Source organism: Paraprevotella sp., assembly GCF_986071375.1.
Map to the genome: position 1 here is coordinate 1 of NZ_CFQRNQ010000009.1, position 57,671 is coordinate 57,671.

General features: G+C 45.1%; 43 protein-coding genes, 2 tRNA genes and 1 pseudogene (1 of these 46 running past the window's edge). 41 read left to right on the forward strand and 5 right to left on the reverse strand.

What is annotated here, in order from left to right; translation table 11 throughout:
• Nucleotides 1-661: 661 nt before the first annotated feature.
• Nucleotides 662-2,626, reverse strand: coding sequence for a discoidin domain-containing protein (locus AC5RDV_RS06240; RefSeq protein ID WP_282748394.1), 1,965 nt, complete (start codon nucleotides 2,624-2,626; stop codon nucleotides 662-664).
• Between the two features lie 253 nt (nucleotides 2,627-2,879).
• Between AC5RDV_RS06240 and AC5RDV_RS06245 the strand changes: the two genes are divergently transcribed.
• The 6 genes and pseudogenes from AC5RDV_RS06245 to AC5RDV_RS06270 all read left to right on the forward strand — a co-directional run bounded on the left by AC5RDV_RS06245 (nucleotide 2,880) and on the right by AC5RDV_RS06270 (nucleotide 11,213).
• A complete protein-coding gene (locus tag AC5RDV_RS06245; protein WP_282748393.1) occupies nucleotides 2,880-4,250 on the forward strand; it encodes a radical SAM/SPASM domain-containing protein in 1,371 nt (456 codons plus the stop codon).
• Between the two features lie 30 nt (nucleotides 4,251-4,280).
• The gene (locus AC5RDV_RS06250; RefSeq protein WP_282748392.1) at nucleotides 4,281-4,475 is read left to right on the forward strand and encodes a hypothetical protein; all 195 of its coding nucleotides are present in this window, start codon (nucleotides 4,281-4,283) and stop codon (nucleotides 4,473-4,475) included.
• 96 nt (nucleotides 4,476-4,571) lie between these two features.
• Nucleotides 4,572-6,860, forward strand: a complete 2,289-nt coding sequence (locus AC5RDV_RS06255; protein ID WP_282748391.1) for a peptidase associated/transthyretin-like domain-containing protein — start codon at nucleotides 4,572-4,574, stop codon at nucleotides 6,858-6,860.
• Between the two features lie 3 nt (nucleotides 6,861-6,863).
• Complete coding sequence (locus AC5RDV_RS06260; protein WP_282748390.1) at nucleotides 6,864-8,051, forward strand: hypothetical protein; 1,188 nt, start codon at nucleotides 6,864-6,866, stop codon at nucleotides 8,049-8,051.
• Nucleotides 8,038-10,098, forward strand: a complete 2,061-nt coding sequence (locus tag AC5RDV_RS06265) for an O-antigen ligase family protein (protein ID WP_282748389.1) — start codon at nucleotides 8,038-8,040, stop codon at nucleotides 10,096-10,098. The genes AC5RDV_RS06260 and AC5RDV_RS06265 overlap by 14 nt, the downstream gene beginning before the upstream one ends.
• Before the next feature lie 209 nt (nucleotides 10,099-10,307).
• Nucleotides 10,308-11,213 (forward strand): annotated as a pseudogene (locus tag AC5RDV_RS06270) (IS982 family transposase).
• Nucleotides 11,214-11,299: 86 nt separating this feature from the next.
• Here the strand turns inward: AC5RDV_RS06270 and AC5RDV_RS06275 are convergent.
• Nucleotides 11,300-12,055: an ABC transporter ATP-binding protein gene (locus AC5RDV_RS06275; protein ID WP_008625810.1), complete on the reverse strand. Its 756-nt coding sequence runs from the start codon at nucleotides 12,053-12,055 to the stop codon at nucleotides 11,300-11,302.
• A complete protein-coding gene (locus AC5RDV_RS06280; protein ID WP_008625809.1) occupies nucleotides 12,055-12,801 on the reverse strand; it encodes an MlaE family ABC transporter permease in 747 nt (248 codons plus the stop codon). The genes AC5RDV_RS06275 and AC5RDV_RS06280 overlap by 1 nt, the downstream gene beginning before the upstream one ends.
• Before the next feature lie 130 nt (nucleotides 12,802-12,931).
• Between AC5RDV_RS06280 and lptB the strand changes: the two genes are divergently transcribed.
• From lptB to ispF, 28 genes are all read left to right on the forward strand, one after another.
• Nucleotides 12,932-13,741, forward strand: a complete 810-nt coding sequence (lptB, locus tag AC5RDV_RS06285) for an LPS export ABC transporter ATP-binding protein (RefSeq protein WP_130893424.1) — start codon at nucleotides 12,932-12,934, stop codon at nucleotides 13,739-13,741.
• A 90-nt stretch (nucleotides 13,742-13,831) separates the two neighbouring features.
• Entirely contained in the window at nucleotides 13,832-15,187 is a 1,356-nt protein-coding gene (tig, locus tag AC5RDV_RS06290) for a trigger factor (protein ID WP_282748388.1), read from the forward strand.
• Nucleotides 15,188-15,320: 133 nt separating this feature from the next.
• Complete coding sequence (clpP, locus tag AC5RDV_RS06295) at nucleotides 15,321-16,016, forward strand: ATP-dependent Clp endopeptidase proteolytic subunit ClpP (protein WP_130893422.1); 696 nt, start codon at nucleotides 15,321-15,323, stop codon at nucleotides 16,014-16,016.
• A gap of 5 nt (nucleotides 16,017-16,021) precedes the next feature.
• Nucleotides 16,022-17,257, forward strand: a complete 1,236-nt coding sequence (gene clpX, locus AC5RDV_RS06300; RefSeq protein ID WP_130893421.1) for an ATP-dependent Clp protease ATP-binding subunit ClpX — start codon at nucleotides 16,022-16,024, stop codon at nucleotides 17,255-17,257.
• Nucleotides 17,258-17,407: 150 nt separating this feature from the next.
• Entirely contained in the window at nucleotides 17,408-19,591 is a 2,184-nt protein-coding gene (gene recQ / locus AC5RDV_RS06305) for a DNA helicase RecQ (protein WP_008625799.1), read from the forward strand.
• A gap of 430 nt (nucleotides 19,592-20,021) precedes the next feature.
• Entirely contained in the window at nucleotides 20,022-20,297 is a 276-nt protein-coding gene (locus AC5RDV_RS06310; protein ID WP_008625798.1) for a LysO family transporter, read from the forward strand.
• Nucleotides 20,297-20,917, forward strand: a complete 621-nt coding sequence (locus AC5RDV_RS06315) for a LysO family transporter (protein ID WP_087944070.1) — start codon at nucleotides 20,297-20,299, stop codon at nucleotides 20,915-20,917. Before AC5RDV_RS06310 ends, AC5RDV_RS06315 begins: the two co-directional genes overlap by 1 nt.
• 136 nt (nucleotides 20,918-21,053) lie before the next feature.
• On the forward strand, nucleotides 21,054-22,532 hold the full coding sequence (gene guaB / locus AC5RDV_RS06320; RefSeq protein WP_008625787.1) for an IMP dehydrogenase: 1,479 nt from the start codon (nucleotides 21,054-21,056) through the stop codon (nucleotides 22,530-22,532).
• Nucleotides 22,529-23,968, forward strand: coding sequence for a peptidylprolyl isomerase (locus AC5RDV_RS06325; protein WP_282748387.1), 1,440 nt, complete (start codon nucleotides 22,529-22,531; stop codon nucleotides 23,966-23,968). Before guaB ends, AC5RDV_RS06325 begins: the two co-directional genes overlap by 4 nt.
• A 50-nt stretch (nucleotides 23,969-24,018) precedes the next feature.
• Complete coding sequence (locus tag AC5RDV_RS06330; protein ID WP_008625785.1) at nucleotides 24,019-25,398, forward strand: peptidylprolyl isomerase; 1,380 nt, start codon at nucleotides 24,019-24,021, stop codon at nucleotides 25,396-25,398.
• Complete coding sequence (locus AC5RDV_RS06335; protein WP_253271015.1) at nucleotides 25,395-27,050, forward strand: OstA-like protein; 1,656 nt, start codon at nucleotides 25,395-25,397, stop codon at nucleotides 27,048-27,050. Before AC5RDV_RS06330 ends, AC5RDV_RS06335 begins: the two co-directional genes overlap by 4 nt.
• A gap of 2 nt (nucleotides 27,051-27,052) precedes the next feature.
• A complete protein-coding gene (locus AC5RDV_RS06340; protein ID WP_008625783.1) occupies nucleotides 27,053-27,349 on the forward strand; it encodes an FtsB/FtsL family cell division protein in 297 nt (98 codons plus the stop codon).
• Nucleotides 27,350-27,363: 14 nt separating this feature from the next.
• On the forward strand, nucleotides 27,364-29,214 hold the full coding sequence (gene mutL, locus AC5RDV_RS06345; RefSeq protein ID WP_130893418.1) for a DNA mismatch repair endonuclease MutL: 1,851 nt from the start codon (nucleotides 27,364-27,366) through the stop codon (nucleotides 29,212-29,214).
• 135 nt (nucleotides 29,215-29,349) lie between these two features.
• Nucleotides 29,350-30,444 carry a tryptophan--tRNA ligase gene (trpS, locus tag AC5RDV_RS06350; protein WP_130893417.1) on the forward strand — a complete coding sequence of 365 codons (1,095 nt, stop codon included), beginning with the start codon at nucleotides 29,350-29,352 and terminating at the stop codon, nucleotides 30,442-30,444.
• Between the two features lie 139 nt (nucleotides 30,445-30,583).
• Nucleotides 30,584-30,658, forward strand: a tRNA-Val gene (locus AC5RDV_RS06355).
• Between the two features lie 37 nt (nucleotides 30,659-30,695).
• Nucleotides 30,696-30,773 (forward strand) — tRNA-Val (locus AC5RDV_RS06360).
• A 140-nt stretch (nucleotides 30,774-30,913) separates the two neighbouring features.
• Nucleotides 30,914-32,260 carry an adenylosuccinate lyase gene (gene purB, locus AC5RDV_RS06365; RefSeq protein WP_282748386.1) on the forward strand — a complete coding sequence of 449 codons (1,347 nt, stop codon included), beginning with the start codon at nucleotides 30,914-30,916 and terminating at the stop codon, nucleotides 32,258-32,260.
• An 82-nt stretch (nucleotides 32,261-32,342) separates the two neighbouring features.
• A complete protein-coding gene (locus AC5RDV_RS06370; protein ID WP_282748385.1) occupies nucleotides 32,343-33,731 on the forward strand; it encodes a pseudouridine synthase in 1,389 nt (462 codons plus the stop codon).
• A gap of 24 nt (nucleotides 33,732-33,755) precedes the next feature.
• Nucleotides 33,756-35,159, forward strand: coding sequence for an asparagine--tRNA ligase (gene asnS / locus AC5RDV_RS06375; protein WP_008625772.1), 1,404 nt, complete (start codon nucleotides 33,756-33,758; stop codon nucleotides 35,157-35,159).
• 435 nt (nucleotides 35,160-35,594) lie between these two features.
• A complete protein-coding gene (locus AC5RDV_RS06380) occupies nucleotides 35,595-36,116 on the forward strand; it encodes a GNAT family N-acetyltransferase (RefSeq protein ID WP_008625768.1) in 522 nt (173 codons plus the stop codon).
• Between the two features lie 207 nt (nucleotides 36,117-36,323).
• Nucleotides 36,324-36,785: a 50S ribosomal protein L13 gene (gene rplM / locus AC5RDV_RS06385; RefSeq protein ID WP_008625767.1), complete on the forward strand. Its 462-nt coding sequence runs from the start codon at nucleotides 36,324-36,326 to the stop codon at nucleotides 36,783-36,785.
• Between the two features lie 6 nt (nucleotides 36,786-36,791).
• Complete coding sequence (rpsI, locus tag AC5RDV_RS06390) at nucleotides 36,792-37,178, forward strand: 30S ribosomal protein S9 (RefSeq protein WP_008625766.1); 387 nt, start codon at nucleotides 36,792-36,794, stop codon at nucleotides 37,176-37,178.
• A gap of 122 nt (nucleotides 37,179-37,300) precedes the next feature.
• Nucleotides 37,301-38,119: a 30S ribosomal protein S2 gene (gene rpsB / locus AC5RDV_RS06395; protein WP_008625765.1), complete on the forward strand. Its 819-nt coding sequence runs from the start codon at nucleotides 37,301-37,303 to the stop codon at nucleotides 38,117-38,119.
• 34 nt (nucleotides 38,120-38,153) lie between these two features.
• The gene (gene tsf / locus AC5RDV_RS06400; RefSeq protein WP_008625764.1) at nucleotides 38,154-38,978 is read left to right on the forward strand and encodes a translation elongation factor Ts; all 825 of its coding nucleotides are present in this window, start codon (nucleotides 38,154-38,156) and stop codon (nucleotides 38,976-38,978) included.
• 154 nt (nucleotides 38,979-39,132) lie between these two features.
• Entirely contained in the window at nucleotides 39,133-39,750 is a 618-nt protein-coding gene (locus tag AC5RDV_RS06405) for a fumarylacetoacetate hydrolase family protein (RefSeq protein ID WP_130893412.1), read from the forward strand.
• A gap of 4 nt (nucleotides 39,751-39,754) precedes the next feature.
• Nucleotides 39,755-43,558, forward strand: a complete 3,804-nt coding sequence (gene porU, locus AC5RDV_RS06410; RefSeq protein WP_130893411.1) for a type IX secretion system sortase PorU — start codon at nucleotides 39,755-39,757, stop codon at nucleotides 43,556-43,558.
• A gap of 46 nt (nucleotides 43,559-43,604) precedes the next feature.
• Nucleotides 43,605-44,783: a type IX secretion system outer membrane channel protein PorV gene (porV, locus tag AC5RDV_RS06415; RefSeq protein WP_130893410.1), complete on the forward strand. Its 1,179-nt coding sequence runs from the start codon at nucleotides 43,605-43,607 to the stop codon at nucleotides 44,781-44,783.
• 16 nt (nucleotides 44,784-44,799) lie between these two features.
• Nucleotides 44,800-45,279 carry a 2-C-methyl-D-erythritol 2,4-cyclodiphosphate synthase gene (gene ispF / locus AC5RDV_RS06420; protein ID WP_282748384.1) on the forward strand — a complete coding sequence of 160 codons (480 nt, stop codon included), beginning with the start codon at nucleotides 44,800-44,802 and terminating at the stop codon, nucleotides 45,277-45,279.
• Here the strand turns inward: ispF and AC5RDV_RS06425 are convergent.
• The gene (locus AC5RDV_RS06425) at nucleotides 45,266-46,834 is read right to left on the reverse strand and encodes a hypothetical protein (RefSeq protein WP_008625759.1); all 1,569 of its coding nucleotides are present in this window, start codon (nucleotides 46,832-46,834) and stop codon (nucleotides 45,266-45,268) included. The two genes, ispF and AC5RDV_RS06425, sit on opposite strands and share 14 nt — an antisense overlap.
• 9 nt (nucleotides 46,835-46,843) lie before the next feature.
• Entirely contained in the window at nucleotides 46,844-47,707 is an 864-nt protein-coding gene (locus AC5RDV_RS06430; RefSeq protein ID WP_008625757.1) for a helix-turn-helix domain-containing protein, read from the reverse strand.
• Between the two features lie 225 nt (nucleotides 47,708-47,932).
• On the opposite strand from AC5RDV_RS06430, the gene fucI reads away from it, so the two are divergent.
• From fucI to AC5RDV_RS06465, 7 genes are all read left to right on the forward strand, one after another.
• Nucleotides 47,933-49,705, forward strand: a complete 1,773-nt coding sequence (gene fucI / locus AC5RDV_RS06435; protein WP_282748383.1) for an L-fucose isomerase — start codon at nucleotides 47,933-47,935, stop codon at nucleotides 49,703-49,705.
• A gap of 133 nt (nucleotides 49,706-49,838) precedes the next feature.
• On the forward strand, nucleotides 49,839-50,474 hold the full coding sequence (locus tag AC5RDV_RS06440; RefSeq protein WP_282748382.1) for a class II aldolase/adducin family protein: 636 nt from the start codon (nucleotides 49,839-49,841) through the stop codon (nucleotides 50,472-50,474).
• A complete protein-coding gene (locus AC5RDV_RS06445; RefSeq protein WP_282748381.1) occupies nucleotides 50,471-51,859 on the forward strand; it encodes a rhamnulokinase in 1,389 nt (462 codons plus the stop codon). Before AC5RDV_RS06440 ends, AC5RDV_RS06445 begins: the two co-directional genes overlap by 4 nt.
• 7 nt (nucleotides 51,860-51,866) lie before the next feature.
• Entirely contained in the window at nucleotides 51,867-52,244 is a 378-nt protein-coding gene (locus tag AC5RDV_RS06450; protein WP_008625752.1) for an L-rhamnose mutarotase, read from the forward strand.
• 35 nt (nucleotides 52,245-52,279) lie between these two features.
• Complete coding sequence (gene fucP, locus AC5RDV_RS06455; protein ID WP_008625750.1) at nucleotides 52,280-53,596, forward strand: L-fucose:H+ symporter permease; 1,317 nt, start codon at nucleotides 52,280-52,282, stop codon at nucleotides 53,594-53,596.
• A gap of 935 nt (nucleotides 53,597-54,531) precedes the next feature.
• Nucleotides 54,532-56,460, forward strand: a complete 1,929-nt coding sequence (locus tag AC5RDV_RS06460) for an alpha-L-fucosidase (protein WP_282748380.1) — start codon at nucleotides 54,532-54,534, stop codon at nucleotides 56,458-56,460.
• A 106-nt stretch (nucleotides 56,461-56,566) separates the two neighbouring features.
• A protein-coding gene (locus AC5RDV_RS06465) for an alpha-L-fucosidase (protein WP_282748398.1) crosses the window boundary here: on the forward strand, nucleotides 56,567-57,671 show its 5' portion. The gene runs 500 nt beyond the window's last position; only the first 1,105 of its 1,605 coding nucleotides appear in the window; it begins with the start codon at nucleotides 56,567-56,569; its stop codon lies off the right edge, out of view.

Genomic DNA, 57,671 nt, shown 5'->3' on the forward strand with positions numbered 1-57,671 from the left:
ACCCGTATCGTCCGGCAAGGAAGCTGCCGAGGGCGGATTCGAGGTTGGCGGCTTTCGGGAGCTTTCCGGCCTGCGGTGCGGCTGTGCGTGGCGTGCCCGCAGCCTTTTCCGCCTTTCGTTTTTCGTTCCACCGCCTTACGGCATGATGTGCAATTCTTTTGAAGTCCATAGTGGTTATGTTTAGGGTTCATTTGCAAATATACGAAATGAAAAAGCCTTTGTCAAGCCCTTCACCGTAACCCCGTTGATTACCAGATGATTTACATTTGTAAATTGGAGTCAGTATACTGTTCCCTCATTTTTCGGTGAAATCCCGGTGAAGGATGTAAAGCCAGAAAGTTCACCTTAAAGCATTGGTACAGAGGCAGTCTGAAGGATGCGAACCTTTCCGGGTGAAAAATTGTTTGTGGGAGGAGGTGAGGGGAGAACACCCTCCGGAAAACATTCACGCCTCCTTTTTGCCCGATGTTCGCCACGACAAGGCTTGTAAAAATGGATGTCGGCACGTCCGGAAACCGTTCTCAGCGGATTGAAAAATCGTTTGCAGCAGGACGGAAGATCGTTTGGTGCAGATTGTATGGCCGTTTTTACATGGTATAGGGAATATGTTTATAATGTGAGTTTTCATTGATTAATAGTTTTGTTATATCGTAATTCGTGATTACCACCAAATTTGTTTCCCATTTTTATATGTAAATATCCGCTCGTCTTTTCCTTTCGTTAAATTTTTTAGATAATATAAACCAGAAGTCGGAACATCCTTATATACTAATTGGATATTTTGGGCTTTTTGTTTACCTAATGAGCACCATTTTCCATTATTCCAATAGAATAATTCGTATGTATCACCTATGTCAATCGTATTTCCGTCACCTCGTCCAGTGAATAAAATGCGTTCTATGCCGATAGGTTTGCCAAAATCCATGCCCACCCATGCTCCAGATGATAGAGGGGCATCAAAGAAAGTTAATAGGTCATTGTCAAATACTTTTTCTTTAGTGCCATCGGGGTTACCTTCCCAGTGTCCATCTGTACCAATGATCTTCCCTTGTATTTGTTTGTGAGTATTACGCTCATAGAAGCGAATATCAGCTATGTTACAATAAGTTCCTTCTTTGGGTTGATAATAACGCCAATACTGGAATTTTTGTAGGGTATCTGGCAAAATTATTTCATGTCCTATTGCAGAACAATCAGTAATTCTATATAGTAATTTGGCATTTTTGAAATTAATATCATTTGAAGCTTGGAACTCTCCACTATCTGCGCGCATAATAATTTCTTGTACATGTTGAAGTATAGGATATTTGCGTTTTAAAATAAAAGTTTCTCTTTTTGTTGTATTGGCAATAATTTTTTCTATTTTCCCGCTATATGTAAATAGGAATGGAGGGCATAATGCGTTCGCTTTTCCGTCCTTATCATAAGAAATAGGGAGGTATACTGTATTCATACCTACCTTGTGAAAGATGAGCTCGCCTTTTTCTATTCGAGAAACGTCAACAGGAACCCATTCTTTGTTATTGAAAACTGCAAGATATGCATAACGTCCATTCAAGTTTTTATCGACTTTTAAGTTTATATCTCTACAGTCCATATATTCTTCCGTTACATCTTTGATGAATGGATAACGGAATAGGTCAGGTACATACTCTCCTGATTTTATTAACCGATGTAATTCTGGATTTATAGCATAAGTTAATCGAAAAACTTTGGGCATGCGTTCATCTAATTTATGTGGTTGGCCGGGGTTAGACGTTACACCTCCAAATGGAATATTTTTTCCATCATTGGAGAGTAGGACGTTCCATGTATGTCCAAGATTACGGAAAGCCCATTGTGGTGTGAAATCAATTCCGATGGGAATGCCTTGACTCCGAAAAATAGAAGATGCGATAAATGAAAAATCACGGCAAGTCCCGAATGGAAGGTGTAAACGTGTAGCAAGACGGTAAACAGTACGAATAGAGTCTGTAAAGTTAATAACTTCTGGATGCATATAATACCATAGGTTACTATTCAAGGTGATGCCTGCGCGTAAAGCTGAATTTTTATATTGATCACAATATGCTAATTCATTCATGTGGTCGGGATGAAAGTTGCGTAAATAAGTACGCCAATTATCAAATGGTTGTAATTCTTCGGTTTTATAGGGTAATATGTATTCACAAAATTGATCAAAACTTAGATGCTGTGCCCAAGGCCATTTCTTCCATTGCACGAATGCACTATCTATATTTTGGATTAAAAAATGAGCTGAGATAATTTCAATGTCTTGTACTGTTCTTGTATCCAACTGTTGGAAGTGCTTATTCAGGCTCACTAATGAATCTTGTATTGTTTCCATGTCGTAGTCTTCCATTGATTTTAGTAAAGAGTCTACAGCATCATAATATTGGGATACTTCGGTTGTGTCTGCATATGAATAATGACCAGGCATATTACGAATAAGAAATTTGGCTGCTTCGAGCTTTAAGGAATCGTTTTGGTAATGTCTTATGACCTTTAATAATTCCTTGCGGTTTTCCTTGGCCGATATTAAGGCTTCTTCTAAAAGTATGTCACGGCGGTCATTACAACCTATGATGATTCCCGAAAGAATAAAAATGAAAAACATCTTCTTCATGTTCGTTCCAAAATATTTTGAGTACAAATATACAGAAATATATTAAAAGTATATTATTATAAATGTGGAAATCTCTTTTTAGATAAAAAAGCTATGCGATATTTTGAACCTTGATTACTACAAAGAGTGGATTTGTTATCATGTATAACATGAAAAAATAATCTTAGATGCTTTGGCTAAAAATCACTATGTGTTGTTTTGCTTTTTTTATATGTTTTCGTATATTTGTGGTTGAATTTAAATTTCCTTAAAAATGAAGGACTTGAGATTATCTGATTATACCATTCCTGTAGAACTTGAATCTAATGAAGGTAAGTTTGTGTTGATTCATGGTTATACAGGGGCATTGGATGTTATTGGTCGTGATGTTTTAGATCAAATAAGAAAAAATCCTCTTGAGGGTTCATTGTCCTCAAATGCGATAGGTAGATTATTAAAAAGGGGTTATTTGACAACGAAAGACAAAGAAGAGGAACAAATGTATGTGGAAAGGTTTTGCAAAATTCTTTCTAAGAAAAATAAGCTCTTGCAGAAGAAAAATTTTACATTAGTCATTACCTATAATTGTAATTTTAATTGTCCCTATTGTTTTGAAAAAGAATTGATGGAGGGTAAATATAAAAATGTAGGAAAAACTATATCAAAAAAATTAGTCGATGATTTTTTTGATACCTTACCGATAATAGAACCTAATAAATATCTACGTAATAATGTGATTTCGCTTTTCGGGGGCGAGCCTTTACTCGAAGAAAATATAGATTTGGTAAAGTATATAGTTTACCAAGGAAAGGAAAGAGGCTATGTCTTTACAGCAACAACCAATGGATATGATTTGCCTGTTTATGAAAATCTGTTAGGGAATAAATTAATACAAGGAGTGCAGATTACGATAGATGGATGTCAAAGTGTGCACGATAGTCGGAGGAGGCATTCTATTTATGGTGAGACTTTCAATAAAATAACCCAAAATATCAAATATTTTTTATTAAAAGGTGTGTTTGTAAGGGTTAGAATTAATATTGATGAGGATAATATAGATGAGTTAGACAAGTTAGATTCTTATTTTAAAGAAAATAAATTGTATGACTTTGAAAGGTTTTCTGTATATGCTGCTTATATTTCAGGAGATTTAAATTTTAATCCAAGAAGCTATCAAGTAAGTGAAAGAAACTGTATAACGCAAAGATATTTTTTGGAAAAGTTAGAAAAATACAACACGGGTATAACTTTCGAACAACAGTTGTATTCTAATTTCTATAATGCAATTAAAAATAGTAAGGTCCTTAATTTATCTCCATCTCATTGTAATGCCCGTTTCGGTTCGTATATATTTGATCCTTTTGGTAATATTTACTCTTGCTTGGAGGCAATAGGGACTACGGATGACGTGATTGGGACGTATTATAATGAATTAAGATGGAATAAGGAAAATAAAGATAAATGGTTTAATCAAGAGGTTGGGCTTGATGAAGAATGTAAAAAATGTAAATATATACTTCTTTGTGGTAGAGGGTGTTACGCAAAAAATAAGAAAGTAGATAAGAGAGGAAGAAAATGTGATGATTTTCCACTTAGATTGAGAAGCGTTGCAAGAAAAGTATATTCTGATCTAAAGGAATTCTAAATAAAAGTTGGATTTAAAAATTAGAAAGGTATGAAAGTAAATGATGAAATGCAATCGTTAAATGAGGGCTTGTGGACGGATTTTTCTATTGAAGAATTAGAAAGTCGTTTAGAGACGGATCCCATGCTTATGGGAAATCCATTGGATGCTTCCGTAGAATTTACTGAGGGGGGAGAGTGTTTCACGTGTACGATGTGTTTTACATGTGGTGAATTCTTGCAGTAATTAAGGAAAATGGTCTCGATTAAAATATTATCGAGGCCATTTTTTTTGCTAGTAAATGGAAAATGGAGTTGATAAGTATTCAGTGAAATCAAATCTATGATAAACTATAAGTTATTTTATTTATGCTTCGTGCTTTTATTTTTTAGTGTGGGGGCTTTTTCACAATGTAAGATAACAGGGTGTGCTAAACTGGAAAACAGCCTTGAGGGAGCTTGTATTTCTGTGAAATTATTAAATAATGATTCTGTATTCATAGCATCTGTGTCAACGGATACACTTGGTTACTTTTCTTTTAATGACGTTCCTGCTAAGCACTATATTGTAGCATATAGTCATATCGGTTACAAAACTTGTTATAGGACTTTTGAAATAATTGAGCCATATACACAGTTTCCGACAATTTACTTGCAAGAAGATAACTTGTTTTTAAACGAAGTAAAAGTACAGGCTTCTTCATTTATCCGTAAAAAAGACTATTTATTGGTTATACCAAGCAAACAACAAATAAAGCATTCATATACAGGGTATGATTTACTTTATAATTTGATGATACCTGGAGTTGATGTTGATCGCTCGACTGGGAACGTTTCTGCCTTAAATGGTAGTACAACTTTGTATATAGATGGAAGGAAAGCTGATGCTCGTGAGATAAAGCATTTACGTCCCCGTGATATAGAAAAAATAGAATATTATGATAGCCCATCAGGAAGGTTTAGCGGTGATAATACTTCTATCAATTATGTAACTAAAACATCTGAATTTGGTGGATATCTGGCATTGGATGCTAAACAAACGGTTGGTTATATGAGTGGTGAATATAATGTGGCAACCAAATTGGTTTCTAATAATACCAGTTTTACCTTATTTGCAGGCTATGGTATGGAAGATTATGCCGGAAGTAAAGCCCAAAACGATGAAATCTTTAAATTTTCCGCGTATGAAATAAAACGTAATAATAATGGTATTCATTCGGAAGTAAAAAATCATACACAGTATGAACAGTTGAATATTATGAATAGGAATAAGCGGCGTACGTTGCTAGCCAAGCTCTCTTTCGTTCATAATAATCAACCAAAGCAATACAATATAAATGTTTTAGAATATGATGGGGGACTTAAAACAGAATCGCGTAAGCAAAGTAAACAAAAAAATATGATGCCTTCATTGTGTTTATATGGAAATTTTAATGTTGATTCTACTCAATATGTTGAAGCTTCGTTTGATGCGAGTTATGCAGATAATCATTATCAATACGATTATATGGAAAATAGTACATCATTAGTGAAGGTTGCAAACGAAAATATGTATGGATTAAATATGGAACTTAAGTATGGTATTAATCTAAAAAAACAGAACTCATTAAATATTAAATTCTATCATCATCATAACATAAGCTTATCAACATATAGTAGTGAAACAGATTTATGGCAACATTTGTGGACTGGTGAGACATTATTATTCTCCGAATATAGTCAACGCATAAAAGGGAAAACATTTTTTCGTATTGCTCCAGGAGTTTCGATGCTACAATATAAGTTGCACGGTGAAAAACGTATTTGTAAGATTTCACCTCGATTGCATTTTACTTTAGGATATCAGCCGTCGCACAGAGACATCCTGCAATTTAGGATAAATGTGGGTAATTCATTTCCTAATATAAATATGTTAAGTAGCACCAGTCAAGAAGTTGATTTTTTACAAATGAGGAAGGGAAATCCAAATTTAAAAACTACCACAGCTTACCATTTTATGGGGATATATGCTATTAATTGGAAAAAAGTGAACTTACAAGTAGTAGGAATGTATCAATTATTTAAAAATATGTATACTTATGACTATTTTGTAGAGCATGACAAGTTGATTCAGAGTTTTCGTTCCGATATTGATTGGCAACAAGTAACAGGGATGCTTTCATTCACATGGAAGCCAATAGAGAGGCTTCATTTAAAATTGGATGGAAATAATTCTTTATCCCAATTTAGCAGAGGTGTGAATAAACGGTTGAATAGTTGGAATGGTGGTATGCAAATTAATTATTATTGTGGGGATTTCTTGATTAGCTTATTTGGTAAAACTGAAAATTCTGTGTTAGGTTATGATTTGGCTAAAGTGCATATTCCTGCTTGTTATGGGATGTTTGTAAATTGGAGTAAGAAGAACTGGCTTGTTGAAGGTTCTATTAGTAATCCTTTCTATTTTAATAGACGTTATGTAGCTTCATTTCAAGATGTAGCATTTGGTTATCATAACTCTATGACACCTAAAAAGGAACAAATGTCTGGTTATATTAAGGTGGCTTATACTTTTGACTTCCTGAATAAAACATCGCATGATGCAAAGGATGTAAAAACAAAAATAAATAGCGCGATATTAAAAGTGGATTAATATATGAAATATAGTAGTATAACGATTAGTAAATTAGAAACGTCGGCTAAGGAGGAAACTTTTTTGTTATGTTGTAACAGAAAATATTACAGGGCTAATAAGTTAACTGTAGAGCTTCTTCATTCCCTTCAAAAATATGAAAATGAAAAGGAGGGAATATCTGCTTTTGTAGAACAAACAAAAGGACTGTATACATATAGATATATAGAAGAAGTTGTAAAACGTGTTATTAATCCTTTATTGGAGGGTGCTAATGTAAAAGCTAATAAATCATTTTTGTATGAAAGGAAATTTTTGTCTGCTGATTCTATAGATAAATTTTCCTGTCTATTCAGTTTTTTGTTTGAGAAAAAATATATCTATCTAATTTTAGCTTCAGTTTTAATTGCTGACGTTTGCTTTTTTTTTCAAGCAAATAATTTAATGTACTTTGATAATACTATAAATTTATATCACTTTATAGGAATTTTTTTATTTGTTTTTTCTTCTTCTTTTTTTCATGAATTGGGACATGCTTCCGCTTGCAAGTATTTTGGGCTAAGGCATGGGGATATAGGCTTCGGTTTATATTTGAATATTCCAGTATTATACACGGATGTGACAGAGATATGGAAACTAAAACGCAAACAGCGCATAGTTGTAAATCTTGCAGGAATCTATTTCCAGTCGTTTTTCCTGTTAGGATTGATAATTGGCTTTTTTATTAGTTCTAATGATATACTGCGTTATTTGATTTTGATCATGAATTTTGGATTCTTGATGACTCTTAATCCCTTTTTTAAGTTTGATGGTTATTGGATAATGTCAGATTTATTAGGTATACCCAATTTGCGTGATCGTTCAAAGGAATTGCTTATTTATATTTATAATTGTATACGAAAGAAAAGCAAGACAAAATCACCTTATTTATTGGAAATGAGAAAAAAAGAAAAATGGGGGTTTTTCATTTATTCTTTATTGGTCAATTTGTTCATGGGATTCTATCTTTTCTATGTAATTCCAAGATTTTTATTTCGTTTTATACAAGGTTTTCCAACTCAAATAGAAAAATTAAATATTTATTTGTCAAGTGGCTTGACACCTCCTTTTGCGTTAGTTCGTAATTTAGGCGTACAGTTGATATTTTTAATATTAATTATATATTTCTTGTCAAGGTCTGTATTATTAATAAAAAGAAATGTTAGGCACTAAAAAGAATCTTTTATTTCCAACATATAATATTATCGCCTTGTTTATGGGGCTTATAATTGCTGCTAAATTATTCAGGGTTGATGATAATTATTATCTTGGTGAGCTATTGTCGATAATAGCATTGCTTGCAATAGGTCCATTGTCTATTAAGAGGTGGTCAAGTCTTGATATTTGTTTAGGAGTCATTTCTGTGTATGATATTGTTTCTTGTTGTTATAGTAATTGTACGAATCCCTCTATACAGATCGCGTTTTCCTCTGTTTCATTTTTTATATTCTATCTCATTGCAAGGAAACTATTCACAGATGCAAAAGCTGAAAAAATACTTTTGATGACTAGTTCTGTTTTTGTCATAATAGGTGTGTGTTTGGGGATAAGTTTATTTTTTTTGTTTCAAAAATCAATAAAGGATGCAGGATTTGAAGGGCTTTATCATTTTAGATTTCTTTACCGGCCATTAAATTACTACGTCAATCAGTGGGGGACAATATTGATTATTCTATTAGGGTGGATTTGTCTAATAAGGAAATATACATCTGTATTGTTCTTTTTATTGTTTTTATCTATTTTTCTTTGTTTTTCAAGAGGTGCTTATTTGGCCTTGGGAGGTTTTCTAATTTTATGGTTGTTTTTTATTCCTTCTTGGCAAGAAAAAAGAAGAATGTTGATAATAGCTGTAGTGTCATTGATCTTTGTATTTTTGTTTTATCCGAAAGATTGTTTGATGACCTTAAAAATGAATTCAACTACTTCTCAGCAAAAAAGTTCAATGGTGCGAATTCGTTCAACTCAGGTTGCATTGGATACATTTTGTGTTGGAAGTAATCAATTATTGGGTTATGGAAATGGAAGTTATACTTTTGTATTAGATAAAGCTATAAATCAAGATAGTAGGCAGATATATACGAGTTTTGCTCCGAACTTACTAATAAAGTTATTGATTGAAAAAGGCATTATAGGATTCTTTTTGTATATGTGTTTCTTTTTCATTATAGCCCAATATTTATGGAAGAATCGTGATATACGAGATACGCGAGCTGTTTTTTGTGTATTTTGTGCTTTGTTTATTAAAGAAATGACGCAGGCTGATTTTTTTAATATTCAATTTGTTTGGCTTGTGTTTTATTTACAACTTGCATACCTGCAAAGAAATGACGTTTCTCGGGTTGTAGTGATGGATAAAGAAAAGTTTGTATTGCCTTCTTTGGCGATAATTATGTATATATGTTGGTGTATGCATTCTTTTCTACTTAAAAGAAATATGGGTTTATGTTCAAAAGCATTTATCGCTATAGAGAAAGCTAATGTAGGGGAGGCTGTTAGATATATAGAACAAACGAGTCAACAACTTCCTTATTTAATCTTACGTGGATGGATTTACATGCAATGCTATAAAGTAGATAAAAATGAAGAATATGTTAAAAAGGCTCAGGCTGCATGGTGGAAGGCTCATCAATGCCAACCTGAGGATATACATATAGAATATTTGTTAAACGCTTATGGAGATGGATGTCGAAAAAATATATATGGATTAAAAGAATTGTCAAAAAAATATCCTTATAATTCCCTCTATTCTTTTGCTTTGGGAGAAATTTTATACGAAGAAAATAGAAAGGATGAGGCAATGAATTTCCTTATTAAGGCGATTTTGTATACTCCTACTATTTTAAGGATGGAATTTATTGAAAACATAAAAGAGCATGATTTGATTTATTTCCAATCGTTGCGAAAGAAATTATCCGCATTGAGGCCTATGGATATAGATGCCAATGAATTGGCGCGTATTGGTTATATAGCTTATTGGTGCGGGAATACAAAAGATGCCCGTTTTTATTTGAGAAAAGCCATAGAGGAATTTCCTAGCCTCTCCACGCCACAACGCTTGTTAGGAAATAAAAAAAGATATCAATTATTAAAATATGGTTTTTTTCAGAAAAGTTCTACCTCGGTTTATCCTATAGAAGAACGGTTGGACAATGATTTATTGTTTATAAGGTTATATGGAAAGAAGTTTCAAAATTGGTATGGTATTCCTTTTGACAAATAGCTATTACGTGAACTTTTGATAAGAATGTAACACAAAGAACGTGAATTTTTATAGCGTTTATAATATGAAAAGCAGGAAACTATCTTTTCCGTTTTTTTATATGTTGACGTGAGTTTGACGAATTGTAAATGCTTGTTAAATTGGTGATTAGCGAAATTTGTTGTATCTTTATAGTACTGATTTATAAAGACTAATAAACAATAGACGCTATGATTACCGAGAGCAAAGTTACTGAATTATTTTATATGGCAGATGATTTCTGCAAATTTTTTGATGCTATGATGACAAAATACACCCTTAAATCTGCTTCAAAGCGCAAATATCACCGTGATTCTACCATGTCAAAGTCAGAAATCATGCTTATAATGATACTTTTTCATGACTCGGGTTACCGATGTCTGAAGCATTTCTATCAGGAAAAGGTCTGTAAGCATATGCGTCATCTCTTCCCCAAGGTCGTTTCTTATAACCGTTTTGTTGAATTGGAAAAAGAAGTGGCCATTCCGTTAGCCCTGTTCATCAGGAAGGTGCTTTTGGGTAAATGTACAGACATCAGTTTTGTCGACAGCACTCCTTTACGGGTATGTAAGAACCAGAGAATCCATATTCATAAGATGTTCAAAGGAATAGCATAAAGAGGTAAATGCTCCATGGGGTGGTTCTTCGGATTCAAGCTGCATCTCATATGCAACGAACGTGGAGAACTTTTGAGTTTCATGATTACCCTGGGTGGCGTGGATGACCGTAAACCTCTTGAATACAAAGCCTTTGTGGAATTCATCTACGGGAAGCTTGTCGGCGATAAGGGATACATCGGTAAGAATCTCTTTGAGAGGTTGTTCGTCGACGGAATACAACTTATAACCAAGTTGAAAAGCAATATGAAAGGAGCATTGATGTCTGTCTCGGACAGACTACTTCTCAGAAAACGGGCCATTGTCGAATCTGTTAATGATGAGCTCAAAAATATAGCACAGGTGGAGCACTCAAAGCATAGAACCTTTGATAATTTTATTGTCAACCTTTTGAGTGCAATCGCTGCATATCGCTGTTTTCCAAAGAAGCCGTGTATCAATGTTACGAGAACTATTGACACACAACTTGCCTTATTCTGAATTCAGCGAACTCACGTTATATCAGATTTTATGCCTTTATTATTCAGACGCGATACCAAATAGTGGCAGAACATTGCGAGGTATTCTCATTTATTGGCCTCTTTCACCTTTCGGAAGAGGTCCGAGGCGAAGATGAAGCTGTTCAGGCGTTCGTTGGTCGAGTTCATGATTTCGTCTTTGTTGCCCTGCCATTCTTTTCTCCCTTCATATATATATAGTATGTTTTCTCCGATGCCCATTACGGAATTCATGTCGTGCGTGTTGATGATAGTGGTCATGTTGAATTCCACGGTGATGTCGTGAATCAGCTCGTCTATCACCAGAGAGGTTTTGGGGTCGAGACCCGAGTTCGGTTCGTCGCAGAACAGATATTTGGGGTTGAGGGCGATGGCTCTTGCAATGGCCACACGCTTTTGCATACCGCCGCTGATTTCGTCCGGGAACTTCTTTTGCGCTTCGAGCAGGTTCACCCGGTCCAGGCAGAACTGGGCGCGTTTCACCCGTTCGGTATATGAGTCCTTGGAAAACATATCTAGCGGGAACATGACGTTTTCCAACACGGTCATGGAGTCGAAGAGGGCTGCGCTCTGGAATATCATTCCCATTTCGCGGCGGAGCATCTTCCATTCTTGTTTGTTCATCGTCACCAAGTCGCGTCCGTCATAAAGCACCTCACCGTTGGTGGGACGGAACAATCCCACGATACACTTCATCAGTACCGTCTTTCCGGAACCGCTCTGACCGATAATCAGGTTTGTCTTCCCGTTTTCAAACACACTGTTGATGTCTTTCAGTACTTCTTTGTCCTCGAAAGACTTATATAACGATTTAACTTCGATCATCAGGATAACAATTGAGTGAGTAACACATCGGAAAACAGGATAAGCACGCTGCTGCTCACCACGGAGTCCGTGCTGGCTTTTCCCACTTCCACGGAACCGCCTTCTACCGTATAGCCGTAAAAGGCCGATACGCTGGTGATGACGAAAGCGAAGAAGATGGACTTGATGAATCCCATCCATACGTACCATTCGTTGAAGTCATGTTGCAATCCCAACGTCAGGTCGTCCATCGTGATGACCTGGCCTATGATGGACGTGGCATAAGCTCCTACGAATCCGGAGAAAATACTGAAACAGACCAGGAAGGGCATCATGGTCATCATACCCAACACCTTGGGCAGGATGAGGTAATTGGCAGAGTTGACCCCCATGATTTCAAGGGCGTCGATTTGCTGTGTGACGCGCATGGTGCCGATTTCGGAAGCAATGTTGGAACCTACCTTTCCGGCCAATATCAGGCACATGATGGAAGAAGAAAACTCCAATAGCATGATTTCGCGGGTCGTATATCCCGTGACGAACTTAGGCATCCACGGGCTTTGGATGTTCAGCTTGATCTGGATGCAGATTACTGCGCCGATGAAGAAGGATATCAGGAGGACGATTCCGATGGAGTCTACGCCCAACTGGCTCATTTCCTTAATGTATTGTTTGAAAAACATCCGCATCCTTTCGGGGCGTGAGAAAGTGCGCCCCATCAGCATCAGGTAACGGCCGAATGTAGCCAAACTTTTGTTGAATAGCATGTCCAATTCTTTTTAAATCACACAAAATTAATGAAAATCCGCTAAAAAGAGGCGGCGGGCGGAAATACTTTTGTGCAAGGGGCTGCTTTTTAATACAATTTTCGTATTTTTGTACGCAAATTTGTAGTTTATGGCAGAAACTCTTTCTCAAGACAGTCAGAATGCAGGGTTGGTGCTCCGTACGGAGGGCTTGGTGAAGACGTACGGCAAGCGTACGGTGGTGAATCATGTGTCGTTCGATGTCAAGCAGGGAGAGATTGTGGGGCTTCTCGGGCCGAACGGGGCCGGAAAGACGACTTCTTTTTATATGACTACGGGATTGGTGGTGCCTAACGAGGGGCGTATCTTCATCGGAGATTTGGAAATCACGAAGTTCCCGGTCTACAAGCGTGCCCGCAATGGTATCGGTTATCTGGCGCAGGAGGCATCTGTATTCCGTAAGATGACGGTGGAAGACAACATCGCTTCCGTGTTGGAGATGACGGGCAAGCCGAAAGAATACCAGAAGGAAAAGTTGGAAAGCCTGATTTCGGAATTCAGCCTGCAGAAGGTGCGCAAGAATTTGGGCGACCGGCTTTCGGGGGGCGAACGGAGACGGACGGAAATCGCGCGTTGTCTGGCCATCGACCCTAAATTTATTATGTTGGATGAACCTTTTGCCGGCGTAGACCCTATTGCCGTGGAGGATATACAGTATATCGTGTGGAAACTGAAAAAGCGCAATATCGGCGTGTTGATTACCGACCACAACGTGGAGGAGACGCTCTGTATTACCGACCGTGCTTATTTGCTCTTCGAGGGACAGATCCTTTTTCAGGGTTCTCCTCAGGAATTGTCAGAGAATGAGGTCGTTCGTGCCAAATACTTGACGAACAGTTTCGTGCTGCGCCTGAAAGACTTCCAGAAGATAGATGAAGAAAAAAGTGCGCAAGGGCTTTGATTTATTAAAAGATAAAGGCTATCTTTGCACGCTTGTTGTGCAATACAAATTAATATAATAGTAATCATATATAAATAATTAGATTTCAAAATGAATATTTCATTAGAAAACATTGACAAGGTGAGCGCGGTGCTTACCATTAAGATGGAAAAGGCCGACTATGCCGACAGGGTAGAGAAGGCTTTGAAGGATTTCCGCAGAAAAGCAAGCATGCCGGGTTTCCGTCCGGGACAAGTGCCCATGGGACTGTTGAAAAAACGTTTCGGCAAGGATATTACGGCGGAGGAAGTAAACAAGTTGCTAGGTGAGAAACTGTATGCTTACATCAAGGAAAACAATCTGAATATTTTGGGCGAGCCGCTTCCGAGCGAAGACCGTCAGCAGGATATTGACTTCGATACGATGGAAGAGTTTTCGTTTGCTTTCGATTTGGCTTTGGCTCCCGAGTTCAAGGCTGAACTGAGCGGTGAAGACACGGTGGATTATTATGACATCCAGGTGGATGACAAAATGATCGACGGCCAAGTGAAGATGTACACCCAACGTGCAGGTAGTTATGACCATGTGGACAGCTACGAAGCTAAGGACATGGTAAAGGGGCTGTTGGCCGAACTGGATGAGAATGGAAATACGAAAGAAGGTGGCGTACAGGTTGAAAATGCCGTCTTGTTGCCTGAATATATGAAGAACGACGAGCAGAAGGCCGTGTTCAACGGTTGCAAGGTGAACGACGTATTGGTCTTCAATCCGAACAAGGCATACGACGGCCATGACGTGGAAATCGCTTCGTTGTTGAAAATCAAGAAGGAAGATGTGTCGGCTATGACTTCGGATTTCAGTTTCCAAGTGCAGGAGATTACACGTTTCAAGGAAGCTGAATTGAATCAGGAGTTGTTTGACCAAGTCTTTGAAAAAGGTACGGTAACGAGCGAAGAAGCGTTCCGTAATAAAATCAAGGAGATTTTGGCAGAACAGTTTATGGCAGACAGTGACTATAAGTTCATTTTGGATGTACGTACTTACCTGACGAACAAGGTGGGCAAGTTGGAATATCCCGATGCTTTCCTGAAACGTTTCATGCGTGTAAGCAATGCGGACAAGGGCGAGAAGTTCGTGGAAGAAAATTACGACAAGAGCATCGAAGAGCTGACTTGGCACCTGATTAAGGAGCAGTTGGTGAAGGCTTATGGTATCAAGGTCGAGAAAGAAGACTTGATTGCTACGGCCAAGAATATCACGAAGATTCAGTTTGCCCAGTACGGTATGATTAACGTGCCGGAAGAGATGTTGGACAACTACGCCAATGAAATGCTGAAAAAGCAAGACCAGGTAGAGTCTTTGGTAAACCGCAGCGTGGAGAACAAGTTGTCGGCCGCATTGAAGAATGTCGTGAAGTTGAACCACAAAGAAATCAGCGTAGAGGATTTCAACAAGTTGTTCGCTTGATTCGAGCGGGGCAGGTTTAATTTTGTGAAATAAGTATAAGGAAGGAAACCCCCGGACATATTTTTCGTACATTTGCTCGAAAATGGCGGAAGATTGTTCAGGTGTTTCCTTTTTCCGCATAAATAGTTTGACTATGGAAGATTTTAGAAAGTATGCAGTGAAGCATTTGGGCTTGAACAGCCAGGTGCTGAACGACGTAGTGAGCGCGCAAAACCAATATCTCAATCCCTACATTCTGGAAGAGCGTCAGTTGAACGTGACACAGATGGATGTGTTTTCCCGCTTGATGATGGACCGTATCATATTCTTGGGAACCCAGATAGATGATTACACGGCCAATACATTGCAGGCCCAGTTGCTTTATTTGGATTCGGTGGACCCGGGAAAGGATATTTCCATCTATATCAATTCGCCCGGCGGTTCGGTGTATGCCGGATTGGGTATTTATGATACGATGCAGTTTATCAGCAGTCCCGTAGCTACGATTTGCACGGGCATGGCAGCGTCTATGGCAGCCGTCCTGTTGGTGGCCGGAGCCGAAGGCAAGCGGTCGGCCTTGACCCATAGCCGCGTGATGATCCATCAACCGATGGGTGGGGCACAGGGACAGGCCTCGGACATCGAGATAACGGCGCGTGAGATTCAGAAATTGAAGAAAGAGCTTTATACGATTATCGCAGAACATTCTCATACCGATTTCGACAAGGTGTGGGCTGATTCCGACCGTGACTATTGGATGACGGCGCAAGAGGCCAAAGAGTATGGTATGATAGATAGTGTTTTGGTCCGTAAGAAACCGGAAGCGGCTAACGATGTCCTTAATCCGTAAATGCAATGGCAATGAAGAAAGCATGTTCTTTTTGCGGCAGGGCGGAGCGCGATGTGCCTTTGCTCATTACCGGGGTGAATGGTTTTATATGCAGCGACTGTGCGCAACAGGCTTACCGGATTGTGAAAGATTCTTTGCCCGTGGAGCACAAGGAGAAGGATGATTTGGGGTTCGATTTGGCTGAGTTGCCCAAACCGCGCGATATTAAGGCTTATCTGGACCAGTATGTCATCGGGCAGGATGATGCCAAGCGTAATCTTGCCGTGGCGGTTTACAACCATTATAAAAGATTGGCACAGCAGACATCGGACGATGGAGTGGAAATCGAGAAATCGAATATAATCATGGTGGGAAGCACCGGAACGGGAAAAACCCTTCTGGCCCGTACCATAGCCAAATTATTGCATGTACCTTTCACGATAGTGGATGCTACTGTGTTTACCGAGGCCGGCTATGTAGGGGAGGACGTAGAGAGTATCCTATCCCGTCTGTTGCAGGTGGCCGATTATAATGTACAGGCCGCCCAACGGGGTATTGTCTTTATCGACGAAATCGACAAGATAGCCCGTAAGAGTGATAATCCTTCCATCACGCGTGACGTGAGCGGGGAAGGGGTACAACAGGGTCTGCTGAAACTTCTGGAGGGTTCGATGGTCAATGTGCCGCCCAAGGGGGGACGCAAGCATCCGGATCAGGATTACATCCATGTGGACACGCGTAACATCCTGTTCATCTGCGGAGGGGCATTTGACGGTATCGAGAAGAAGATAGCCCAACGGATGAATACGCATGTGGTCGGTTATAACTCGGTGCAGAATATGCAGCATATCGACAAGTCTAATCTGATGAAATATATCCTTCCGCAGGACTTGAAGTCTTTTGGGCTGATTCCGGAAATCATAGGCCGTTTGCCGGTGCTGACCTATTTGAATCCGCTCGACCGTACGGCATTGCGCAATATACTGACGGAACCGAAGAACTCCATCGTGAAGCAGCAGGTCAAGCTCTTTGAAATGGATGGCATTAAGCTGTCTTTTGACGAAGATACGTTGGAGTATATTGTGGACAAGGCTGTGGAATACAATCTCGGTGCCCGCGGATTGCGCTCCATCATGGAGAGTATCATGATGGATGCGATGTTTGAAATCCCCTCCAAGAAAGTAAAGACGTTCAAGGTGACATTGGATTATGCTAAAAAGCAATTGGAGAAGGCTAACCTTTCCGGTTTGAAAGCAAGTTAACAGGAGGGCGTTCGCGGAATTTTGAGTTAAGAAATGAAGAAATCCTGAAAATAGTTTCCCAATAATTTGCAAATATGAGGTGTTTGTTTATAACTTTGTTAGGGGCAACAATGTTAAACCTGAGTTTGATTTTATTGGAAAACTATTGATATGGATACAATGCTGAATTTGACAGAACCTCTTAAGCGGTATTTTGGCTTTGAAACCTTTAAGGGCGATCAGGAAGCCATCATACGCAATGTGTTGGCAGGCAAGGATACTTTTGTGCTGATGCCTACCGGCGGAGGGAAATCGTTGTGTTACCAGTTACCGTCTCTTTTGATGGAAGGTACGGCGATTGTCATATCGCCTTTGATTGCTTTGATGAAAAATCAGGTGGATGCAATCCGGGCGGTGTGCGGAGATGACGGCGTTGCCCATTATCTGAATTCGTCTCTGAACAAAGGGGCGATAGATATGGTGAAGAGTGATATTCTGCGCGGGAAGACCAAGTTGCTTTATGTTGCCCCGGAATCATTGACGAAAGACGAGAATGTGGATTTTCTCCGGAATGTGAAAATTTCGTTTTATGCGATAGACGAGGCGCATTGTATATCGGAATGGGGGCACGACTTCCGGCCGGAGTACAGGCGGATTCGCCCGATAATCAACGATATCGGTACGGCACCAGTAATCGCTTTGACGGCTACGGCAACCGATAAAGTGCGCGGCGACATCAAAAAGAACTTGGGGATGACGGATGCCAAGGAGTTTAAGAGCTCTTTTAATCGTCCGAACCTGTATTACGAAGTAAGGAACAAGACAAAGAATGTAGATAAGGATATTATCAGATTCATCAAACAGCGTCCGGGGAAGAGCGGTATTATTTACGCTTTAAGCCGTAAGAGGGTAGAAGAATTAGCCGAAATACTCCGGGCGAACGACATTAACGCGAGGGCTTATCATGCCGGAATGGATTCGGCTACCCGGTCGCAGACGCAGGATGATTTTATCATGGAGCGTATTGATGTCATTGTGGCTACCATTGCCTTTGGCATGGGGATAGACAAGCCGGATGTACGCTTTGTGATTCATTATGATATACCCAAGAGCCTTGAAGGGTATTATCAGGAGACCGGTAGGGCCGGACGTGACGGAGGAGAAGGCTTATGCGTAACTTATTATGCCTACAAGGACCTTCAGAAGTTGGAGAAGTTCATGGAAGGCAAGCCTGTGGCCGAACAGGATATCGGGCGTCAGCTCCTTTCGGAGACAGCTGCTTATGCGGAATCTTCCGTGTGTCGTCGTAAGTTCTTGTTGCATTACTTCGGTGAGGAATATCATGAGGAGAATTGTGGTAATTGTGATAACTGTTTACACCCGAAAAAGAAAGTGGAAGCAAAGAGTCAATTAAAGGAACTGCTTGAGGTTGTACAAGCAGTGAAAGAGAATTTTAAGGCAGATTATATTATAGATGTATTAGTTGGTAAGGAGACAGACGAGGTTATCGCTCATAAGCATGCCGATCTGGAGTGTTTCGGATGCGGTGACGAACATGAGGAAAAGTTTTGGAATGCCGTAATCCGGCAAGCATTGATAGCCGGTTATCTGGAGAAGGAGATTGAGAATTACGGCATCCTGAAGTTGACGGCAAAAGGTCGTAAGTTCATGAAGAAGCCGGAATCTTTCATGGTTTCGGAAGACAATGAGTTTGAAGATGATGCCGAGGAGGTTGTAAGCCGTTCCGGAGGAGGTACAGGCGTGACAGACCCGGCGTTGTTCAATGCGTTGTTGGACTTGCGTAAGAAAATGTCCAAGAAGTTGGATGTGCCGCCCTATGTCATTTTCCAGGATCCTTCGTTGGAGGCGATGGCTACGATGTATCCGGTCAGCATAGAGGAGTTGCAAAACATTCCGGGTGTCGGTGCCGGGAAGGCAAAACGTTACGGAAAAGAGTTTTGCGATTTGATACGCCAACATTGCGAAGAGTATGAGATTGAGCGCCCGGAAGACTTGAGGGTACGTACGGTAGCCAATAAGTCGAAGTTGAAAGTGAGTATCATTCAGAGTATCGACCGTAAGGTGGCGTTGGACGATATTGCGTCGGCTAAGGGGATTGATTTCAATGAACTGTTGGATGAGATAGAGGCGATTGTTTATTCCGGGACGAAACTGAACATCGACTATTTCTTGGATGAGGCAATGGACGAAGACCATTTGTTGGATATTTATGATTATTTCAAAGAGTCGGAGACGGACAGCTTATCTGTTGCCATGGACGAGTTGGGGGATGATTATACAGAAGAAGAAGTCCGTTTGGTGCGAATCAAATTTATTTCTGAGATGGCAAATTGATAACAGGCGAAACGATTTTTGAAAAAGATAAAGAAGTAAGGGCGTAAACAAAAGCTGTTTGCGCCCTTTTTTGTGGCATATTGTTTTTGCAGAATGATTTGGTAGTTCGGTAGAAGTTGCGTATCTTTGCCGTGCAGTATTATAATAAATGTATTCATGAACCAACAAGCCCTAATATATCACACGTTGTGGGACGTAAAGAGGATTTCTCCTTTTTGCGAGCGTTTCCTCGTGCATGTGCACTGGTTCAGTGGTTTTATTTGAAAGGGGTAAGTTCGGAATAAATTCCTCTGTGGTACTGTTCGTATGAAGGGCACGCAGGATGCTATTCTTTTTCCGAACATTTTTTCGTGAGATTTTTAGAAAGTACGGCTGGTTCTTTGAGAGAAGGGCGGGTCGGAATGTCTTACCCTTTTAATGTGTTTCGTGTATGTTTAAGATTATATCTATTATGTTTGTCGGATTGGGGACTGGTTATTTGTTGCGTGACTTGAAACTCATGCGAAAAACGGAGAAGACCATTCCGTTGACTGTTTTTGCTATGCTTTTTATTTTGGGGATGTCGGTTGGGTCGAACAGTTTAATCGTCAGTAATTTGGGACGGTTCAGCGGACAGGCGGCTTTGTTGGCTTGTTTCAGTGTGTTGGGAAGTATCATAGCAGCTTGGTTGGTATATTATCTTTTTTTTAGGAAAGGAGGAGAATGATGAAAGGAAGTATGATTGTTTGCTTGTTCTTTTTGTTAGGTTGTCTGATAGGTTTTGGTGCCCACATGCAATTCGATACGCACAATCTTTCGATGTACATATTATATGCTTTGATGTTTCAGGTGGGCATCAATATAGGCAGCAATGAGGACTTGAAGGGTATGTTGGTTCATTTTACTCCGAAAATGTTGATTGTCCCTTTGGGTACGATCATCGGAACGTTACTCTTTTCGGCTTTAGCCAGTTTGTTATTAAGCCAATGGAGTGTGTTTGACTGTATGGCGGTAGGGAGTGGTTTTGCTTACTATTCTTTGTCTTCCATTTTGATTACCCAGTTTAAAGAACCGTCGTTAGGCCTTCAGTTGGCGACTGAATTAGGGACAATTGCATTGTTGACCAATATCTTTCGTGAAATGATGGCATTGTTGGGAACTCCTCTCATCCGTAAATGTTTCGGGCAGTTTGCTCCGATTTCGGCAGCAGGGGTTAATTCGATGGATGTGCTGTTGCCTTCTATCCTGCGCTATTCCGGCAAGGATATGATGCCTATTGCTATTCTGCATGGCGTTTTAATTGATTTAAGCGTACCTGTATTCGTATCCTTCTTTTGTAGTCTGTGAAACATGAAGTAAACAAGTGCTAAGGCTGCCATGCTGTTTTTGAAATGGTATGGCTGCCTTTTATCACAAAAAAAATAAAAAAAGTCGCTATTTCATATAAAAATGCGTATATTTGCATGCAATAAATTTAAAGCCTATGTCATCTTTTATTGCAGATAAAATTGTAATGGACGGATTGACTTACGATGATGTATTGTTAATCCCCGCTTATTCAGAAGTTTTGCCACGTACGGTGGAGTTGACCACAAAGTTTTCTCGTCACATTGAATTGAAAGTTCCCTTTGTCACGGCTGCAATGGATACTGTAACCGAGGCTCCAATGGCTATTGCTATTGCCCGTGAAGGAGGTATCGGTGTGATTCATAAGAATATGTCCATAGAAGAGCAGGCTCGTCAGGTGGCTATTGTGAAACGTGCGGAAAATGGTATGATTTATGATCCGGTGACGATTAAACGCGGGCGTACGGTGGGAGATGCATTGAATATGATGAGCGAGTATCATATCGGAGGTATTCCCGTTGTAGACGATGAAAACAAACTGGTGGGTATCGTTACGAATCGTGATTTGCGTTTTGAGCAGAATCCCGACCGTAAGATAGATGAAGTGATGACTTCAGAGAATCTGGTTACGACGCATCAGCAGACAGACCTTTCGGCTGCGGCCAAAATCTTGCAGGAGAATAAAATTGAGAAATTGCCTGTGGTGGATAAGGATGGCCGGTTGGTTGGTTTGATTACTTATAAGGACATTACGAAAGCGAAAGACAAACCAATGGCTTGTAAGGATGAGAAGGGGCGTTTGCGCGTGGCGGCAGGAGTCGGAGTAACTACTGATACGTTGGACCGCATGCGCGCCTTGGTGGAAGCCGGAGCTGATGCTATTGTGATTGATACGGCACACGGTCATTCCAAATATGTGGTTGAGAAATTGAAAGCCGCCAAGGCTGAATTTCCGGATGTGGATATCGTAGTGGGTAATGTGGCTACGGGAGAAGCTGCTAAAATGTTGGTGGAAGCGGGTGCCGACGGTGTGAAAGTCGGAATCGGCCCGGGTTCTATTTGTACAACTCGTGTGGTAGCCGGTGTCGGAGTGCCGCAGTTATCGGCTATTTACGATGTCGCCAGTGCGTTGGAGGGTACGGGAGTTCCTTTGATTGCGGACGGCGGATTGCGTTATTCGGGTGATGTGGTCAAGGCATTGGCTGCCGGAGGATATTGTGTGATGATTGGTTCGTTGGTGGCTGGCACGGAAGAATCTCCGGGCGATACTATTATATTTAATGGTCGTAAATTCAAGTCTTATCGGGGCATGGGTTCTCTTGAAGCCATGGAATGCGGTTCAAAAGACCGTTATTTTCAGGCGGCAGTGAAAGATGTGAAGAAATTGGTCCCGGAAGGAATTGCCGGTCGTGTACCCTATAAAGGAACAGTTCAGGAGGTCATCTTCCAATTGATAGGTGGGCTGCGTTCCGGAATGGGGTATTGTGGTGCCAATACGATAGAGGAATTGCATCAGGCGAAGTTCGTGAGAATCACGAATGCCGGTGTGCTTGAAAGCCATCCGCACGATGTGACTATTACGAGTGAGGCTCCGAATTATAGTCGTCCGGAATGATGAAAATGATGAGGAAGTTTGCACTTTGGTGTTGCTCGTTATGCCTGACGGGCATCTTATATGCAGAGGGGAATGATCCTGTTGTCATGAAAATCAATGGGAAGGATGTCTCTCGTTCGGAATTCGAGTATAATTTTAATAAGAATAATGGTGAGAATGTCGTAGATAAGAAGACCGTTGATGAATATGTGGATTTGTTTGTGAACTATAAGTTGAAAGTGGAAGCAGCATTAGATGCCCGTTATGATACGCTTTCTTCTTTTAAGAAAGAGTTCCGGACTTATCGTGACCAACAGATACGTCCTTATTTCGTGTCGTTGTCGGCAGAAGAAAAAGAGTTGAGGCGTTACTATGATGGAATGAAGGCTTCCATTGGCCCGGACGGCTTGGTACATCCTGCCCATATCATGATTTTAGTGGCACAGAAAGCTACGCCGGAAGAACAGGCAAAAGCAAAAGAACGCATAGATTCCATTTATACAGCCTTGCAGCAGGGGGCTGATTTTGCAACTTTGGCCAAGCAATGTTCTGCCGACAAAGGTTCTGCCGCTCGAGGAGGCGATTTGGGAGGGTGGTTTGCCAAGGGGCAGACTTTGAAAGAGTTTGAGGATGTTGCCTTTTCTCTGAATAAAGGTGAAATGTCGAAACCTTTCCTGTCACCGATGGGATACCATATCGTGTGGATGAAAGACCGGAAGCAGCTTGAGCCGTATGAGGAGTTAAAGCCGCAATTGCAGCGTTTTTTGGAAAGCCGGGGACTTAAAGAGCGTGTGGCTTCGATAGCCATAGATTCTTTAGTAAAAAGTTCATCCGGACAATTGACAGAAGAAGATGTGATAGAGCAAAAGGCGCGGGAGCTTTGTGCTAAAGACGAAAGCCTGAAGTATCTGGTTCAAGAGTATCACGACGGACTTTTGCTATATGAGATAAGTACGCGCGAGGTTTGGGACAAAGCCGCCAAGGATACGGTCGGATTGGAAGCTTATTTCAAGGCCCACAGGTCGAAGTATAAATGGGATGAGCCGCGCTATAGAGGGGTGGTGTACCATTGCAAAGACAAAGGGTTGGTGAAAGACGTACGAAAACTGTTGAAATCGGTGGATGAGGCTCAATGGATAGATACCTTGCGTGCATCTTTCAATCAGGACTCCGTAAAGCAAATCAGGGTTGAAAAGAATTTGTTTAAGAAAGGAGACAATGCTTTTGTGGATTATCTGGTCTTTAAGGAAAAGAAAGAGCCCAAGGCTTCCCAGGCTTATCCGTATACGGCTGTATACGGCAAGAAGTTGAAGAAACCTAAAGAATGGACAGACGTGCGTGGGGAGGTGGTCTCAGATTATCAAGCAGCTTGCGAAGCGGAGTTTGTACGCAGATTGCGGGAAACCTATAAGGTTGAAATATATAAAGAGGTTTTAAATACAGTTAACAAGCATTGAAGCAGCCTTGAATAACATTATCTTCGTAGGCAGTTTAGAACAAGTAGTATATGAATCTTTTTAAGAAGTTATTATATGCATTTGTATTCCTTTTTGGAGGGATACAAATGCATTTGTTTGCACAAAGCCCGAATAACGTGGTGGATGAAGTTATTTGGGTGGTGGGCGACGAGGCAATCTTGCGTTCTGATGTGGAAGCAGCCCGTATGGATTTCGGGGCGAACATCTCCGGTAATCCTTATTGTGTCATTCCCGAACAGTTGGCCATACAGAAGTTATTTTTGCATCAGGCACAGTTAGACAGTGTGGAAGTCGATAATTCCCAGATTTCCGCCAGCATGGAGGCACGTTTGAATGAATTGATCATGCGTGCCGGTTCTAAAGAGAAGTTGGAAGAATATTATCATAAGACGATGACGCAGATTCGTGAGATGATGTTCGAATCTCTTAAAGAACAATACACGGTACAAAAAGTACGGGAGAACTTGACTTCGGACATCAAGGTGACACCAGCCGAAGTGCGGCGTTATTTTAAGGATATGCCGGAAGATAGTTTGCCGTGGATTTCCGATCAGGTGGAAGTGCAGATTATAACGCAACAGCCACGTATTCCTCAGGAGGAAATCGAACGGGTAAAGGCGGAATTGCGTGATTATACAGACCGCGTCAATAATGGAGAGTCCTCATTTTCCACTTTAGCCATCCTGTATTCGGAGGATCCGGGTTCAGCCCGCTATGGAGGAGAAATGGATTATGTGGGGCGTGGAGAACTGGATCCGGCTTTTGCCAATGTCGCTTTCAGTTTGACCGATCCTAAGAAGATATCGAAAGTCGTGGAATCCGAGTACGGGTTCCATATCATTCAGTTGGTAGACAAGCGTGGAGATAAGGTAAAAGTACGTCATATACTACGTAAGCCCAAGTTGGCCCAAGCAGATATTGATACGACGATGGTGCGTATGGATTCAATAGCCGAGGATGTCCGTAAGGAGAAATATTCCTTTGAGGAGGCTGCTACTTTCTTGTCTGATGATAAGGACAGCCGTAACAACCGGGGATTGATGACGAATGTGAAGTTCGACCAGTCGGTGGGTGACCAAATCCGTACTTCCCGTTTCCAGTTACAGGAATTGCCGGCCGAAGTGGCCAAAGTGGTTTCCACGATGAAGACCGGAGAGATTTCCAATCCTTTCTTGATGGTTAACTCTAAGGGCAAGGAAGTGTGTGCCGTGGTAAAATTGAAAACGCATATTAAAGCACACCGGGCTTCTATGTCGGAGGATTTTCAAGTGCTGAAGGACGTGGTCATGGCCAAGTTGCAGGAACAGAAAATCAATCAATGGATAAAAGATAAACAGAAATCCACTTACATACGTATTAACGAAGGTTGGGGGGATTGTGATTTTGAATATCCCGGATGGATAAAATGAAAGATAAAAAACAGAATAAAAGAATAAACGGCGGGCATAGATTACTTTTCTTTTGTATTCTATGCCTGTTTGGGCTTTATGTTGCGGTGTCTTATGCCGGAGAACAGACGCAGCGGGAGCAGTCGAAGACAAAGGTTATTTTGTTGCATACGGATAACCTTACGTATGACCAGTACCGGCATCCCGGTGCACAAATATTGACGGGGAATGTACAGTTCCAACACGACGGGGTGCTGATGTATTGCGACAGTGCTTGTTTTTATGAGGCCACGAACTCATTCGATGCTTTCGGGCATGTGAAGATGGTACAGGGGGATACATTGGATTTGGTGGGCGACATGTTGCTGTATAACGGTTTGGACCAGTTGGCCCGTGTCCGCCACAATGTGGTACTGACACATCGTGAATCCAAACTCTATACGGACAGTCTCGATTACGACCGCCTGTATGAACTGGGATATTTTTTCGAAGGAGGAAGGTTGGTAGACAAGGACAATGTGCTGACTTCCGATTGGGGGCAATATAGTCCGCCTACGCGCCAGGCCGTGTTTAATTATAATGTGAAGTTGGAGAACCCGAAGTTTACGTTGATTTCCGATACGTTGAACTATAATACCCAGACGAGTATGGCAGAGATTGTCGGTCCTTCCAATATCGACAGCGGCGACAATCATATTTATTCCGAGTCGGGCTTTTACAATACTCAGACAGAGGAAGCCATCCTGCTCGACCGTTCCATTGTGACCAACAAGGGACGCAAGATGGTGGGCGACAGTTTGTATTATGACAGCAAGTCCGGTGTGGGAGAAGGTTTCCGTAATGTGGTCTACACCGACGAGGTTAATAAGAACATGCTGACAGGAAATTATTGTTACTATAACGACAGTACCGGTTATTCCATGGCGACGGATAGTGCGGTAGCTATAGATTATTCGCAACGTGATACGATGTACATGCATGCCGATACGTTCAAGGTGTACACTTTCTACATGGATACCGATAGCATGTACCGCGAAGTCCGGGGCTACCACAAGGTGCGTTCTTACCGTATGGATGTCCAGTCTGTTTGCGACTCTTTGGTGTTCGATTCGCGTGATACCTGTATCACGATGTATCGCGATCCGATCGTATGGAACGGAGGGCAGCAAGTATTGGGAGAGGTGATTAAAGTTTATTTGAATGATTCCACCATAGACCGGATTCATGTCATAGACCAGACTCTTTCCGTGGAGCGGATCGACTCGGTGCATTACAATCAAGTGGCGGGGAAAGAGATGATCTCCTATTTCCGTGACGGGGAGATGTATGAGACGTGGGTGAACGGCAACGTTTATGTCGACTATTATATGTTTGACGACGACAGCTTGATGATAGGATTGAACTATACGGAAACAACGGAACTTAAACTGTTCATGAAGGATCGGAAAATGGAGAAAATATGGATGCCGGCCTCCACGGGGGTAATCTATCCGATAGTCATGATACCGCCCAACCGGCTCTATTTGTCCAATTTTGCCTGGTTTGACTATATCCGTCCGTTGAACAAAGACGATATATTCGTATGGCGTCCCAAGAAGTCCGGAACGGAACTTAAGGCGTCTTACAAGCACAAGGCACCTTTACAATCTTTGGATCAAATCAAAAAGAAATAGTTATGGCACTCTTTAAGACACGTGAACCCCGAAAGTTCCATCATCCTTATATATATATAAATGAACGAAAAGAAAAACTGAAGGCCATAGAAGAGCGTGCCAAACGGGAGTTGGGCATGCTGCCGCCGAAGGAGTTCAATCCTGAAGATATCCGTGGAACTTTCGTGAAAGGGACAAAGCACCTGCGGCGCAGGAAAGAAAGCGGGCGTAAGCCTATGAAATGGGGAGTAGCATTGATTGTCATCGGTGCGTTGCTTTTCGTTTGGCATTATTTATTGACTGGAAGTTTCCGGTTTTAAGCATATTCTGAAAGATGAGCGATATTATACATCTGTTGCCGGATTCGGTGGCAAACCAGATTGCCGCCGGTGAAGTGATACAACGACCGGCCTCTGTGATAAAAGAATTGGTGGAGAATGCCGTAGACGCTTCGGCTACACGGATTGACGTGGTGGTGGAAGATGCGGGCAAGACTTCTATTCAAGTAGTGGACAACGGGAAGGGGATGTCTGAAACCGATGCACGTCTTTCGTTCGAACGCCATGCCACGTCCAAAATACGTAAAGCCGACGATTTGTTTGCTTTGCGCACGATGGGCTTCCGGGGAGAGGCTTTGGCTTCTATTGCAGCCGTGGCCCAAGTGGAATTGAGGACCCGTCAAGCCGGAAGCGAACTGGGAACGTGCGTGAATATCGAAGGCTCCCAACTGGTAGGGCAGGAGCCGGTTTCCTGTGCGCCGGGAAGTAATTTCCTGATACGCAATCTTTTTTTTAACGTACCGGCACGCCGCAAATTCTTGAAGTCCAATCAGACTGAGTTGAGCAACATATTGCAAGAATTTGAGCGCGTGGCTTTGGTGCATGAAGACATAGCTTTCTCTTTGACACAAAACGGCAGTGTCGTGCTCAGTTTGCCGAAATCCACATTGCGCCAACGTATCATCAATATTTTCGGCAAGAAACTCAACGAGCAGCTTCTGGCCGTCGATGTGGAGACTTCTTTGGTCCGTTTGTCCGGTTTCGTGGGTAAACCGGATTCAGCCCGTAAGAAAGGAACCCATCAATACTTCTTCGTGAACGGACGTTACATGCGTCACCCTTATTTCCACAAAGCGGTGATGGAGGCTTTCGAACAGTTGATACCCGTCGGTGAGCAGGTGTCTTATTTTCTCTATTTCGAAGTAGATCCGGCCAATATCGACGTGAACATCCATCCTACGAAAACGGAAATCAAGTTTGAAAACGAACTGGCCATCTGGCAGATTATAGTGGCGGCGGTGAAGGAGTCGTTAGGGCGTTTCAATGCCGTGCCTACGATTGATTTTGATACGGAAGGCGCTCCGGACATTCCTGTCTTTGGCAATGCTTTCTCTCCGGCAACCGTCGAAGCTCCGGTATTGGAGGTGAATCCCGATTTTAATCCTTTTAAGTCCGGCTCTTCTTCCGGTTATAAATCGCAGCGGATGGATTGGGAACCTTTGTATGAGGGTGTGGAGCAAAGTGTGTCTTCCGTAGTGACGAACGATTTCGGAGGAGGAGATTTCTCATCCTCCCTTCCCGATGACCTGACTTTGTATGCGGATGCAAAGGACACTTTTGAAAAATCAACCCAACATTATCAGTATAAAGGCAAATATATCATGACGGCGGTAAAGTCCGGACTGATGATTATCGACCAGCATCGTGCACATATCCGTGTGCTTTACGACCGTTACCGTAAACAAATGGAGGGTAGCAACGGACAATCTCAGGGGCTGCTTTTTCCTGAAATGTTACAGTTGCCCCCGTCAGAGGGCATTGTGTTAGAGCACCTGACGGATGATTTGCATGCCTTGGGATTTGATTTGTCCGTGTTGGGCGGCGGAAGTTTCTCCATTAACGCCATCCCCTCAGGGACAGAGGGGTTGAATCCGGTGGAGGTGGTGCGCGGCATTGTGTATTCTTCCATCGAAAAGGGATGTAATGTAGAGGAAGATGTGCGCCATTATATTGCTTTGTCGTTGGCCCGTAGCGCGGCCATTGTGCAAGGGCAGGTGTTGTCCAATGAAGAGATGGAGGCTTTGGTAGACGACTTGTTCGTCTGTCGTAACCCCAACCAGACCCCTGACGGCAAGGTCGTTGTTGCCATATTGGAGCAGGATGATTTAGACCAACTTTTTGGGTGAGCCTTGTTGGTTTCTTCATGGTGCACTCGGCGGCTTTTCATAAAATAGGCGGCATCTTGGCAAATATTCCAAGTAAGCTTGGCGTTTTGCACTTGATTTGCACTATCTTTGCAGAACTAATTATACAGACAGAAAATGAAGCAGGAAAAAATTGTATTGACGGGAGACCGTCCTACCGGAAAATTGCATATCGGCCATTATGTAGGTTCTTTACGAAGAAGAGTAGAGTTGCAAAACTCCGGTCAGTTCGATAAAATATTCATCTTTGAAGCAGATGCCCAGGCCTTGACGGACAATATAGATAATCCGGAAAAAGTACGGCAGAACGTGATAGAAGTGGCGCTCGATTACTTGGCCTGCGGCATCGATCCGGCCAAGTCTACCATCTTCATCCAGTCTCAGATACCGGAGTTGTGCGAGTTGTCTTTCTATTTCATGGACTTGGTGTCCGTGTCGCGCCTGCAACGTAATCCTACGGTGAAGACAGAAATACAAATGCGTAACTTCGAGGCGAGCATTCCTGTGGGGTTCTTCACTTATCCCATCAGCCAGGCTGCTGACATTACGGCTTTCAAGGCAACGACCGTGCCGGTGGGAGAGGATCAGGAGCCGATGTTGGAACAGGCGCGTGAGATTGTCCGTCGTTTCAACTATATCTACGGGGATACGCTTGTGGAACCCAATATCCTGTTGCCCGAAAATGCCGCTTGCCTGCGCTTGCCGGGTACCGACGGCAAGGCAAAAATGAGCAAGTCTCTCGGTAACTGTATTTATTTGTCGGATTCGGCAGACGAGGTGGAGAAGAAGATACGCACCATGTACACGGATCCCAACCACTTGAAGGTGTCCGATCCAGGACAAGTGGAGGGCAATACGGTGTTTACTTATTTGGATGCTTTTTCCCGTCCGGAGCATTTCGGCCGTTATTTGCCGGATTATGCCGATTTGGAGGAACTGAAAGCCCATTACCGCCGTGGAGGTTTGGGCGACGTGAAGGTGAAAAAATTCCTTGCAGCCGTGATGCAGGAGGAATTGGAGCCTATCCGTCAGCGTCGCAAGGAGTTCGAGCAAGACATTCCGGCCGTATATGAGATGCTGAAGAACGGATGTGAGGCGGCTCGCGCCGTAGCGGCCGACACATTGTCGGAGGTGCGTAAGGCCATGAAGATAAATTATTTCGACGATGAGGCCTTGATTGCCGAGCAGGCAGCTCGTTTTAGTGTAAAATGATATAGGTCGGGGGAAAATGAATACCGTCCGTCGCAGGAGCTAAATCCTGCGACGGATTTTTATTTAAAAAAAGTGCGCCAAAAATTTGCAGGAAAGAAAAAAAGCCGTACCTTTGCATCGCTTTTGAAACGAAAGAGAGGGGCGCTTAGCTCAGTTGGTTCAGAGCATCTGCCTTACAAGCAGAGGGTCGGGGGTTCGAATCCCTCAGCGCCCACTACAGATTCTTCTTCTCTTTCGTGTCAGGGCAAGAGGGGCGCTTAGCTCAGTTGGTTCAGAGCATCTGCCTTACAAGCAGAGGGTCGGGGGTTCGAATCCCTCAGCGCCCACCACGGATAAAGAGACACCTTACGGGTGTCTTTTGTTGTTTTATGTCATTGTTATTTGTTTTTTAGATAAGTTTTCTCTATTTTATATGTGCAAACCGATAAAATAGACTATTTTTGCACCATAAATAATACGTATTACTTTTATGGAATTGGATTTGTTGACGGCCATCTCTCCGATAGACGGCCGTTATAGAGGTAAAACAGAGGCTTTGGCTTCCTATTTCTCTGAATACGCGCTTATTCGCTATCGTGTGCGTGTAGAGATAGAATACTTTATTACTTTGTGCGAATTGCCTTTGCCGCAGTTGGCTGCTTTCAATCATGACTTGTTTCCCCGTTTGCGTGACATATATCGGGATTTCACGGAAGCGGATGCCGGACGGGTGAAGGAAATAGAGAGCGTGACGAACCATGACGTGAAAGCTGTGGAGTATTTTATCAAGGAAGAGTTTGATAAAATCGGCGGTCTTGAGGCTTATAAGGAATTCATCCATTTCGGACTGACATCCCAGGACATCAACAATACATCGGTTCCTTTGTCCATCAAGGAAGCGTTGGAGGAATGTTACTATCCCCAAATGGAGGAACTGATAGCCCAACTCCGTGCGTATTCAGGGGAATGGAACGACGTGCCCATGTTGGCCAAGACACACGGACAGCCTGCTTCGCCTACCCGTTTGGGGAAAGAAGTGATGGTGTTTGTCTATCGTCTGGAACGCCAGTTGGAGATGCTCAAGGCGTGCCCCATTACGGCCAAGTTCGGTGGAGCGACGGGGAACTACAATGCCCATCATGTGGCCTATCCCCGTTATGATTGGAAGTCGTTCGGCAATAATTTTGTGGCAGGCAAGTTGGGGTTGGAGCGTGAGGAGTATACGACCCAGATTTCCAATTACGACAATTTGGGGGCGGTTTTCGACGCCATGAAGCGCATCAATACGATTTTGATTGACTTGGACCGTGATTTTTGGCAGTACGTGTCTATGGAGTACTTCAAACAGAAGATTAAAACCGGCGAGGTCGGTTCCAGTGCCATGCCCCATAAGGTGAACCCGATCGATTTCGAGAATAGCGAAGGTAATTTGGGCATAGCCAATGCCATATTGGCACATTTGAGCATGAAGTTACCGGTGTCGCGTTTACAGCGTGACTTGACGGACTCCACAGTCTTGCGCAATGTCGGTGTACCTATGGGGCACATGGTAATAGCCATCCAGAGCACGCTGAAAGGTTTACGCAAGTTGTTGCTCAACCGTGAGGCCATCAATGCCGATTTGGACAACTGTTGGGCGGTCGTGGCCGAAGCTATCCAGACGATTTTGCGCCGGGAGGCATATCCTCATCCTTATGAGGCTTTGAAGGCCTTGACGCGTACGAACCAGGCAATAACGGAAGAATCCATTAAGAATTTCATAGAGGGGCTGGCTGTCAGTGAAGAGGTGAAGCAAGAGCTTCGTGCCATTACGCCCCATTCTTACACGGGTATTTAAAAATGTTGACCGGAGATGCGAATGGCCCGCGAGGGCGAACGCAGTCTCCTTGTTTTAATTATTATATAGAAAGGAAAAAAGTATGGAAGACGAAAAATGGCAGGATAATTTTGCTTCTGAAAGGACAGATCGTAGCCGTGAGGGCTATAAGCCATTCGACAGTGAGAACAACAATCAAGGTACGAACCGCACAGTGCGCGAAGGTCGTGTGATGCGGCCGCGGATTCAGCGGGCCGAGCGTGCTTATACGGCCAATGGGGTCGACGGTGCACAGGAGGGACGGCCTTTCCGCCCGTCTTACAACCGTGAAGAGCGTGGCTTTGGTGGCGAACAGCGTAGTTACGGTGGTGCCCAGCGTCCTTATCGCAGCTATCAGCCCCGTCAGGACTATAATCGGGAGGGGGGATATGCCAACCGAGAAGGAGGCTATAACCGCGATGGCGGTTTCCGTCCGAATAATGGAGGGTATCGTCGTGAAGGCGGGTATGCCAACCGAGAAGGGGGATATAACCGTGAGGGTGGCTTCCGTCCGAACAACGGTGGATACCGTCGCGAAGGCGGTTACGGTAACCGTGAAGGAGGCTACAACCGCGACAATAATGGTGGCGGTTTCCGTCGTCCGCAAGGCGGCTATGGGAACAATCGTTTCGGTGGAGGCAGGCCGCAGCAGCGCCGTACCGGCAATTATGACCCCAATGCCAAATATAGCTTGAAGAAACAGATTGAGTATAAAGAACTCAATGTGGATCCGGATGCTCCGATTCGTTTGAACAAGTTCTTGGCCAATGCCGGAGTTTGTTCCCGTCGTGAAGCGGACGAATTCATCACGGCAGGCGTGGTGAGCGTCAACGGGACGGTGGTCACGGAGTTGGGTACGAAAGTTAAGCGTTCGGACGAGGTGAAGTTCCACGAACAGCCGGTGAGCATCGAGCGCAAGGTGTATGTCCTGCTGAACAAGCCGAAAGATTACGTGACTACCAGCGACGATCCGCAAAACCGCAAGACCGTGATGGATTTGGTCAAGAATGTTTGCCGTGAACGTATTTATCCGGTGGGGCGCCTTGACCGCAACACTACGGGCGTGCTGTTGTTTACCAATGACGGAGAACTGGCTTCCAAGCTGACGCATCCCAAATTCCTGAAAAAGAAAATCTACCATGTGACGACTGACAAGAACGTAACAGCAGCCGACATGCGGCAGATTGCCGAGGGCATCACGTTGGAAGACGGTGAGATTAAGGCTGATGCCATCGAGTATGCCAGTCCTACCGATAAAAAACAGATAGGCATCGAAATCCATTCCGGTAAAAACCGTATTGTGCGCCGCATATTCGAAGCTTTAGGTTACCGTGTGGTGAAGCTCGACCGCGTGCTGTTTGCCGGACTGACGAAGAAGAACGTCCGCCGGGGCGACTGGAGATTCCTGACAGAACAGGAAGTCAACATGTTGCGTATGGGAGCGTTCGAATGATAGGATATCATAAAGAGGAAAAAAATGGAAACTATTCGTAGAATAAAGATTATAGATGTACTGAAGCGTGAAGACTACGGTTCGGAGGTCAATGTAAAAGGTTGGGTGCGTACGCGGCGAGGCAGCAAGTCTGTCCATTTCATTGCTTTGAATGATGGGTCTACGATTAATAATGTACAGATAGTGGCCGATGCGGATAAGTTTGATGATGAACTGATTAAACTCATCACGACCGGTGCGTGCCTGAGTGTGACAGGTGAATTGGTGCAAAGTGTAGGTTCGGGACAAGCCGTGGAGATCCGAGCCCGTGAAATAGAGGTGTTGGGTACGTGCGGTTCGGATTATCCGATGCAGAAGAAAGGGCAGAGCATGGAGTATATGCGTACACATGCCCACATGCGTTTGCGTACCAACACGTTCGGTGCGGTGTTCCGTATCCGCCATAACATGGCGATGGCCGTCCATCGTTACTTCCATGAGCACGGCTTTTTCTATTTCCATACACCGATTATTACGGCCAGCGACTGCGAAGGAGCCGGACAGATGTTCCAGGTGACTACGAAGAACCTCTATGACTTGAAGAAAGACGACGAGGGGAAGATAGACTATTCCGACGATTTCTTCGGCAAGACGACTTCGCTGACCGTATCCGGGCAGTTGGAAGGTGAGTTGGGTGCCACGGCCTTGGGAGCCATTTACACTTTCGGGCCTACGTTCCGTGCAGAGAATTCCAACACGCCGCGCCATTTGGCCGAGTTCTGGATGATTGAGCCCGAAGTGGCTTTCAACGACATCCACGACAATATGGATTTGGCAGAGGACTTCATCAAGTACTGTGTGCGTTGGGCTTTGGAGCATTGCCAGGACGATTTGGCTTTCCTGAACAAGATGATTGACAAGACGTTGCTCGAACGCCTGAACTTCGTGGTAGAGAACGACTTTGTGCGCTTGCCCTACACGAAAGGTATCGAGATTCTGGAGGAGGCCGTGAAGAACGGCCGCAAGTTCGAGTTCCCGATATATTGGGGAGCCGATTTGGCTAGCGAGCATGAGCGTTACTTGGTGGAAGAGTATTTCAAGCGTCCTGTCATTCTGACGGATTATCCGAAGGAAATCAAGGCTTTCTACATGAAGATGAACGACGACGGGAAGACGGTGCGTGCCATGGACGTGTTGTTCCCTCAAATTGGCGAGATTATCGGAGGTTCCGAGCGTGAAGAGAACTATGACAAGCTGATGGCCCGTATCGAGGAGCTGAATATCCCGATGAAGGACATGTGGTGGTATCTCGACACCCGCCGTTTCGGCACATGTCCGCATAGCGGTTTCGGTTTGGGTTTCGAGCGTTTGATTTTGTTCGTCACCGGAATGCAGAACATCCGCGATGTCATTCCATTCCCCCGTACCCCGAAGAACGCAGAGTTCTAAGCCTGTTGTTCTCCCGCGTGGGAAACATATATAAGAGAAGGATGCCCGCTAACGGGCATCCTTTTTTCGTCACTCATTTTGTCATGAAACGTAAATCTTGCAAATATCTGAATTACAACTTTTTATAAATCTCCGCAGATTGGTGTTTTTTTCTCCTGAAAGTGAAAAATCAATCGGCTGAGAATGAAAAATCAATCTCAGGAGATTGATTTTAGGATGTGCTGTGTCTTGTTTTCTGTAAGTTGGAACTATGGACTTTTTAGGGGGGGGAGGAGATATATCTTTTGTGGTAAGTCCGTTTTTGGAGGCGTGGGGGATAACTGTAAGCATGCCTTATGTTAAATTGTCGACGATGGGATTTGAAAAATAAGCGTTGGGTTGTGGAACGCATGAGAAAGCCTTATCTTTGCCCATAGTATAAAGGAACATAAAAGAATGAGTATACATGATTTAGAACCCCGATATACTATAAGGGAAGCTACAATAAAAGATTGTGATTTAATTAATAGCTTGGCTTGGGAAGCTTTTCCTGCTACTTACCAGGCCATACTGACACCGGAGCAAATCGAGTATATGATGCACTGGATGTACGACGAAGCCAACTTGCGTCGGCAAATGACGGAAGAAGGGCACGTGTACTTTATTATATATGTGGAGGACGAGCCGGCCGGTTATGTGTCCGTGAGGCCGGAGGATGCCGGAGTGTTCCATTTGGAGAAAATTTATGTTTTGCCTGATTTTCAGGGATGCCATTGTGGAAGTGCCTTGTTCCGCCATGCCGTGGCGTATGTAAGACGGATTTGTCCGGAGGCGCGGGCAATAGAGCTGAACGTGAACCGGCAAAATCCAGCGCTTGGTTTTTATCGCCGTATGGGCATGCGCATCGACCGTGAAGGCGATTTCGATATCGGTAACGGGTTCTATATGAATGATTATATCATGCGCCTTGAACTCTAAGAAAAGGTGAAAAAGTTTGTGGATTTTGTTGGACGTTTGATTGAAAAGTAGTAATTTTGCAAGCCGATTATTATCAAAAAGACGATAAAAGTCTTAGAACCTGCGTGTTAATAGCTCTTTCATTGGCCTGGAAGGGCGGTTAGGGAATCGCAGAAAAGGAAAATTAAAGTTTTTTTAGTAGTAACAATTTTATTTTTAAATTAAAGAATGGATACTTTAAGTTACAAGACCATTTCGGCCAATAAGGAGACCGCGAAGAAAGAATGGGTCGTTGTAGATGCAACAGACCAAGTGTTAGGTCGTCTCGGCTCTAAGGTGGCAAAATTATTGAGAGGTAAGTACAAACCGAATTTTACGCCTCACGTGGACTGCGGTGATAATGTAATTATCATCAATGCGGACAAGGTGAAGCTGACCGGTAAGAAATGGACGGATCGCGTATATCTCCGTTATACAGGTTATCCCGGTGGCCAGCGTGAAATGACTCCGGCCCGTTTGATGTCTCGTCCTAACGGTGCGGATAGGTTGGTGAGAAAAGTAGTAAAGGGAATGTTGCCTAAGAATCGTTTGGCGAACCAGTTGATAGGTAATTTGTATATCTATGCCGGCAGTGAGCACAAGCACGAGGCACAGCAACCTAAAGTTATTGATATAAACCTGTATAAATAATAAGTGATGGAAGTAGTTAATGCATTAGGCAGACGTAAGAGTGCCGTAGCTCGCATATATGTTAGCGAGGGTACAGGAAAGATTACTATTAACAAGAGAGACCTTGCAGAGTACTTTCCCTCTACAATTCTTCAATATGTGGTAAAGCAGCCTCTGTCTACCCTGGGCGTAGAAGAGAAATATGACATCAAGGTGAATGTATATGGCGGTGGCTTTACCGGCCAGTCTCAGGCGTTGCGTCTTGCTATCGCCCGCGCATTGGTGAAAATCAATGCTGACGATAAGAAGGCACTTCGTGCAGAAGGGTTCATGACACGTGATTCCCGCGTTGTTGAACGTAAGAAACCGGGTCGTCCTAAAGCACGTCGTAGATTCCAGTTCAGTAAACGTTAATATCGGCCGTTTATCGAGCTGCATAAACGTTTAGTATCTAAATCCGCGGGATTCCGTAGTGACTACCTGTGGGTTGGTTGAGAAAACAAAAAAGAAAGTAAACGATTAAAAAAGAAAAAACAATGTCAAGAACTAATTTTGATACCTTATTGGAAGCCGGTTGCCACTTCGGCCACTTGAAAAGAAAATGGAATCCGGCAATGGCTCCTTATATCTTTATGGAACGTAATGGTATCCATATCATCGACCTCCATAAGACTGTGGCTAAAATCGACGATGCCGCAGAGGCTTTGAAACAGATTGCAAAATCGGGAAAGAAGATTTTGTTCGTTGCTACTAAAAAACAAGCTAAGCAGGTCGTAGCTGAGAAAGCTGCGGCTGTGAACATGCCTTATGTGATCGAACGTTGGCCGGGCGGTATGTTGACCAACTTCCCGACCATCCGCAAGGCTGTGAAGAAGATGGCCAATATTGATAAGTTGACGGCTGACGGGACTTATTCCAATTTGTCAAAGCGCGAGATTCTTCAGATTTCCCGCCAACGTGCCAAATTGGAGAAGAACTTGGGTTCTATTGCCGATTTGACCCGTCTTCCGTCTGCACTTTTCGTGGTAGACGTGTTGAAAGAGCAGATTGCAGTCCGCGAAGCTAACCGTTTGGGTATCCCCGTGTTTGCTATCGTAGATACGAACTCAAATCCGGACAACATCGATTTCGTTATTCCGGCAAACGATGATGCAAACAAGAGTGTGGAGGTGATACTTGAGGCTTGTTGTGCGGCTATCGCTGAAGGCTTGGAAGAACGTAAGGCAGAAAAAGTGGATGCAGAGGCTGCTGGCGAGGCAGAAAACAAACCCCGTAAACGCACGGCTAAGGCTCGTGTAGAGAAGTCGGAAGAGGCTACGGAAGAAACTGTCGAGACGGCCGAGGCTGAAGCATAATAGATTTAATCACACGTAATACAAGATAAAGATTATGGCTGTTACAATGGCAGATATTACCAAGCTCCGCCAAATGTCGGGAGCGGGTATGATGGATTGCAAGAAAGCTTTGGAAGAGGCAGGCAATGACATCGAGAAAGCAATGGAAATCATTCGTAAAAAAGGTCAGGCCGTGGCTGCTAAGCGTTCAGACCGCGAGGCTGCAGAAGGTTGCGTGATAGTAAAGGCTGAGAATGGTTTCGGTGCGATTATCGCTTTGAAGTGTGAAACGGACTTTGTAGCCAAGAACGAAGACTTTGTGAAGTTGGCAAAGGACATTCTTGATTTGGCCGTAGCCAACAAATGCAAGACTCTGGACGAGGTGAAAGCTTTGCCGATGGGTAAGGCGACTGTGGCAGATGCTGTGGTTGACCGTAGCGGTATCACCGGAGAAAAGATGGAGTTGGACGGTTATATGGTGATTGAAGGTGAGGACATCGCTGTGTACAACCATCAGAACAAGAACCAACTTTGCACCATGGTTGCTTTGAACAAGAAAGTGGCCGAGGAATATGGTCACGCAGTAGCCATGCAGGTTGCAGCCATGAATCCCCGTTCGATTGACGAAAGCGACTATCCGGCAGACGTATTGGCTAAGGAAAAAGAAATCGCTGCTGACAAGGCACGTCAGGAGGGCAAGCCTGAGAATATGATTGAAAAGATTGCTACCGGACGTCTGAATAAGCTGTTCAAGGAAGAATGCTTGTTGAAACAGGCTTTCATCCAGAACGATAAGGTAAGCGTGGCAGACTATTTGAAGGGTGCCGACAAGGATTGTACGGTGACAGCTTTCAAGCGTTTTACCTTGCGTGCCGAATAATTTTTCATACGCGAATATATTTTGAGGAAGAGCAGGACATCCCGACGGATTGTCCTGCTCTTTTTTTGTTAAAATAGCGTTATTAGCTTTAAGGCGTGCGGCTGTAGAGAATAAATCTGTATTTTTGCAGTATAATTTAAAAGGAGATAGGGTCATGAAGATACTGGCAGTAGGCATGAACTATGCCAAGCACAATAAAGAGCTTGACGGAACGTTATATAAACCGGAAGAACCTGTAATTTTCGCAAAGCCGGATTCGGCTTTGTTGAAGGATGGGAAACCTTTCTTTATCCCGGATTTCACGAAACAGTGTGATTACGAAACTGAATTAGTGATCCGTATTTGCCGGTTAGGCAAGAACATCGCTCCGCGTTTTGCTTATCGTTATTATGATGCAGTGACGGTGGGGATTGATTTTACGGCACGGGATTTGCAGAGGAAGTTCAGAAAGGAGGGGCTGCCGTGGGAACTTTGCAAGGGGTTCGACAGTTCTGCGGTCGTCGGGGATTTTGTGTCCAAGGAAGAACTCCCGGATATCCAGCAGATACCTTTCCATTTGGATATTGACGGGCATACGGTGCAGGAAGGATATTCGGGCGACATGCTCTTCGCGGTAGATGAACTTATCGCATACGTCAGCCGCTTCTATACGCTGAAGATAGGTGATTTGCTGTTTACCGGCACGCCTTCGGGGGTAGGGCCTGTAGCTGTGGGCCAACATTTACAGGGGTATATCCAGGAACGAAAAGTTTTGGATTTTAATGTGAGGTGAAAGAATGAGATTAAAGACAGCCATATTCTTGCTTCTGACGTGCATGTCACGTTTGTGGGCACAGGAGTTTACTTATGTAGATTGGAATATATTGCGTCCAGATACACTGCCGGTCCAATATACGGAAGTGATTCCTTTGGACGAGGATTACCGTGGTTTCCGCTACGAAGTCCGTTTGGATTATCCTGAATATGTCCGTTTGACCGCAACGGAAGCGGAGCGTGTGGCTGTATGGGGAAAGGACTTGCCGGAGAATCCGGACGTTTATTGCCAAGTGGCGGTAAGCCGGAAGAAGGGTGTGTTGGATGTGGCTTTTGTCCCAATCGTACGGCGTGGAGGGAAATATTATAAGTTGGCGAGTTTCAAAATGAATATAGTTCGCAGTCCGAAAGCACATACGAGGGCTTTGTCGGTCGCGGAGGAAAAGACGGCAGCGGAAAGATATGCCGCTAATTCGGTGTTGTCGCAGGGGCGTTGGGTGAAGATCGGTATTACGGAAGATGGGGTGTACCGCCTGACTGCTGCTGATTTGAAGCGGATGGGATTTAATGATCCTTCCCGGGTGAAGTTGTATGGCTATGGGGGGCATGTGCAGGACGAAGTGATAGATGCCGATACGGATTTTGACGATTTGGAAGAAGTCCCTCTTTATCGTGATGAACGGGGACTTCTGTTTTTCGGCAAGGGGGTGATTTCGTGGTCGGCTACGGACCGTAGGGGGCGGGCGACCCACCGTGTGAATACTTTTGCAAAACAAGCTTGTTACTTTCTTACGGAGGGTGATTCGCCCAAAACTATAGGAGTTACATCCGTGTCCGGCTCTCCACAGAAAAATTTGGATTACACACCGGCAAATGTATTATATAAAAAAGAAGAATATGCATGGTACCAGTCGGGGCGTAACTTTTACGAGTCTGTCAGTTACGCCTCTTCCAATTCGCATACTTATCAGTTGCCGGTCGTGGATCCCGTTGCCTCTGCGGGTGGTTCTTTGAAAGTGAATTTTACGGCACATACCACTGGCGGAAGTTCTTCCGTGCAGCCGACGGTGGACGGCGTGCCATTGAATCCTATAACAATTACGGCGTCTGGAGAATACGATGCTGCCAAGGAGGGAACCCAGACTTATACATTGAATACCTTGCGTGAAGGAACGACGGGGACCCAAGTCACTTTGGTTTCTACGGCCGGGGTAGATGCCCGTTTGGGCTATCTCGAGTTGTGTTACCGCAGGCGACTCAAAATGCGGGATGCTTTTCTGTATATTCGTCATACAGAAACTTCCTCCAGTAATTTTGTGATAGATGCTAATGGGAGGAGCGGATTGAAGTTGTGGTGTTTGGGACGTAGGGGCAATCCTATGGTGGAGTTTCAAGGCACATGGTCCGGTTCCACCTATACGGTTCCTGTATCCGATCCGACCTTGGAATATGTGGCAGTGGATGTGAATGCGGATTTTCCATCACCGTCTTATATCGGTGAGGTGTCCAATCAAAATTTGCATGCTATGCCTGCTACCGACATGATTATCATCATTCCGGCTAGCGGCAAACTTTATGCGCAGGCGGAACGCTTGGCCGAGGCTCATCGGCGTCTGGATGGCTTGCGCGTACAAATTGTACGTGCCGACCAGATTTATAATGAATTCTCTTCCGGTACACCGGATGCTACGGCCTATCGCCGTTTTATGAAAATGCTGTATGATCGTGCGGCGACAGATGCCGATATGCCCCGCTACCTTTTGTTATTCGGCGACGGTGTATGGGACAACCGTATGGTAACAGCCGACACGCGTGGCCTTAATCCGGATGATTATCTGCTTTGTTACGAATCGGAGAATTCTCTCAGCCATACTTCCAGTTTCGTGATGGAAGACTATTTCGGGCTTTTGGATGATGGTGAAGGAGGTGATTTGATGATGGATAAGGTGGATTTGGGAATCGGCCGTTTCCCAGTTACAACGGAGGCAGAAGCCAAGATTTTGGTGGACAAGACCGTCGGTTATATGGAGAACAAGTATGCCGGCTCTTGGAGAAATGTGATTTGTGTGATGGGTGACGATGGAGATAACAATGACCATATAGTGAAGGCCGAACTTATTGCAAAGCAGGTGGAAGAAGAACATGCCGACATGCAGGTAAACCGTATTTATTGGGATGCTTATAAAAGGGAAGCCAGTGCTTCCGGATATTCTTACCCCGCTGTGACGGCGGACATTAAGCAACAGATGGAGGAGGGATGCCTGATGATGAATTATTCGGGTCATGGAAACCCGCGTGAGTTGTCGCATGAGTTGGTGCTGAAACTGGCTGATTTTTCTTCTTTTTCTTCACCTAATTTGCCGTTGTGGATTACGGCTGCCTGTGATGTGAATCCTTTTGATATGATGGAAGACAATATCGGAGAGCGGGCTGTGCTGAACCCGAAAGGGGCTGCCGTGGCTTTTTACGGAACCACCCGGACGGTGTATTCCACGCCCAACAGTTTGATGAATCGTTATTTCACAAAGTCTGTCTTGGGGAAAGATATGAATGGTCGGCGCAATACCGTAGGAGATGCCGTTCGTTTGGCTAAAGTAGAATTGCTTTCACCGCATTATTGCGAGGTTTGTGAAGGATATGTTAGTTGTATACATAATAATGATGGTACCGTTAACAAACTCCATTATGTCCTTTTGGGTGACCCGGCTTTGAAACTCGGCGTACCAGAATACAAACTCGTGATAGATAGTATTAACGGGACACAAATCGGGGATGATTTGCCTTTTGCCAATTTTGAAGCAGGAAGTATAGCCCGTGTTTCCGGGCACGTTACAGATATGTCAGGTACCCGGTTGCCTGATTACTCGGGTGTGCTTTCTGCAATGATATATGATAGTGAAAGTGTTATTACTTGTTTGAATAATGATGGGGAGGCGGATTCTGCCGTGGTTTATGTCACGCGTGACAAACGTTTGTATACTGGTAGCGATTCCATTAAGAAGGGGGAATTTACCATTACGTTTCCGATACCGATGGATATCAAGTATTCAGGAGAGGCCGGCCGGGTTTTGTTGTACGCGATTGACAATGAGAAGCGGCGTGAGGCTAACGGGTATACGGAAAATGTGACGGTGGGCGGTAGCAGTGATGAATTGTCCGGAGACAAGGAAGGGCCGAAGATTACGGCTTATCTGAACCGTGAGGATTTCATTTCAGGGGGAACGGTTAACGCTTCACCTTATTTCGTGGCATTGTTGGAAGACGAGAGTGGGATTAATGTGACCAATACGGCTGTGGGGCATGATTTGGAGCTTACGATAGACGGAGATCCTGCTATGACTTATATTTTGAATAATGATTACGTAAGTGATTTCGGTGATTACCGGAGGGGGCAACTGGCTTACGTCATACCTGCATTGCCGAATGGCAAGCATACCTTGACTTTCCGGGCATGGGATGTGATGAATAATTCCTCCACCGTGACTTTGGATTTTAATGTGGACAGCAGTCTTAGTCCTGATTTGATAAATTTGACTTGCACGAACAATCCTGCCCGTGAGCAGACTACGTTTATTATGCGTTACGACCGTCCGGGTGCGGAATGCGAGTTTACGCTCGAAGTGTTCGACTTTGCAGGACGTAAACTTTGGACGCATACGGAACAGGGCATGTCGGAAGACGGTATTTATCGGGTGGATTGGAATTTGACGACATCTACCGGCATGCCGCTTTCCACCGGGGTCTATCTGTATAGGGCTTATGTGTCCACGTCGGATAGCAAGGCTGTTTCCCGTGCGAATAAAATCATTATACTGGGCAATAAATAGAAAAGCCTCGCGTTATTTTATCATGTGAAAAAGAAAGAAAACCAGTATGAAGAAATATCTGTTTGCTATTTTGTGCCTGTGGGGTGGCACGATGTTGTCGCTACATGCACAGGACAAAAAAAACATGTTCAACCCCGTAACCACCAGTGTGACCTCTCAATCCATCGCACCGGATGCGCGTGGCGGTGCGATGGGCGACCTTGGGGCGGCTACGGATCCGGACGTGAGTTCGCAGTATTGGAATCCGGCTAAGTACCCTTTTTGTATCGGACGGGCAGGAGTTGCCGTGAATTATACGCCTTGGTTGCGCCAGTTGGTCAATGATATAAACCTGGCATACGTGAGCGGTTTCTACCGTATTGGTGATTATCAGGCGTTGAGTGCTTCTTTGCGTTACTTTTCTTTGGGTGAAGTTTCTACGAGCAGCACAGATGATGGGACAGGTGACATGACAATCAGCCCGTATGAAATGTCGGTGGATGTGGCTTATTCTCGAATGTTGAGCGAGAATTTCTCGGCTGCGGTTGCCTTGCGTTTCATTTTGTCAGACATTACATACGATTATTCTGATGAGACGAGTCCCGGTAAAGCTTTTGCTGCGGACATAGCACTTTATTGGAACCGTTATTTTACGGGGCGTACGCGGGAGTGGAACATGGGCATCGGGTTGAACATCAGTAATATCGGTAGTAAGATTTCTTACGGTGGAGATGATAACTCCGAGTTCATCCCGACGAATTTGCGTTTGGGAGTCAATTTCCTCATTCCTATAAATGAGTATAACAAGTTTTCCATTGCGGCTGATGCCAATAAGCTTTTGGTGCCGACTTATCCGAAACAGAACGAAGGCGAGGCCGATCAGGATTATACGGATCGTGTACAGCGGGATTATTACGATATATCCCCTATTGCCGGTATTTTCAAGAGTTTCGGTGATGCTCCCAACGGTTTTAAGGAAGAAATGCAAGAGATACAATGGAGCATGGGCCTGGAGTATATCTATAATGACCGCTTTTCGCTTCGCGCCGGTTACCATCACGAGAGCGAAAACAAGGGAAACCGCAAGTATTTCACCGTGGGAGCCGGTTTTCGGATGAGTGTATTCTCGTTGGATGCCGGTTACGTATTCTCTACGGCTCAAAGCAATCCGCTTGACCAGACCATGCGTTTCACTTTAGGTTTTGATTTGGACGGCATGAAAGATTTGTTCGGTCGCCGTCGTTAATCGTAAAGGGTAAATCATGGGAAAGATTAGAGTGGGTTTCGGTTTCGACGTACACCGTTTGGTAGAAGGACGTGAATTATGGTTGGGGGGGATACGTTTGGAGCACTCCATGGGGCTGTTGGGGCATAGCGATGCTGATGTCTTGATTCATGCCATCTGCGATGCCCTTCTCGGGGCAGCCAATATGAGAGATATCGGCTACCATTTCCCGGATACGGGAGAGGAATTCCATAATATCGACAGTAAAATCTTGTTGCGCAAGACGGTGGAACTGATTGGCACGAAAGGCTACCGTGTGGGAAACGTCGATGCCACGGTTTGTACAGAGCGTCCGAAGTTGAAACCTCATATTCCCGCCATGCAAGCTTGTCTGGCTGATGTGATGGGCATTGATGCAGATGACGTGTCTGTAAAAGCCACAACGACAGAAAAGTTAGGTTTTACTGGGCGTGAAGAAGGTATTTCTGCATACGCTACCGTGCTTATTGAAAGTTAAAAGTATAGACGCTCAACCAATCGTCGAACACTTTTTCTGTTTTATATCCCGGCTCGGCTTGTAAGTCCGGGTTGTTTTTTGCGCCGTACACGTAGATGGTCGTGTCTTCTTTTGTGGCATAATGTCGGATGTCAGTTGCGTGTTCCACAATGGCGATTTCTTGCTTGTCACCGATGAAGTGGGTTATAAGGAGAAGGGTGTTCTTTTCTTCATGGTCGGGACCGTAAAGCAAGATTCGTTTCGCGTGTGACGGCCATTCTCTGTCCGAGGTGCGATTCACGTATTCCATGGGGCGTTCGCACCATGCATAAGCGATAAACGCCGCCACGAATATGCCGGCCAAGACTTTGGGGGCGCGCTGCAAGCCCAAGGCGAGATAGTAAGCCACAGCCACTAAGCACAGCGGAACGGAAGGGCTGATATACCGAGTCGCTTTCCAGTTGGCCATCCACATGATAACTACGGCCCATGCCATAGCACAGGCAAATAGCCATGCACCTGGTAACCGGTGGAAATGGAACGGTTGTTTCGGTTTGCGAACAAGGAGAGTTGCCAAGCAGAGAATAATGGCTATTCCCCATACGGGGGTGAGTATGCGCAAGGCGGTGATGTAGGCCAATCCTATTACGGTAAGTCTCAAATTGCTAAGCCAGTCACTGCCTTGCATTTTATCTGCTACTTCCGTTGCGCGGGCATCATGCAGGAAATTGAAGAAACCTTCATAAAGGAGTACGCATAAGAGTAGGCTAGCTATTCCCAGGACCGGGTAAAAGCCCAAGTCCTTGTAAGCGTGTTGACGGTAGCTGTATACTGCAAGGCATAAGAGGGAAAATCCGAAGAACAAGGCATTGAAGTATCCGCATGACAATAAGGCGGCTGATATGGCAAGACCACCTATGGAAATGCCTGGTGTCCAAATTGTCTGTTGGTTGTGGATGCGTGAGGCTGCTCGCAGGCACCAATAGGCCCAAAGGGCAAACAGCCATTCAGCCATGAGGTATTCGCGAGCCTGTAGGACATTTGAAACGGATACAGGATTCATATAGGCTAATAGCAGGCAGAAAGCCGTCAACATGGTTTTTCCGGGAAATAACATGCGCAAGAAGAGTACCATGGACAGGAAAGACAGGCCGAAAAACACAAGGTTCAACCCGCAACAGCGACGGATAAGCACGTCTGTCGATGGGGTGTTCACTCCCGTCAGCGCACAACGTAGTGCCATATAATAGAGGCTGGCATGCGAGCCGTCCCTATTGTCATGATGTAATGCGGCCAAATCGTCCCACAAGCCTTCCGGTCCTCCACGGTCATCGATGTAACATTGTTGGCGTAGCTCCTTTCCTGTAAGGATTTGTCCGACCTCAAATGTCTTCTTCCCCCATCCTGGCAGGTTGTAAGCAAGGCTGATAGAGGTAGGGTCATCACCGTATAAGTATTCCTTTTCGTGTATCCAATATAGTCTGGTGAGAAGGGCCAAAAAGAAAACGAGGAGGATGGGCCATGCGCAGCATGTCTTTTGTGTCCAATGTGCAGGGAGAGAAGTCGGTTCTTCCATGTTTGTTTCTTATAATGTTTGGTTATGATAAGCTTTACGGTAATTCATCGGAGTCAGTCCCGTCGTTTTTTTGAAGATACGGTTGAAATAAGCTTGGTCTTCAAAGCCCAGTTGGTAAGCTATTTCCTTAATTGGAGTCAACTCCGTCACTAGGCGAAGTTGTGCTTTCTCCATTCTTTTCTTGTTGATATAGCATAAAGGTGTCATTCTCATTTCCCGTTTGAAGATTCTGATCAGGTGGTCTTTGGACAGGCAGGATAGAGTAGCCAAAGCTTCAATGTCCGGTTTGGCATTCAGATGCGTGCGTATATAAGCCAAAACCCGGGTGATACGTTCGTCGGCTACGTATTTTTTCGGTTGTGCCTGATGCAGGAATTCTGCCAATAATTGGTAGATGATGCCGCGGGATTCCACCCGTGCATACAGTTCCCGCTGTTTGTTCTTCAGGATATTGCGGGTAAGTGCCGGACTATTGTCATAATATTGCGGATCGGTTTGCGTAAGTTCCAATCCCGGGCACAGTTTATTCAATTTCCGGATGTAGGAAAGCATTTCATTTGCCGTCCGGATTTCTGTCGGGAGTTCCCAGTCTTCCAGAATATCGTGGTCGGATTCATTATAGATGTGGATATAATAATGGCAAAACTCTCCATGGCAAACGTAACTGTGTGTGGTAAAGGCCGGAATAATATACATAAATCCGGGGTGCAAATCTTGTTTTTTGTCGGGTAACTCGATTTGTGCGTAGCCTTTCGTTACGTAATATATTCGGGTGAACGGACTACAGATGTTTTTGTAGTTCCAATTCTCTCTGCAACAAGCTTCTCCGATATGAAGCACGAGGAAGTGCATTTGGTCGATGTCGTTGTTCATAGATTTTGTATTTCGGCTTTTACGGAGGCAAAGATAATGAAAAAGCTTTTGACCAAAGAGGCTTGCACGATGTTTTTTCTTCGTTGGGAAAGATAAGAAGTCGATATAATCCTATTCTTTGACGGCTTAGTACCATTTTCCCGGAAATGGAATCACTAATTTTGCATCGGATGGACAAGAGAGTGTTTTCCGCAATATGATTATTCAAAAACTACCTTTAATATTATGAACAAGTATCCTAAGATTGGTATTCGTCCGACCATCGACGGTCGGCAGGGCGGTGTCCGCGAAAGTTTGGAAGACAAGACCATGAGTTTGGCTCGGGCTGTCGCAGATTTGATTTCTTCGCACGTGAAGTATAGCGACGGTACGCCGGTGGAATGCGTGATTGCCGACGGCACAATAGGGCGCGTAGGCGAGAGTGCGGCCTGTGCCGGGAAATTCGAGCGCGAGGGGGTAGGGGCTACGATTACCGTAACTTCCTGTTGGTGTTATGGCTCGGAGACGATGGACATGAATCCTTATTGGCCGAAAGCCGTATGGGGCTTTAACGGGACCGAGCGTCCGGGAGCCGTATATTTGGCTGCCGTATTGGCCGGGCACGCTCAAAAAGGATTGCCCGCTTTCGGCATCTATGGGCATGACGTGCAAGATTTGGATGACAATTCCATTCCGGCCGACGTGGCCGAAAAGATATTGCGTTGGACGCGTGCAGCCGTGGCTGTGGCCCAGATGCGCGGGCAAAGCTATTTGTCCATCGGCAGCCAGTGCATGGGTATTGCAGGCAGTATCGTGGACCAGAATTTCTTTCAGGAATATTTGGGCATGCGCAATGAAAGTGTGGACGAGACCGAAATCCTGCGTCGCATGGAAGAGGGAATATATGACCACGAAGAATATGATAAAGCTATGGCATGGACGGAGCAGTATTGCAAGTCGAAAGAAGGTTGGGATAAAAACCGTCCCGAACGGCAGAAAACCCGGGAACAGAAAGATGCTGATTGGGAATTTGTCGTGAAAATGACCCTTATCGTCCGTGATCTGATGCAGGGTAATCCCCGGCTTCGTGAGATGGGCTTCAAGGAAGAGGCCATCGGGCATAATGCCATTGCTGCAGGTTTCCAAGGACAGCGTCAGTGGACGGACTGGAAGCCCAATGGGGATTTCACGGAAGCTTTGATGTGCAGCACGTTCGACTGGAACGGTATCCGCAAGGCATACGTATTGGCTACTGAAAACGACTCCTGCAACGCAGTGGCCATGTTGTTCGGCAACCTGCTGACCGGTTGCGGGCAGATGTTCAGTGATGTGCGTACATATTGGAGTCCCGAAGCCGTGAAACGTGTGACGGGAAAAGAACTGACCGGTCTGGCAGCGGGGGGCATGATTCATTTGATTAACTCGGGTGCCACCACGTTGGATGCCACGGGTGAAAGTACCGATGCGGCAGGCAAACCCTGCATGAAACCTTGTTGGGAGATGACGGAAAAAGACGCTGAGGCTTGCCTGAAGGCCACTAACTGGTTGCCGGCCGACCGTGATTATTTCCGTGGAGGCGGTTTCTCTAGCAATTTTTTGTCGAAAGGAGGAATGCCTGTTACCATGTCGCGACTGAACTTAGTGAAAGGATTAGGCCCTGTGCTTCAGATTGCTGAAGGATGGACGGCCGATGTGGATTCGGAAATCCATGAAGTGCTCAACAAGCGTACCGACCCCACTTGGCCTACGACTTGGTTCGTGCCCCGTTTGTGCGACAAACCGGCTTTCCGTGATGTCTATTCCGTGATGAACAACTGGGGAGCCAACCATGGAGCCATCAGTTACGGCCACATCGGGCAAGATTTGATCACGTTGGCTTCGATGCTCCGCATTCCCGTCTGCATGCACAATGTGGAGGAAGACAAGATTTTCCGTCCGGCGGCGTGGAATGCGTTCGGCATGGACAAAGAAGGGGCTGATTATCGGGCATGTCAGGTATATGGTCCTATTTATAAATGATAAGTGAATAATGTTTAGTGTTTGAAAGTTGGCGGGATGTCCGGACAAGGAAACTTGTGAAAGTTTCCTTGTCCGGCCTTGCCGTCTATTTTTCATATTAATGTATTAATGGCTTTGAAAAACTGAAAAGAATATGATTACCGCAGAACAAATAGAAAAATTCATAGCTCAGGCTCACCGTGTGGGGGATGCCGGTTTGACCGTTTGCAGCAGTGGCAATCTGTCCTGGCGCATCGGAGAGGAGGCTTTGGTGTCTGGTACCGGTTCCTGGGTGCCCTCTTTGACAAAAGAGAAAGTAGCCGTATGCCGTGTGGCCGACGGGGAAGTCTTGAACGGGGTGAAGCCCTCGATGGAGAGCGGATTCCATCTCGGTGTCCTGCGCGAACGTCCCGATGTGGATGTCGTGCTCCACTTCCAGTCGCCTTACGCTACGGCGGTGGCCTGTATGAAGGAGATACCCCGAAACTTCAACGTGACGGCGGAGGTGCCTTGCCACGTGGGGAGCGAGATACCCGTGATTCCTTATTTCCGTCCCGGTTCTCCTGAGTTGGCGGAGCAGGTGAAGGCAGCTCTGAAAGACCATAATTCCTGTTTGCTGCGCAAGCATGGGCAGGTGGTGTGCGGGAAGGATTTCGACCAGGCTTTCGAGCGTGCCATGTTCTTCGAGATGGCCTGCCGCATCATCGTGCTCTCGGGAGGCCGTTATGAAGTCCTTTCGCAGGAAGAAATAGACGATTTGGAAACTTACATATTGGGCAAGAAACCATGAGTACGTTCTTGGCTGTGGATTTCGGAGCCGGAAGCGGACGGGTGATAGCCGGGCGCGTGTCCGGCGGGCAGTTGGAACTGGACGAATTGCATCGCTTCCCCAACCGGCAAGTACGGTTGGGCGGACATGTGTACTGGGACTTCCCTGCCTTGTTCGAGGAGATGAAAGAGGGTCTGCGCCGTGCTGCGGCCAAGTATGCCGATGTGGAAAGCATCGGTATCGACACGTGGGGTGTGGACTACGGGTTGGTGGACAGGGCCGGCAACCTGATGGGGAATCCCTTGTGTTACCGCGACGCTTCCACGGCCGACACTCCGGCGGAAGTGTTCGCCCGTATAGACGAGGCGGCGCATTACGCCGAAACCGGCATACAGGTGATGCCCATCAATACGATGTTCCAACTCTATGCCCGGAAAAAAGAGAATGAAGCTTGGTTGCGCGAAGCCCGCCACTTGCTTTTCATGCCCGATTTGTTTGCCTATTATCTGACTGGCGTACCCGGCAATGAATATTGTATCGCATCGACATCCGAACTTTTGGATGCACGTAAACGAACATGGAACATGCCGCTGATACGTGAACTGGGCTTTCCGGAACATCTGTTCGGCGAGTTGTTGGAGCCGGGAACTGTCCGTGGGACGTTGTGCCCGGAGGTGGCTGCCGAAGTCGGTTTGTCCCCGGGAGTCAAGGTGGTGGCCGTAGGTTCTCACGATACGGCCAGTGCCGTGCATGCCGTTCCTTTCCGCAAGGGAAAGGAGGCGGTCAGTGCTTTTCTCAGCTCCGGCACGTGGTCGTTGCTAGGGGTCGCTTTGGATGAACCTGTGTTGACCGAAGAAGCCCGTCGTGCAGGGTTTACCAACGAAGGCGGAGTGGGTGGCCGTATCCGTTTCCTGCAAAACATCACGGGCTTGTGGATATTGCAGTGCCTCGTCCGTCAATGGGAAGCCCGGGGATGGCGTGCCGACTATGATTTCCTGATAGCTGGGGCGGAACAAGTAGAAGACGTATCGTCCATAGATGTCGATGCACCGGATTTCAAGCATCCGGCTGATATGGAAAAGGCTATTGCGGGCTATTGCCGAGCCCGGGGAACGAAAGTACCGGTCACGCAAGGTGAATATGTGCGTTGCGTGTTGCAGTCGTTGGCTGAGCGTTACCGGATGGGGATACAACAAATGAACGCCTTGTTGTCCCGGCCGGTGGAGTGCCTGCATGTCATCGGCGGCGGATGCCGCAATCATTTGCTCAACCGCCTGACGGAAGAGGCTACGGGTATTCCTGTATTGTCCGGTCCTGTAGAGGCTACGGCTATCGGCAACCTGTTGGTACAGGTCGAAGCGTGCGGAAAAATCAAGAACAAGAACGAAATTCACATTATAATCTAAAAAAAACATGAAAGGTTATCAAGTAAAGCAATATAACGCACCGGTTAAGCGTTATTGTCAAACATTGGAGTTGCGGGACAATCCCGAATTGGTTGCCGAGTATCGTCGGCGCCATAGTCGTGAGGAAGCTTGGCCGGAAATCCGGCAGGGCATCCGCGAGGTGGGTATTTTGGAGATGGAAATCTACATCTTGGGCACTAAGCTCTTCATGATTGTGGAGACCCCGTTGGATTTCGATTGGGATGAGGCCATGGCCAAACTGGCCACACTGCCACGCCAACAAGAATGGGAAGACTATATGTCCGTATTCCAACAAGCTGATCCGGGTGCCTCTTCTGCGGAAAAGTGGAAGCCGATGGAGAGGATGTTTTACCTTTATGAATAGAAAACAGTAATAGACAAAGCTAATAAAAACAAGACATGAAAAGCATCGAAAAGAAAAAGATTGTCGGTGATGGCACATGGGCGGCTCTCATCCCTTTTATTTTGATTACGAGTTGTTTTGCGCTATGGGGGTTCGCCAATGATATAACGAACCCTATGGTGAAGGCCTTTTCCAAGATTTTCCGTATGAGCGTTACCGAAGGGGCACTCGTGCAGGTGGCTTTCTACGGGGGGTATTTTGCCATGGCCTTCCCGGCGGCGATATTTATTCGTAAGTATTCTTATAAGGCTGGTGTCATGATGGGATTGGGTTTGTACGCGTTAGGGGCTTTTTTGTTTTTCCCTGCCAAGTTGACCGGAGATTACTATCCTTTCCTGTTGGCCTATTTTATCCTGACTTGCGGGTTGTCGTTTTTGGAAACCAGTAGTAATCCTTATATATTGTCCATGGGGGCGGAAGAAACGGCCACGCGTCGGCTTAATCTGGCGCAGGCTTTCAATCCGATGGGTTCCTTGTTGGGTATGTATGTGGCGATGAATTTCATACAGAACCGTTTGCATCCGATGGACACGGCAGAACGCGCCCAACTTTCCGATGCCGATTTTGTTGCCATCCGAGATGCCGATTTGTCCACATTGATAGCTCCTTATTTGATGATAGGCTTGGTGACGTTAGGCGTATTGTTGCTCATCCGTTTCACGAAGATGCCACGTAACAATGACCAGACCCACAATATTGATTTTGTTCCCACTCTGAAGCGTATTTTCGCTGTGCCGCGTTATCGTGAGGGCGTATTGGCGCAGTTTTTCTACGTGGGGGCGCAAATCATGTGTTGGACTTTTATCATCCAATATGGTACGCGCTTGTTTATGGAGACGGGAATGGAAGAACAGGCTGCCGAGGTCTTGTCGCAAAAGTATAATATCATAGCGATGGCCATTTTCTGTACGAGCCGTTTCATTTGTACGTTCCTCCTGCGTTACCTCAATCCGGGGCTCCTGTTGCGTACGTTGGCCGTCGTGGCCGGGGTGTTGGCCATAGGAGTGATTTTCTTGCAGGATGTGTGGGGCATGTATTGCCTGGTAGGCATTTCGGCTTGTATGTCGCTCATGTTCCCGACGATTTACGGTATAGCCCTGCAAGGGTTGGGGGATGATGCCAAGTTCGGTGCTGCCGGTTTGATTATGGCTATTTTGGGCGGTTCGGTGTTGCCGCCGGTGCAGGCTGCCATTATCGACCTGCACACGCTTTGGGGCATGCCTGCCGTCAACCTGTCTTTTGTCCTTCCGTTCGTTTGCTTTGTCGTCGTGACGATCTATGGACACAGGGCTTACCGGAAGGGTTGGGCATAAGTCCGGTTGGATTATAATAGGTTTTAGACAGAAGAACATAAGCACATATTTTCAAGCCCTGAAGTTTGTTGTTCTTATGTTCTTTTGTCTTTTTGTCAAATTGCCACTTCTGCCTCTTGAAGATTCCGTTTTTTGAGGGTAGGGGCGTAATCGTATGGAAAGACGCGATTCTCGCGTGCCTTGCCCGAACCTTTGTGTCAGTCGTAAGGCTGTTTGAGGGTACTTTTGGCATCATGGAGGGAAATATCGTGCGCTCGTTGGTGAAGGATGCGTAAGACTTTTGCGGCACTTTCCGGGCATTGTGTCATCCGGTTTTTTACAATATCCGTTTCCGTTCTGTGGGAAAAAAGGGGGGTATGCCCGTTTCCGAATGCTGCGGACAGCCCGTTGGCGCGTCGGTATGCGGACGTTGGCGCGGTGGCCTGCGGAGAAAAAAAGTGTTTCTTGCTGAGGACGGAAAAAAGTTCGGCCTCGTTTTTTCTTAAAAATGCTGTAATCGGGTGAAAAACGAGCCTGAAATGCAAAATAGTGTTTCTGAAAAGGGGTGTAAAAGCACTTGGAACGCGTTTTTTATGAGACTTTCTTTTTGTCTAAAATGGGGTTGATGATTACATTATGTATCCGGATTGTCTGTTTTTGCAGCAAATGTCCAAATCTTCGGTTGCCTGATGTGGTTGCGGAAAGCCATTTTTTGTTTTGCTTCTGGTGCTATGGGATTGCATAAAATGTGCCGGAATATGGATGGCGCGGGTTTTTGCGAATCATGTCCGCTCTGGTTGGGTGCTTTGACGTTTGGGCATTTTGCTGTCAGTGAAAAATATGTCGATAAAATACTATTTATTGCAGATGAAGTACAAACTTTTTTTCATCTTAAGATGTATCTTTGCAAATAAATATTTCTTAATCTCATAATATTAATGGTAAATCCTATGTATATGAAAAATATTCCTGACAGGTTCAGATTGGGACTCTTGGGCAGGCGTGTGTCCTGTTGGGGGATAGCTGTGTTGTCTTCGGCCTGTTTGGCGGCACAGGAAGTGGTGGTTTCCGATTTCGAATGTGGGTTACAAGGTTGGGAAGTGGCGTTGGGAAAAGCTGAGCCGGTCAGTGACGAAGGAGCATACCGGGGGAAATCGGCCAAATTATCGCCGGGAACGACTTTCCGCTTGAAGGTGGCTTTGCAGCCTTCGTCGGCTTATGAACTTGCCGTACGCATGAAAACGGAAAGTGGGGCAGACAATGTGACGTTGCAAACTACCGGGTTAGGGAAAAACAACATCAGTATTTCTACGGCTTTGGCTGCTTGGACGGAGTTCAAGAAACCGTTTCATACTTCGGCAGGGCAAAAGGAGGCCGTGGTGGAAGTGATGTTTGAGAACAATCCGGAGGGCACGTGTGCCTGGTTGGACGACCTTCGTATTGTATGTACGGGAAAGTATCACGAGAAAACGTACGACGGGATTCCACCCGCTCCGATGCGTGAAGTGAAGACCGATTTGGGTGTTTCCATGCAGCCGGACGAGAAGATAAAATGGATGTTGGATGGCAAGTTGGGCATGTTCATCCACTGGGGGCTGTACGCAGGGCCGGGAAAGGGCGAATGGTATATGGAGAATCAAGGTGTCGGCATAGAGGAATACCGTAAATTGGCTTATCCCGAGTCTGGCGAGGAATATTTCGATGCCCGGGATTTCGATGCGGACAAGTGGATGCGGTTGGCTAAGAAAGCGGGAATGCGCTATGTGTGCCTCACCACTCAGCATCATGACGGTTACGCACTTTTTGAAAGCCAATATATGAACGCTTTTACTTCGAAGCAGACGCACAATAGGGATTTTGTGAAAGAATACGTAGAGGCTTGCCGTAGGGCCGGTTTGAAGGTCGGGCTTTACAAGACGCTGATTAACTGGCGTTTTCCAGGATATTATGACATTACGGGTACCAACTGTAATCCGGCGAACCGTTTCGGTTATACCACGGCATCATGGCATAAGGAGAACGCCAGGCTGATGAAGGAAGAACTTTATTGCCAGGTCAAGGAACTGATGACGCATTACGGGAAAATCGACCACTTGTTCTGGGATGGTGGTTGGATTGCCCAAAAGGGAACGGATGCGGAAGGAGCATCGTTTTGGGAGTCTGGAAAATACATGGACGAGAATAACGGGTGGCCGGTGAATCCTTACTTCCGTGATTATGATGAGGAAACCGGGAAGCCGTTGGGATTGATGGGTATCGTCCGGAAATACCAACCGGATATTGTGGTGAATCCGCGCAGCGGTTGGATAGGCGATTTCACCTGTGAGGAAGGCGGTGGAGCTGTGACGGGAGAGATTCGTTCCGGAGTGGTGGAAAAGTGCGTTTCTTTGGCACCCGGATGGGGATATAACAAGCAGATGGAGAATCTGTCGAGCATCATGCCTTTGAAGAAGGTGAAGCGTCTTTTTGCCGATTGCATGGTGCGCAATATGTGTTTCCTGTTGAATGTGGGGCCGGATCGGCATGGCAACGTCGCTCCTTTGGTGGAACAGCGTATGCTTGAGTTTGGCGAATGGGTGAACGCGACGCGTGAAGCTGTTTATGGTACGCGTGGCGGACCTTGGCAGCCAGTGGACGGACAGTATGGCTTTTGTTACAAAGGCAATATGATTTATATTTATTTCCTCGGAGGTTATGGGGATGATACTTTTGTCCTGCCTCGGTTGGATAAAGGGATGAAAGTGAAACGGGCATACAACGTTTATACCAAGCAGCCGTTGCAATACAGGCAAAAGGGGCGGGGAGTGACGTTGAGGGGCATTCGTCCCGTAAAAGAAGACTTGACGGTTGTGGCCGTGGAGTTGAATCGTCCGGTGAGAAAATGAGAGATAAATGGAAAAGCCTATAAAATCCTATTTTAAATTGAGATAGTGCAATCCTGTTTTAAGGATAAATATTTAAATTTGCATCCAAAACCAAATAAATGAGATGATGAGAAACAAATGGATGATGTCTTTGTGCTGTGGAGCGGCGATGCTTGTGTGTGTGCCCGTTGCAGCACAGCAAAATGTACAGCCCGAACCGATGCAAACGGGCAAATACCAACCGACGTGGGAATCTTTGGCGGCATACGAGTGCCCGGACTGGTTCCGCGATGCCAAGTTCGGCATTTGGGCGCATTGGGGACCGCAGTGCGAACCGGAGTCGGGCGATTGGTACGCTCGCCACATGTATTATCCGGGACATTGGCAGCACGACGTGCACGTGAAGAAATACGGCAATCCGAAGGAGTTCGGGTTCAAGGATGTGATTAACGAATGGAAGGCAGAGGAGTGGCAACCTGATTCCTTGGTGCGTTTTTACAAGAGCGTGGGTGCCCGTTATTTCATGGCATTGGGTAACCATCATGACAATATGGACCTTTGGGACAGCAAATACCAACCGTGGAACTCCGTGAACATGGGGCCGAAACGGGATGTGGTCGGAGAATGGGCTGCGGCTTGCAAGAAATACGACTTACCGCTCGGCGTGAGCATCCATGCCTCGCATGCCTGGACTTGGTTGGAAGGTTCTCAGGATTTCGATGGCAAGTTGACGAAGACCGACGGGAAAGGAAAATGGTGGGAAGGTTATGACCCGCAGGATTTGTACGAACAGCGGCACGAACGGAGCAAGGACAGCAAGAATGTCGGAACCATTCATTCGCAGTGGGCATGGGGCAACGGGGCTTCGCAGCCTTCGGAAGATTTCAAGACGAAAATATATAACCGGACGTTGGATGTAGTGAACCGTTACCATCCCGACGTGTTGTATTTCGATGATACCGTGTTGCCGTTTTATCCCATCAGTGACGAGGGGGTGAGGATTCTGGCCCACATGTATAACACGAGCCTGAAAGAGAACAAGGGGAAGATGCGTGCCGTGGTGACGGGCAAAATACTTGAGGACAAGCACAAGGAGGCCATGGTGTGGGATGTGGAGCGCGGCATACCCGACCGTCCGCAGGAGAAAGCTTGGCAAACGTGTACTTGCTTGGGTAACTGGCATTATGAACGGAGCGTGTACGACCGTAACGGGTACAAGCCTGCAAGCCAAG

Excerpts from the sequence above, each read along its gene's own strand:
- AC5RDV_RS06240 (WP_282748394.1), bottom strand. The coding sequence starts at position 2,626 with ATGAAGAAGATGTTTTTCATTTTTATTCTTTCGGGAATCATCATAGGT.
- AC5RDV_RS06245 (WP_282748393.1), top strand. The coding sequence starts at position 2,880 with ATGAAGGACTTGAGATTATCTGATTATACCATTCCTGTAGAACTTGAA.
- AC5RDV_RS06250 (WP_282748392.1), top strand. The coding sequence starts at position 4,281 with ATGAAAGTAAATGATGAAATGCAATCGTTAAATGAGGGCTTGTGGACG.
- AC5RDV_RS06255 (WP_282748391.1), top strand. The coding sequence starts at position 4,572 with ATGATAAACTATAAGTTATTTTATTTATGCTTCGTGCTTTTATTTTTT.
- AC5RDV_RS06260 (WP_282748390.1), top strand. The coding sequence starts at position 6,864 with ATGAAATATAGTAGTATAACGATTAGTAAATTAGAAACGTCGGCTAAG.
- AC5RDV_RS06265 (WP_282748389.1), top strand. The coding sequence starts at position 8,038 with ATGTTAGGCACTAAAAAGAATCTTTTATTTCCAACATATAATATTATC.
- AC5RDV_RS06275 (WP_008625810.1), bottom strand. The coding sequence starts at position 12,055 with ATGATCGAAGTTAAATCGTTATATAAGTCTTTCGAGGACAAAGAAGTA.
- AC5RDV_RS06280 (WP_008625809.1), bottom strand. The coding sequence starts at position 12,801 with ATGCTATTCAACAAAAGTTTGGCTACATTCGGCCGTTACCTGATGCTG.
- lptB (WP_130893424.1), top strand. The coding sequence starts at position 12,932 with ATGGCAGAAACTCTTTCTCAAGACAGTCAGAATGCAGGGTTGGTGCTC.
- tig (WP_282748388.1), top strand. The coding sequence starts at position 13,832 with ATGAATATTTCATTAGAAAACATTGACAAGGTGAGCGCGGTGCTTACC.
- clpP (WP_130893422.1), top strand. The coding sequence starts at position 15,321 with ATGGAAGATTTTAGAAAGTATGCAGTGAAGCATTTGGGCTTGAACAGC.
- clpX (WP_130893421.1), top strand. The coding sequence starts at position 16,022 with ATGGCAATGAAGAAAGCATGTTCTTTTTGCGGCAGGGCGGAGCGCGAT.
- recQ (WP_008625799.1), top strand. The coding sequence starts at position 17,408 with ATGGATACAATGCTGAATTTGACAGAACCTCTTAAGCGGTATTTTGGC.
- AC5RDV_RS06310 (WP_008625798.1), top strand. The coding sequence starts at position 20,022 with ATGTTTAAGATTATATCTATTATGTTTGTCGGATTGGGGACTGGTTAT.
- AC5RDV_RS06315 (WP_087944070.1), top strand. The coding sequence starts at position 20,297 with ATGAAAGGAAGTATGATTGTTTGCTTGTTCTTTTTGTTAGGTTGTCTG.
- guaB (WP_008625787.1), top strand. The coding sequence starts at position 21,054 with ATGTCATCTTTTATTGCAGATAAAATTGTAATGGACGGATTGACTTAC.
- AC5RDV_RS06325 (WP_282748387.1), top strand. The coding sequence starts at position 22,529 with ATGATGAAAATGATGAGGAAGTTTGCACTTTGGTGTTGCTCGTTATGC.
- AC5RDV_RS06330 (WP_008625785.1), top strand. The coding sequence starts at position 24,019 with ATGAATCTTTTTAAGAAGTTATTATATGCATTTGTATTCCTTTTTGGA.
- AC5RDV_RS06335 (WP_253271015.1), top strand. The coding sequence starts at position 25,395 with ATGAAAGATAAAAAACAGAATAAAAGAATAAACGGCGGGCATAGATTA.
- AC5RDV_RS06340 (WP_008625783.1), top strand. The coding sequence starts at position 27,053 with ATGGCACTCTTTAAGACACGTGAACCCCGAAAGTTCCATCATCCTTAT.
- mutL (WP_130893418.1), top strand. The coding sequence starts at position 27,364 with ATGAGCGATATTATACATCTGTTGCCGGATTCGGTGGCAAACCAGATT.
- trpS (WP_130893417.1), top strand. The coding sequence starts at position 29,350 with ATGAAGCAGGAAAAAATTGTATTGACGGGAGACCGTCCTACCGGAAAA.
- purB (WP_282748386.1), top strand. The coding sequence starts at position 30,914 with ATGGAATTGGATTTGTTGACGGCCATCTCTCCGATAGACGGCCGTTAT.
- AC5RDV_RS06370 (WP_282748385.1), top strand. The coding sequence starts at position 32,343 with ATGGAAGACGAAAAATGGCAGGATAATTTTGCTTCTGAAAGGACAGAT.
- asnS (WP_008625772.1), top strand. The coding sequence starts at position 33,756 with ATGGAAACTATTCGTAGAATAAAGATTATAGATGTACTGAAGCGTGAA.
- AC5RDV_RS06380 (WP_008625768.1), top strand. The coding sequence starts at position 35,595 with ATGAGTATACATGATTTAGAACCCCGATATACTATAAGGGAAGCTACA.
- rplM (WP_008625767.1), top strand. The coding sequence starts at position 36,324 with ATGGATACTTTAAGTTACAAGACCATTTCGGCCAATAAGGAGACCGCG.
- rpsI (WP_008625766.1), top strand. The coding sequence starts at position 36,792 with ATGGAAGTAGTTAATGCATTAGGCAGACGTAAGAGTGCCGTAGCTCGC.
- rpsB (WP_008625765.1), top strand. The coding sequence starts at position 37,301 with ATGTCAAGAACTAATTTTGATACCTTATTGGAAGCCGGTTGCCACTTC.
- tsf (WP_008625764.1), top strand. The coding sequence starts at position 38,154 with ATGGCTGTTACAATGGCAGATATTACCAAGCTCCGCCAAATGTCGGGA.
- AC5RDV_RS06405 (WP_130893412.1), top strand. The coding sequence starts at position 39,133 with ATGAAGATACTGGCAGTAGGCATGAACTATGCCAAGCACAATAAAGAG.
- porU (WP_130893411.1), top strand. The coding sequence starts at position 39,755 with ATGAGATTAAAGACAGCCATATTCTTGCTTCTGACGTGCATGTCACGT.
- porV (WP_130893410.1), top strand. The coding sequence starts at position 43,605 with ATGAAGAAATATCTGTTTGCTATTTTGTGCCTGTGGGGTGGCACGATG.
- ispF (WP_282748384.1), top strand. The coding sequence starts at position 44,800 with ATGGGAAAGATTAGAGTGGGTTTCGGTTTCGACGTACACCGTTTGGTA.
- AC5RDV_RS06425 (WP_008625759.1), bottom strand. The coding sequence starts at position 46,834 with ATGGAAGAACCGACTTCTCTCCCTGCACATTGGACACAAAAGACATGC.
- AC5RDV_RS06430 (WP_008625757.1), bottom strand. The coding sequence starts at position 47,707 with ATGAACAACGACATCGACCAAATGCACTTCCTCGTGCTTCATATCGGA.
- fucI (WP_282748383.1), top strand. The coding sequence starts at position 47,933 with ATGAACAAGTATCCTAAGATTGGTATTCGTCCGACCATCGACGGTCGG.
- AC5RDV_RS06440 (WP_282748382.1), top strand. The coding sequence starts at position 49,839 with ATGATTACCGCAGAACAAATAGAAAAATTCATAGCTCAGGCTCACCGT.
- AC5RDV_RS06445 (WP_282748381.1), top strand. The coding sequence starts at position 50,471 with ATGAGTACGTTCTTGGCTGTGGATTTCGGAGCCGGAAGCGGACGGGTG.
- AC5RDV_RS06450 (WP_008625752.1), top strand. The coding sequence starts at position 51,867 with ATGAAAGGTTATCAAGTAAAGCAATATAACGCACCGGTTAAGCGTTAT.
- fucP (WP_008625750.1), top strand. The coding sequence starts at position 52,280 with ATGAAAAGCATCGAAAAGAAAAAGATTGTCGGTGATGGCACATGGGCG.
- AC5RDV_RS06460 (WP_282748380.1), top strand. The coding sequence starts at position 54,532 with ATGAAAAATATTCCTGACAGGTTCAGATTGGGACTCTTGGGCAGGCGT.